Source organism: Sphingobium sp. SG1, from assembly GCF_057063145.1.
Window position 1 is genome coordinate 1 of sequence record NZ_JBVVOJ010000020.1, and the last position, 48,563, is coordinate 48,563.

Consider the following 48,563-nt stretch of genomic DNA (forward strand, 5'->3'; position numbering starts at 1 on the left):
GATAGTCGCGCTGCCACCAGCCCCGTCATCGATCAGGCCGCCTGAGCGCTCCCCCGTGGGGGTGTTTTAGCGCTTACGCCTGATCGAATGTATCGAGGTTGATTTTGCGCGGCAGGAAACGGCGCAGTCGCTTTCGATGCCGCCTTTTTGCTAGGGCGATCTGACGTCGCAAAAATAGTCTGGATGCCGATCCGGTCGGCCAGTTGGTCATGCTGGGTGAACTCTAGGCCATTGTCGAAGGTGATGGTGCGGCGCATGGCAATGAGCATGCAGGCAAGATGCTGCGCTGTCGTCTGGGCCTTTCGATCACGGGGCCGCTGGATGATCGTGAACCGCGAACTGCGTCATGGGCGACCAGGATGGACTGGCCACATTGGGCAAAGAGCATGAAGTCCGCTTCCCAATGCCCTGGCCTTTGCCGGTCCTGAACCTCTGCAGGGCGCTCACTCAAAGGGCGCCGATGCTTGATGATATCGACCATGCTGCCACCGAAACGGCCAGGACGGCCGCGCTTGTGCTTGGCCCGCGGCAACAGGCGATGCCAGTAATCCTTCTGGGCGGAGCGGTGATAGATGAAGCGGTAGATTGACTCGGGACTGATGAGGGTGCGACCATTTTCCAGCGTAAACCGGCCGGCGATCTGTTCGGGAGACCATCCCATCGCAAGGCCGTCTCTCACCCGGTCGCGCAGGTCTGATTGGCGTTCCAGCTTGAAGCGGCAATCCCATCGTCGTCGGCGCTCGGCAAGATGATGGGCGCGAACTGTGGTGCTGTCGATGCTGTAGTGGCTCGTGTCCGGCATGACCTTAGCAAGCGTTGCGGCTACAGTTTCCCAGACCCCGGCTTCGCTCCAGCGCCGGAACTGTCGATAGATAGTGTTCCAGCTGCCGTATTTTGGCGGCGCATTGCGCCACGGTGCTCCACACCGGAGCCGCCAAGGGATGCCGTTGACGATTGAACGGTTGCCCTCGGGCGGCCTGCCTTGACCACGGTTCCCAGGTTCGATTGGCAGCAAGCCCTTCAAGATGCGCCATTCTGCTTCAGTGAGATCGCCCCGGCTCAAGCCCACCTCCAAAAAGCAACCTCGAATCAATCAATAGCGTTCGCGTCAATTGCGTCCTCATCGAATAGGAGGCAAATATGCTCTATGGCAAAGCCAATACCTACGAGATTTAGCGTTGTCCCTGAAAATGAGACTGCTGCTATCGCGCATCTCGAAGCACGCGGTTATTCCCCGATGACCGTCGAAAAGGATGAGGGTGGGTTGAGCGTGCTGATCTTCACGGCGTTTCCTGACGATGAGATGTTTGGGCTGGTCCAAGCCTTGCCGGTGCATCTGAGCGCCAAGATTGGCATCGTTATGGGCGATCAGCCGCCGTTCGCATCAAAGCCCGATCACTGACCTGAATTTGTCCACGCCGCCTGTCCTCCTCCCATTTATGGGAGGAGGACATGTCCGGTTTGGTCGAAACCTGCCTGCCCATTTTCTACTCATCAGTCGGCGTCGTTTTCTGTAATCTGGAAGCTGCGGATGTGCAGTTTCTCGCCGGGGCACCGGATGCGGGTGTGGCTTTTTTGCGGAAGTTCCAGGTCGGCCGTCAGCAAGAAGCGTTCGCGTTGCCACTGGCCCGGCGATCCGGCCGCCAGCGCGAGAGGCAAATAGCGGCGCTGGGCCAGCGCTTCGCCGACTAGGTCGGCCCAGGCTTCCGGGCCGACATGGCTGGTCGCTCGGCCTCTGCCTACCTGCTCGATCGCGTCGATCCGGCCATCGGGCGTGATGAGATAGCGAAACTCCGCCCAATGGCCCGATGGATTGGCGGGCAGCAGCGCATGTTTGCGTCGGTCGTCGGTCCACAGGACCAGGCTGTTGCCCTGGGCTTCTATCCGCGGGCCGACCACCAGCAGGGGCGACGCGGAACGCAGGCCCGACAGGCGGCGCGTCAGTTCCTCCTCGGACAGGCCATTTTTCATCAATTCCAGTTTCGCCAGCATGAGTAGCGCAGCGTCCTGATAGGGGCGGATGGCAGGATCTGTCCGGCTTTTCAATGCGGCGTAGCGGCGTTGCGCCTCCTCATCATAGGCCGGGTCGACACTGGCCGCAGTCGCATAGGCGGTGAGGCCGCGAAACAGGGCTAACCCTTCCATCTCGGGCCAGCCCTGGGCGCTCGCTTCCTTGGCTACGCGGTCGTAAAAACCGGCGGCGCTGCGCATCTTGCCCTGACGCAGAAAGACGTCACCAACGCGCATCCGTTGCATGGCGATGCGGCGATCATGCAGGGGCAGCCCGGCCTTGAGCGCGTCGAGCGCATCGATGGTGCCGGTGCGGCTATAGTCCGCCAGCCCCTTGTAGGACGCGACGTCGGCATCGAAGTCGAGCAGTTGGCCGACCTGAACCGGATAATCCCGCTGGTGGCGGTGGTTGCGGGCGCGGGCCTGACGCAGCGTATCGCGCGCGCCCTGATGATCGCCTGCCAGCAACAGATTTTCAGCGTGGACGGTGGCGGCCTCCATATCTTCGTCTGGAGGGCAGGACCGGGCGAGGCAGGCCGCCAGCGCCGCAGCGCTGGCATCAATGCGCACGCCGTCGACGATCAGCATGGTATCTTCGTTGTCCGCCGGCGATGGTGCAGGGGGCGTCGAAGGGCGAGAGACGGTCATGGATGCCATGATTGTCGGCCGCGTGGAGGCGGGCAGGGCAGCACCAGCGTGCGCGACCATCATCGTCGCGATCAGCATGCATCCTCCATCGGAGCGTCAGCGGCCGTCGGGGCGACTATGATCCTGCGCCGGGGCGACCGCAATCTGGAAATGCGAGCCTTGGCTTTCGGCGTCCCGTTTTCATATGATGGCGCTATTTCGTCGAAACGGTGCGCACCCGATAGCCGTGGGGCCGCTCCTGGGCAGAAAATTGCCTAGTCCGAAGCGACCAGAAATTGCCGTTTCGAAACCCAGATAGGTTCCAAGATTGCGAACATTCAAGACTGCTCATATTTTATGCACATTTGAGAATGCAGAGGATTGCCATTAATGAGCTAGCTACCAGACCTAATATCGGTGGGCTGAGGCCTATCTTAATGTTTATCTTCGCTGTACTCGTCTACAAGGTGGCTAAACTGTTTATCGCGACCAATAAGGCGGTGATTTTGAGTTTTTCGTCAAACACGGATATTTTTATAATTGAACTGGTTTCGATTCAAATGCCCGCGCTTCAGTTCGCTTCAATGCTTTCCAGGCTGGTAGGAGCCGGTTTGCTGGCAATGATTTTTGGAGGAAACGGCAGTCTTAGAACTGATGGATAACCTGCATCGGCTTGTCGATGCCGAACGCTCGCCAAGTCAAATTTCCACCAGAAGCGGACAGTTCGCTAACCACTACCCATTGTGGCCAGTTCAGCGAAGCGTATGGCCGATTGATGATGCAACATCACCCCTCGACGCATATTTGCATTAATTCATTTCCGAAACGTTGCATTTGCAAATCAATCGCATTAAAGCGCCGCCCCAGCATCCAGGGCGCCATGTTCAGGGCATGGTGAAATATGGGGGGAGTGCCTTATGTCCTTTGCATCGAAGAAGAATTTCGCCCGCTACGGTGCGGCGTCGATCGCTGCCTGCTTGCTGCTGGCTACTACCAGCGCCCAGGCCCAGGCGCCTGCGGACGAGCCTGATGCAAACGCGCCCGCCCCGGACTCGATCGTCGTTACCGGCCAGAATGAGACCAACGGCCTCAACCTCACCGCCCGCGAAACGCCCCAGTCGGTCACCAGCCTCGACAGCCTGCGCATGCAGGAACAGGGGCTGACCGACATTTCCGAAGTGATGCAGCAGATCGTCGGCATCCAGACCAACCGTTCCAGCGCGCTCGGCACCGACGGCACCAACTATACCGCGCGCGGCTTTGCGGTGCAGAATTATCTGGTCGACGGCGTTGCCCGCCCGTCCAACATCTATGGCTTTACCGAAGATACGGCCGACATGATCGCCTATGACCGGATTGAGGTGATCCGCGGCTCGGCTGGCATGATGACCGGCACCGGTGAGCCGTCGGCGGCAATCAACATGATCCGCAAGCGGCCCGGTACGGACCTGAGCGCCACAGTCGCGGCGACCATCGGCTCCTGGGACAAGTACCGGCTGGAAGGCGACATCGGCGGCGCGCTGACCGCCAGCGGCCATATCCGCGCCCGCGTCGCCGGGGCCTGGCAGGATAATGATACTTTCATCGACCGCGAACATGCCAAGCGCCAGGCGCTCTATGGCGTGATCGAGGCTGATCTTGGCCCCAGCACCCTGCTGACCGCTGGCGTCGAATATCAGAATTTTCGCAACGAAGGTGCCTCGCGCGGCGGCGTGCCGCTCTTCTTCACCGACGGCACGAAGACCGATTTCGCCCGCTCCACCAATGGCGGTGCCGACTGGTCCGACTTCAGCCGCAAGAGCATCAACATCTTCGCCTCGATCGCCCATGATTTCGACGCCAACTGGCATCTGCAGGTCGATGCCGAGCACAAGTCCGGCTCCTATGACGAGACGATCGGCTATTATTTCGGCACCGCGATCGACAAGGACACCGGCGATGGCGGCACCTTCTACGCCACCCGCTGGGAATCCGACCTGACGCTCGACGCAGTCTATGCCAATCTGCGCGGCGCGTTCGAGGCACTGGGCCAGGAACAGCATGTCGCCCTGACCGTGAGCCACACCCGTTTCGACGATGACCAGACGCCCTATCCCGGCTGGTGGAATGGCAGCGACTATATGTATCCGATCAATGCCTATAGCTATTTTCCGACCGGCGACGTGGCCAAGCCGGACCTGACACCATCGGGCGGCACCGCGGGCAACCGGATCGAGACCAGTTCGATCGCCGGTGTCGCCCGGCTGAAGCCGATCGGCCCGCTCTCGATCATCGCCGGCGGCCGCCTCACCTGGTGGAAGCAGGACAGCTATGCGCAGGACGTCACCGGCCCCAAGGTCTGGACCCCGGTTGTCGATGAAAAGGCGGTCTTCACCCCCTATGCCGGCCTGGTGCTGGACTTTACCAAGACCCTCTCGGCCTATGTCAGCTATGCCAGCGTGTTCACGCCGCAAACATCGCGCACCGTCGATGGCGACGTCATCGCCCCGCTCGAAGGCAATACCTATGAAGCCGGGCTCAAGGCCGACTTCCTTGATGGCCGCCTCAGCGCCACCGCCGCCGTGTTCAAGATGCAGCAGGACAATTATGCCCTGGCCGACGGCCCCGGCATCTTCGCGCCCGATGGCAGTTCGGCCTATCATGCGGTGTCGGGCATGAAGTCGTCCGGCTTCGAACTGGAGGTGAAGGGCGAAATCCTGCCCGGCTGGCGCATCGCTGGCGGCTTTGCCAACGCCCGTGCGGAAGATCGCGACGGCGTGCGCCAGATGCCGCAGATCGCCAAGAACAGTTTCAAGATGTTCAGTGCCTATACGCTGCCCGGCAATTTCAGCGCGCTGACGATCGGCGGCAATGTCGAATGGCAGGGCAAGACCACGGCCGACGGCGAAGGGCCGAATGGCGAAACCTACAGCCAGGGCAGCCTGGCGGTGGTCGACCTGCTCGCCCATTATCGCTTCACCGACCATCTTTCGCTGTCGGTCCATGTCGAGAATATCTTCGACAAGACCTATTATTCCGGCCTCTATCTCGGCAGCGCCCGCTACGGCGAACCTCGCGCGGTGAAGTTCACCCTGCGCGGCACGCTGTAAGGAGCAGGGGAGCGCCGCCCGGCGGCGGCGCTCCCACCCGTAAGGCGGTAACCCACCCTGCGCCGTCCCATGCCTCAATCCGGCTGGATCAGCTGCAATCGCGCAACGCGCCGCACGGCATCCGTCAGCGTTTTCAGCGCGGAGGCCTGAAGTCGCGCCACGGTCCAGTAGAGCGTGACCCGGATCGGGGTGCCGGGGCTGATTTCGGCGAGCTGCCCCCGTTCGATGGGATCGCGCGCCATCACCGCCGGCTGCATGCCCCAGGCCATGCCCTCCAGCGCGAAGTGGAGAAAGCCCAGCGTCGATGGCACCCAATGGGTCGGCGGGTCGAGATCGATCCCATGCCTTTCGCGTGCCCATCTGGCTTGCAGTCCGTCCCTGCGGTCGAAGCGCAGGCAGGGAGCCTGGTTCAGGGCCTGCGCGGTCACGCCGTCCGGAAAATGGCGGGCGATGAAGGCCGGACTGGCGCAGGCCAGATAGTCGATCGCGCCCAGTCCGATGGTCCGGCACCCATGCACCGCGCTTGGGTCGGCCGACACTGCTGCCACCACTTCGCCTGATCGCAGGCGGTCGGCGGTATGCGCTTCATCTTCCAGGATGAACTCCAGCATGCAGCCGCTGTTGCGAGCAAAATCGGCTGCTGCTTCGGGAAACCAGCTTGCCATGCTGTCGGAATTGACCGCGACCTTGAGCGTGACGGGCGTATCGGAGCCATGGAACGACGGCGCGAGATCGGCCTCCAGAAGCTGGACCTGGTCGACATGGGCGCATAGTTGCCGGCCAAGGCTGGTGGCCGTGCAGGGCTGTCCCCGGACGATCAGGATCGCGCCCAGCCGCTCCTCCAGCGCTTTAACTCGTTGCGATATGGCCGAGGGGGTGACGCCCAGCCGTTCAGCCGCACGTTCGAAGCTGCCTTCCCGCACGACGGCGGCCACGGCGGCAAGGGCGGGATAATCGAGCATGATGAAGATTTACTTCATCAGGATTAGGAGAACAAGTTTTCCTAATGTTCTGCGTCACGCCATAGGCTGCCGGATGACAGATGCTGTTCCCACCTTCCTCACCGGCTTCGCCATGTCGGCCGCGCTCATCATGGCGATTGGCGCGCAAAATCTCTTCGTCCTGCGCCAAGGGCTGAAGCGCGAGCATGTCGGGCCGATCGTGCTGTTCTGCGGCGGCGCGGACGCCATCCTCATTGCGGCCGGCGTCGGCGGTGTCGGCGCGCTTCTGGGCGCGATGCCGCAACTCACCCTCCTCCTGTCCATCGGCGGCGCCCTGTTCCTGGGCTGCTATGGCCTAAAGGCGTTCCAGCGCATGATGGCGCCCGAGGCGATGACCGTGACGACGCAGGGCGGGATCACGTTGGGCAGGGCGATCGGCGCTACCGCCGCCTTCACCTTCCTCAATCCGCATGTCTATCTCGATACGGTGCTGCTGATGGGCGCGGCGGGGGCGGCCCAGCCGGCGGCGCTGCGGCCGATATTTGTCCTGGGCGCCGCCAGTGCCAGCATCGGCTGGTTTGCAACGCTTGGCTACGGCGCCCGTCTGCTGACGCCCTTGTTCGCACGCCCCGCGGCGTGGCGCGTGCTGGATGCGATTGTCGGCATCGTCATGCTGACCTTGGCGGCGTTGCTCATCGCAAGGACATTTCCATGAGGCGCACCATGATTCTCAATGCGCAGACGGGAACAAGGAAAGCATTTGACCGCATATGGGATGGGATCGTCGCGGTCTCGAAGGTTGGGGTCCGACGTCAATATCACGCGCCATGGATGCGGCCTGACGATTGAGAGAGCAGGGGGCTTCGGCGCAAACCCTGTCCTACACCCCGCACACCCTGCTACACCGGGCCAAGGCTCTTTTCCATCGTCCGCGCGCCGTCCATCCTCGCAAAAAGATTTTCAACGTGCGCACGAAAATGTCGCAATGTGCAGGAAATATGCGAAGTTAAGCGCGGCCGATCCTATTTTCGGCCCTTGTGCTTGGGGCGCAGCCGCGGCGCCGCGTCGGACTGGCGGCGGACCAGTTCATAGTCCAGCAGCATGTGCGGCGGGCCATCCTCGCTCTGGGTGCGGCGGCCCTTGATGTGGCGGACCAGCAGGTCGACCGCCGCTCGCGACATGGCGCTGATCGGCTGGCGGATGGTGGTCAGTTCCGGCCAGATGGTGGTGGCGAGCGAGGTATCGTCGAAGCCGCAGACGGTAAGGTCGCCCGGCACGTCCAGCCCGTTGCGATGGGCGATCGCCACCGTCGCGGCGGCCATGTCGTCATTGCTGGCGAAGATGGCGGTCGGCGGATTGTCCCGCGCCAATATATGCTCGGCCGCGTCCAGGCCGGAACGGTAGGTGAAGAAACCCTGTTCCACCAGCGCATCGTCCAGCGCGATGCCTGCTTCGCTAAGTGCCCGGATATAGCCCTGATAGCGTTCCTCGCTCGCGCTCAGGTTCGGATGCCCCTTGATGAAGCCGATGCGGTTATGGCCAAGGCCAATCAGGTGCCGGGTCATTTCATAGGCCGCGCCCCGGTCGTCGATGCTGACCGCGGCCAGGCTGGCGGGCGCATGGCCGGTCGCCACCACGACGGCGGGGATGCCCGCCTCGCGCAGCGCATCGATCATCGCTTCATGGTCGCACAGCGGCGGCGGCAGCACGACGCCGTCGATCCGGCCGCGCACCAGATGGTCGACCACCGCCTTGATCGCGGTCTGCTCGTCCCATTTCTCGACGACCAGGTCGATGCCGGCGCGGCTCGACTGGTCGAGGCTCCCGACCAGGAATTCCGACAGATAGGATGCCGACGGGTTGGAATAGAGCAGGCCGATCCGCGTCTCGTCGCCGCCCGCCAGGCTGCGCGCGGCGGCGCTGGGGGAGTAGTTGAGCGCGGCGATTGCCGCCTCCACCTTCTCCTTGGTCGCCGCCCGCACCACCTGTTCACCGTTGATTACCCGCGACACCGTCATCGGCGACACGCCGGCATGTTTCGCCACATCGTTGATGGTGGGCGCGTTGCGCTGGCGGCGGGAACTTCTGGCTTCCATCAGGATTTCGGGGCCTTCGACATGGGACTAAACCTCTCTGCTAGCGGGATCATTGCGCAAGCTTAAGTAAAATCTCATTTCGGATGCCCCGGCGCATAGGGGAAGCTCAGCGCCTTGTACCAGTCGAGCGGATGCGCGGGCGCCGCGCTGCCGGCGGGCAGGGGGCGGCCGGACACCGACTGGAAATAGGCGATGCAGGCGTCGCGCCACCATATCGCTTCGCGATGCTGGATCGCCAGGAAGGTCTCGACCTGGGCGAAGCGCTCGGCATCGACCTGGGGCTTGAGCTTGGCCCAGTCCCGCTGCATCGCTGCCACCGTTTCGACGCCCCGGTCATAATGGTGGATGAGGCCGTCCCACAGCGTCTCGCCCGAAGCCAAGCGATAGTCCCAGGGCAGGTGATGGAACCACAGCAGTTCGCGCTCCGGCGTGGTCTTCGGATTGTCCAGCAGCTTCGCCAGCGCCGGCGCATATTGGCCGGTGGCATTGCTGCCCGTCCTGGTCCGGTCAAAGCCGATGCCCTGCCTGTCGGCCTTGTGATAATAGACCGGGTTCCATTCGGGCCGCGCCAGTTCGGACACCCAGGGGGCGGGGCCATAATGATGGCCGGTGCCCATGATATGGGCCAGGCCCAGCGGCGTCATATAGTCGATCGCCGCCTCGCGCGATCCCATCATCATCGCGACGATCGGCGCAACCACCCTGGGATCGGGGGAGAAGGTCTGCGCCGCCCATTCGCGCGCGACAGCCTCGGCGGTCAGGTCCGTGTCCCACGCCATGCGGCCGAACGCATACCAGTCCGCCTGGTTGAAGATCGACCCGCTCCAGTCGCGGTCGACGCCGATATTGGCGACCCCGGCGATGCCGGTCAGCTTGTGGCCTTCCAGCGATCCGTCGATCACCTTGGCGACGGTCGATCCCTTGCCCCTGGCCAGCGTGTCGCTCTTCAGCGTCTCCTCGAACAGCGTGCCCAGATAGGTGAGGTGGGTCGACTGGCCCAGATATTCCTTGGTGATCTGAAATTCCATCATCAGCGGCGTCTTGGGCATCGCGCCGAACAGCGGGTGGAAGGGTTCGCGCGGCTGGAAGTCGATCGCGCCATTCTTCACCTGGACGATGACATTGTCGGCAAACTGGCCGTCGAGCGGCTTGAAGTCGCTATAGGCCTGCTTGGCGCGATCGTCGGGATTGTCATGGGCATAGACGAAGGCGCGCCACATCACGATGCCGCCATGCGGCTTGACCGCAGCCGCCAGCATGTTGGCGCCGTCGGCATGGGTGCGCTTGTAATCCTGGGGGCCGGGCTGGCCCTCGCTGTTCGCCTTCACCAGGAAACCGCCGAAATCGGGGATCGCCTTGTAGATTTCGTCGGCCTTGGCCTTCCACCAGGCGGCAACCGCCGGGTCGAGCGGATCGGCGCTTTTCAGGCCATCCAGTTCCATCGGCGCGGTCCATTTGACCGACAGATAGACCTTGATGCCATAGGGGCGGAACAGGTCGGCCAGCGCCGCCGCCTTGGCGATATAGGCCGCGGTCAGGCTGTCCGACTTGGCATTCACATTGTTGAGCACCGTGCCGTTGATGCCCAGCGACGCGTTGGCGCGGGCATAGTCGGTATAGCGCGGTCCCTTATAATCGGGCAGGCGCCACCAGTCCCAGATCGACTGGCCAGCATAGCCGCGCTCCACAGTGCCATCCAGATTGTCCCAATGGTTGAGCAGGCGCAGGCCGATGCGCGGCGCGCTGCGCATATCGATCCGGTCGAGCGCCGCGCCGGTGCGGGCAAGGCGCAGCCAGGCATAGGCGCCGTGCAGCACGCCGACATCGGTCGCGCCGGCAATCACCGTCACCGGCTTGCCCGCGATCGTCAGGCTGCGAATCGCATAGCCGTCCGCGCCCAGCCCGTCGGTCGGCACCGATGGCTTGTCCTGCCGCGCTGCCGATTGCAGCAGGATCGCACCTTGCTGCACTGTTGCTGTCAGGGGCACGGTGGCGCCGGTCAGCCCGGCAATGCCGCGCTGCAATTCCTGCCTTGCGATCGTCAGGGTAGGGCTGGTCCCGCCGACAATGCTGCGGGCGTTGGCCCCGATCTGTTGGGCAGCGGCGGCATCGGCCGGCGCATTGCGCAACCACAGATCATAACCGTCTTCCGCCAGCGCGCGGGGCGCGCTGATCAAAAGGGCGCTGGCCATGATCCAGCAAAACAGGCGCGCAAACATTCGGTCCTCTCCCCCTTGGCCCGCAGGCAATTTTTTGGTGCATTGCCAACGGTGGCATTGACAAGCAGCTCTTGGGTTGTGATGGTAACGCTATCAGTTGATCGGCGGCAAGCAAAAAGGAAAGCCGCGACAAAATTGGAGAGGGGCGTCGTGATCCGGTCAGTTCAGTTTTTGTGCGCAGCATCAGCGCTGTCGCTGGTGATGGCGGCGCCGCTCACGCCCGTTATAGCGGCGCCCGCAACCGGCCAGTCGGCTCGCCCGCTCTACAAGGATGCGTCCGCCCCGATCGAGGCGCGCGTCGATGATCTGCTGGCGCGCATGACGCTGGATGAAAAGATCGCCCAGATCACCACCGTCTGGACCGACAAGGTGAAGCTGCTGGACGCGCAGGGCGAACTGGACCCAAGCAAGCTCAGCCCGACCTTCCCCAACGGCATCGGTCATTTCACCCGTCCGTCGGACGGCCGTGGCAGTTTCAGCCCGCGCGTCGTGCCCGGCCGCGATCCGCGCCGCACCGTGGCGCTGGTCAACGGCTTGCAGAAATGGGCGATGACGCAGACCCGCCTCGGCATCCCGATCCTGTTCCATGAGGAAGGGTTGCACGGCTATGCCGCCGTTGGCGCCACCAGCTTCCCCCAGTCGATCGCCATGGCGTCGAGCTGGGATCCGGCCATGCTGCGCCAGGTCAATCAGGTGATCGCCCGTGAAATCCGCGCGCGCGGCGTGCCGATGGTGCTCTCGCCCGTGGTCGACATCGCCCGCGACCCGCGCTGGGGCCGGATCGATGAAACCTATGGCGAGGATCCCTATCTGGTCGGCGAAATGGGCGTTGCTGCGGTCGAGGGGCTTCAGGGTGTTGGCCGTTCGCGCACGCTCCAGCCCAATCATGTCTTCGCCACGCTCAAGCATCTGACCGGCTATGGCCAGCCCGAAAGTGGCACCAATATCGGCCCGGCGCCGGTGTCGGAACGCGAACTGCGCGAGAATTTCTTCCCGCCCTTCGAACAGGTGGTGAAGCGCACCGGCATCGAGGCGGTGATGGCCAGCTATAACGAGATTGACGGCGTGCCCAGCCACGCCAATCGCTGGCTGCTGGAAAATATCCTGCGGGAAGAATGGGGCTTTCGCGGCGCCGTCGTCTCCGATTATTCGGCCGTCGATCAGCTGATGAGCATCCACCATATCGCCGCCAATCTGGAAGAGGCAGCGATGCGGGCGCTCGACGCCGGTGTCGACGCGGACCTGCCCGAGGGCCTGTCCTACGCCACGCTCGGCAAGCTGGTGCGCGAGGGCAAGGTCAGCGAGGCGAAGGTCGATCTCGCCGTGCGCCGCATGCTGGAGCTGAAGTTCCGCGCCGGCCTGTTCGAAAATCCCTATGCCGACGCCAATGCGGCGGCCGCGATCACCAATAATGAAGATGCCCGCGCGCTCGCCCGCACCGCAGCCCAGCGTTCCATCACCCTGCTCAAGAATGATGGCATGCTGCCCTTGAAGCCGGAAGGCACGATCGCGGTGATCGGCCCCAGCGCGGCGGTCGCGCGGCTGGGCGGCTATTATGGTCAGCCGCCGCACAGCGTTTCGATCCTCGAAGGGATCAAGGCGCGGGTCGGCGCCAAGGCGAAGATCGTCTTCGCCCAAGGCGTGAAGATCACCGAGGATGACGACTGGTGGGCCGACAGCGTCACCAAGTCGGACCCGGCCGAAAACCGCAAGCTGATCGCCCAGGCGGTCGAGGCGGCGCGCAATGTCGACCGCATCATCCTGACCTTGGGCGACACCGAACAGTCGAGCCGCGAGGGCTGGGCCGACAATCATCTGGGCGACCGCCCCAGCCTCGACCTCGTCGGCGAGCAGCAGGAACTGTTCGATGCATTGAAAGCGCTGGGCAAGCCGATCACCGTCGTCCTCATCAACGGCCGTCCCGCTTCCACGGTGAAGGTCAGCGAACAGGCCAACGCCATCCTCGAAGGCTGGTATCTGGGCGAGCAGGGCGGCAATGCCGTGGCCGACATCCTGTTCGGTGACGTCAATCCGGGCGGCAAGCTGCCCGTCACCGTGCCGCGTTCGGCCGGCCAGTTGCCGCTCTTCTACAATATGAAGCCCTCGGCCCGGCGCGGCTATCTGTTCGACACCACCGACCCGCTCTATCCCTTCGGCTTCGGCCTTAGCTACACCAGCTTCAGCCTGTCGGCGCCGCGCCTGTCCGCCACCCGGATCGGCACCGGCGGCAAGACCAGCGTCTCGGTCGATGTCCGCAACACCGGCGCGCGGGAAGGGGACGAGGTCGTCCAGCTCTATATCCGCGACAAGGTCAGCTCGGTCACCCGCCCGGTCAAGGAGTTGAAGGGCTTCCAGCGCGTGACGCTGAAACCCGGCGAGAGCCGCACCGTCACCTTCACCGTCGGCCCCGAGGCGCTGCAGATGTGGAACGACCAGATGCACCGCGTTGTCGAACCCGGCGATTTCGAGATCATGACCGGCAACAGCTCGGTCGCGCTCCAGTCCACTACCCTGACGGTGCAATAAGCCATGATGACGACCCGCTTCGCCCGCCGCCAGGCTCTTGGTCTGCTCGCCTCCACCTCTGCGCTCGCCGCCGCCCCGCTGGCGGCGAAGGGGAAGGGCGGTCCGCTCTACAAGGATGCATCCGCCCCTATCGACCTGCGCGTGCGCGACCTGCTCGACCGCATGACCCTGGAGGAAAAGGTCGGCCAGATCATCGCGCTCTGGGCGACCAAGGCCGACATCATGGACGATCTCACCTTCTCGCCGGCCAAGGCGAGCAAGGCTTATCCCGCCAGCTTCGGCCAGATCACCCGCCCGTCCGACCGGCGCGGCGCACCCAATGGATCGACCCAGGCCGGCGGCGTCGGCGCGCGCTGGCGTACCCCGGCCGATACCGTCGCCTTCATCAACGCCGTCCAGAAATGGGCGGTGGAAGAGACCCGCCTCGGCATCCCGATCCTCTTCCACGAGGAATCGCTCCACGGCTACATGGCGACCGACGCCACCATGTTCCCGATGGCGATCGGCCTTGCCGGCAGTTTCGATCGCCAGCTCATGACCGATGTTCAGTCGGTTATTGCTCGGGAAGTCCGTGCGCGCGGCGTCCATCTCGCGCTTTCGCCGGTGGTCGACATCGCCCGCGACCCGCGCTGGGGCCGGATCGAGGAAACCTTTGGCGAAGACCCCTATCTCTGCGGCGAGATGGGCGTTGCTGCCGTGCTGGGCCTGCAGGGGGAGGGCAAGCAGATCGGTCCGGACAAGGTCATGGCCACGCTCAAGCATATGACCGGCCATGGCCAGCCGCAGGCGGGCGAGAATATCGCGCCCGCGCCGATCAGCGAACGCGAACTGCGCGAGAATTTCTTCCCGCCCTTCCGTCAGGTGGTCAAGCGCACCGGCATCGCCGCCGTGATGCCCAGCTATAACGAGATTGACGGCGTCCCCAGCCACCAGAATAAATGGCTGCTCGGCGATATCCTGCGCGGCGAATGGCATTTCGATGGCGCCGTGGTCAGCGATTATGGCGCCGTCCCCGAACTCGACACCATCCATCATGTCCAGCCCGACCTGGAGGCGACGGCCCTTGCCGCGCTCCGTGCCGGGGTCGATTGCGAGCTGCCCGATGGCCTGGCCTATCGCACGCTCGTGGAGCAGGTCCGCGCCGGAAAAGTGCCCCTTGAGGCCGTCAATCTCGCCTGCACGCGGATGTTGACGCTCAAGTTCCGCGCGGGCCTGTTCGAAAATCCCTGGCCACGCGCCGATTATGATGCGCTCACCGGCAATGCGGAGGCGCGCGCGCTGGCGCTCAAGGCGGCGCACAAGTCGATCGTCTTGCTCAAGAATGACGGCACCTTGCCGCTCAAGCCCGGCGCCCATCGCAAGGTGGCCGTGATCGGCCCCAATGCCGCGATCGCGCGGCTGGGCGGCTATTCCTCGATCCCGCGCCAGGCGGTTTCACTGCTCGATGGCATCACGGCGAAGCTCGGCAACCGGGCGGACATCGTCCACGCCCAGGGCGTCTTCATCACCCAGAGCGAGGATCGCTCGGTGGACGAAGTGCTGCTGGCCGATCCGGCGAAGAACCGCCAGCTGATCGCCGAAGCGGTCGAGGTCGCGAAGACCGCCGACATCATCCTGCTGGCCATCGGCGACACCGAACAGACCAGCCGCGAAGGCTTTGCCAAAAACCATCTGGGCGACCGCACCAGCCTCGATCTGGTCGGCGAGCAGAATGAGCTGTTCGCCGCGATGAAGGCGACCGGAAAGCCGGTGGTGGTGTGCGCCATCAACGGCCGCCCGCCCAGCTATCCGGCCGTGGTCGATGGCGCCAATGCGCTGATCGAATGCTGGTATCCGGGGCAGGAGGGCGGCACGGCCATGGCCGACATATTGTTCGGCGACGTCAATCCGGGTGCCAAGCTGCCCGTCACCGTCGCGCGCGACGCGGGCCAGATCCCGATCTTCTACAACCGCAAGCCATCCTCTCGGCGCGGCTATCTCTTCGCCGATGCCAGCCCGCTTTTCCCGTTCGGCTTCGGCCTCAGCTACACCAAATTCGCCTTTGGTCCGCCGCGCCTGTCGGCCAGCCGCATTGGCGTGGGCGGCGACGTGACGGTGGAGGTCGATGTCCGCAATGTCGGCACTGTCGCGGGCGAGGAAGTGGTGCAGCTCTATGTCCATGACCAGACCGCCTCGGTCACGCGCCCGCTCAAGGAATTGAAGGGCTTCGAACGGATCGCGCTGGCGCCCGGCGAAAGCCGCACCGTGCGCCTGACCATCGGCCCGGAGGCCTTCGCGCTGTGGAATCTCGACATGCGCGAAGTGGTCGAACCCGGCCTGTTCGACATCATGGTCGGGCCGGACAGCGCCACGCTTCAGACGGTTACATTGGAGATCGCCTGATGGTATTGGCCTGACCAATATCGTTGAAGGCAAATTGATTATCGCCTATGGCCATGATTGGTCATACCAGTTTTAGGGGAGCTTCCATGCCCAAGATTACCGGCGCCAAGGTCATTGTCACCTGCCCTGGCCGCAATTTCGTCACCCTCAAGATCGAGACCGAAGAGGGCGTCTATGGTCTGGGCGATGCGACCCTCAACGGCCGCGAACTGTCCGTCGCCTCCTATCTGCAGGACCATGTCATTCCCTGCCTGATCGGCCGGGACGCGCACCAGATCGAGGATATCTGGCAATATCTCTACAAGGGCGCCTATTGGCGTCGCGGCCCGGTGACGATGTCGGCGATCGCCGCCGTCGATACCGCGCTCTGGGACATCAAGGGCAAGATTGCCGGCCTGCCTGTCTATCAGCTACTCGGCGGCGCCAGCCGGGAAAGCGTCATGGTCTATGGCCATGCCAATGGCACGACGATCGAGGATACGGTCAAGGTCGCGCTGGAATATCAGGCCCAGGGCTACAAGGCGATCCGCATCCAGTGCGGCGTCCCTGGCATGGCGTCGACCTATGGCGTGTCGAAGGACAAATATTTCTACGAACCCGCCGACGCCGACCTGCCGACCGAAAATGTCTGGAACACCAGCAAATATCTCCGCATCGTCCCCGAACTGTTCAAGGCCGCGCGCGAGGCGCTGGGCTGGGACGTGCATCTGCTGCACGACATCCATCATCGCCTGACCCCGATCGAGGCCGGTCGCCTGGGCAAGGATCTGGAACAATATCGCCCCTTCTGGCTGGAAGATGCGACCCCGGCGGAAAATCAGGACGCGTTCAAGCTGATCCGCCAGCACACCACCACGCCGCTGGCCGTGGGCGAGATCTTCAATTCGATCCATGATTGCCGCGAGCTGATCCAGAACCAGCTGATCGACTATATCCGCGCCACCGTGGTCCATGCCGGCGGCATCAGCCATCTGCGCAAGATCGCGAACCTCGCCGATCTCTATCAGGTCCGCACCGGCTGCCACGGCGCGACCGACCTGTCGCCGGTCTGCATGGCCGCCGCGCTCCACTTCGACCTGTCGGTGCCCAATTTCGGGGTGCAGGAATATATGCGCCACACGCCCGAGACCGATGCCGTCTTCCCCCATGCCTACACGTTCGAAAACGGCGCCATGCATCCGGGTGACAAGCCGGGCCTGGGCGTCGATATCGACGAAGAACTGGCCGCCAAATATGAATATAATCGCGCCTTCCTGCCGGTGAACCGGCTCGAAGACGGCACCATGTTCAACTGGTGATCGCTTGACCTGCTTTGGCCACTCCACTCCGTCATCCCCGCGAAAGCGGGGATCCATCTCCTGCCATAGCCCCAATCGCGAGGTCCGGAGGTGGATTCCCGCGTTCGCGGGAATGACGAAACATTGTCGGAGTGGCCAATGACCACCATCCCCAAACCGTCCGGAAAGGTCCGCTGGATCGTCTGCGGCCTGCTCTTTGCGGCGGTGGTGCTGAGCTATATCGACCGGCTCGTCCTGCCGACGCTCAAGCCCGATCTGCAGGCCCGCTATGGCTGGAGCGAGAGTGGCTATGCCGATCTCGCCATCTGGTTCCAGGCGGGCTACGGCATCGCCTATGTCGCCTTCGGCCGGCTGATCGACCGGATCGGCGCGCGGGCCGGCTATGCGCTGGCGGTCGGCCTGTGGACGGTCGGCCATGTCATGCACATCTTCTTCACCTCGACCGCCGGCATGCTGTTCGCCCGCATCCCGCTGGCGATCGGTGAGGCGGGGACGTTCCCGGCGGCGATCGCCGCCACCAATGAATGGTTCCCCAAGAAGGAACGCGCCTTCGCCATCGGCATCTTCAATGCCGGCTCCAATGTCGGCGCGATCCTGACGCCGCTGATTGTCCCGGTCATCGCCGTGACGCTGGGCTGGCGCTGGGCCTTCATCCTCACCGGCCTGCTGACGGTCTTCTGGCTCGCCGCCTGGCTGACCTTCTACCGTCGCCCGCGCGAGAAGAAGGGGCTGAGCGCCGAGGAACTGGCCTGGATCGAGGCGGACCCGCAGGAACCGGCCCGCCCGGTCAAGTGGCGCACCCTGTTCCGCTATCGCCAGACCTGGGCCTATATGACCTCGCGCTTCCTCATCGATCCGGTCTGGTGGACCTTCCTCTTCTGGCTGCCCGATTTCTTCAACAAGCAATATGGCGTGAAGATGCTGGACTTCGGCCCGCCGCTGATCGCCGTCTATCTGCTGGCCGATGTCGGTTCGGTCGCGGGCGGCTGGCTGTCGTCGCGCCTGATGGGCCGGGGCATGGCCATCAACCGCGCCCGCAAGACGGCGATGTTCTGCGCCGGGCTTTGCGCCCTGCCGATCGCCTTTGCCGCACAGGCGCCTAGCATGTGGATTGCGGTCGGCCTGATCGGCCTCGCCTGCGCCGGGCATCAGGGCTTCTCGGCCAATGTCTATGCGCTGCCGGGCGATCTCTTTCCGCGCTGGATGGCGGGGTCGGTGGTCGGCCTTGGCGGGCTGGCCGGCGCGATCGGCGGCATGCTGATGGCCAAGTTCGCCGGCATCATCCTGGAAACCGTCGGCAGCTTCCAGCCGATCTTCATCGTCGCATCCTGTGCCTATCTGCTGGCGCTGCTGGTGCTGCACCTTATCGTCCCGCGCTATGCGCCCGTGACTCTCTCGCAAGAGGCTGCCTGATCCTGTGACCCGTCTATCGTCCGCCACGCTCGCCGGCCTGCCCGCCGATATCGTCCGTCCCGGCTATGATCGCGCGGCGGTCCGCCCCGGCGTCGTCCATCTCGGCATCGGCGCCTTCAACCGCGCGCATCAGGCGGTCATCTTCGATGATGCGCTGATCGCTGGCGACCTGCGCTGGGGCGTGATCGCCGCGTCGCTGCGTTCGCCCGGCGTGCGCGACCAGATGATGCCGCAGGATTGCCTCTACACGATGCTGGTGCGCGATGGTTCGGCCGAGCAGGCGCGCATCATCGGTGTGGTGAGCGAGGTACTGGTCGCGCCGGAAGACCCGGCCGCGCTGGTCGCCGCGCTCGCCGCGCCCGACACCCATATCGTTACCCTCACCGTGACCGAGAAGGGCTATAAGCTCGATCCCGCGACCGGCGCCCTGATCGAGGGCGATCCCCAGCTCGCCGCCGACCTTGCCTCGCTCGCCGCGCCGCAGACCGCGCCCGGCTTCCTCGTCGCCGCGCTGGCCGCACGCCGGGCCGCGGGCCTGCCGCCCTTCACCGCGATCAGTTGTGACAATCTGCCGCACAACGGCACGCGCCTGCGCAACGCTGTGCTGGCGCTCGCCGCCCGGCACGACCCGGCGCTGGCCGACTGGATCGCGGCGGAAGGGGCCTTCCCCGAAACCATGGTCGACCGCATCGTTCCCGCCACCACCGACGCCGACATCGCCGCGCTCGCCGCCCGGCTGGGCGTGGAGGATCAGGCGATGGTCAAGACCGAACCCTTCCTGCAATGGGTGATCGAGGACAAATTCTGCGGCCCACGCCCGGATTTCGGCGCCGGGGTCCAGGTCACTGCCGCCGTCGCCCCCTGGGAGGAGGCGAAGCTGCGCCTGCTCAACGGCGCGCATAGCGGCATCGCCTATCTCGGCGGTCTCGCCGGCATCGACCATGTCCATGAAGTGCTGGCGCTGCCCGAAGCCCGGCATTTCGTCGAAAGTATGTGGGACGAGGCGCAGACCACCCTGACGCCGCCGCCCGAACTGGACGTCGCCGCCTATCGCCGCGAGCTGATGGCGCGTTTCGACAATCCGACCCTGCAGCATCGCACCCGCCAGATCGCAATGGATGGCTCGCAAAAGCTGCCCCAGCGCCTGCTCGCCACCATCGCCGCGCGGCTGTCGGCAGGGCAGGGGATCGATGCCCTGTCGCTCGCCGTCGCCGCCTGGGTCCGCTGGCAGGCCGGCGTCGATGACCGGGGCGAAGCCCATGTCGTCGACGATCCGCTCGCCGCCGCCATCGCCGCCCGTCTGGCCGACGCATCCTCGACGCAAGCCCGTGTCGACGCGATCCTGGCCTTCGACGCCGTGGTGCCCGCCGACCTTGCCGGCAACGCCGCCTTCCGCGCCGCGCTGACCCGCTGGCTCGCGATTCTCGAAGCCGACGGTGCCCGCGCCGCGCTCGCTCAGCTCTGACGGGAGCCCCTGATGAAGACCCTGCGCACCATCCTGCTCGCCTCCTGCCTGCTCAGCCCGGCCACCCTGCTGGCTGCGCCGCGCGACAGCGTCTCGATCAGTCGCGACTGGCGCTTCACCAAGGGCGATCCTGCCGGCCTGACCGAGGATCTGCGCTATGATGTACGCCCGCCCATTGAGGATGCCGGCGACGGCAAGGTGGCCGATGCCCGCCCCGACGCGGCGGTGCGGGTGGACGATAGCGGCGCGCGCGTGCTCAAGCCCTGGATCTTGCCCAGCGCCAACGCCTTCATCAATGATCCCGCCAAGCATCACACCCGTCCCGCCGGCAATCCGGGCGGCACCGTCTCCTATGTCCAGCCCGGCTTTGACGACAGCGGCTGGACCCATGTCGACCTGCCGCACGACTGGGCGATCGCCGGTCCCTTCATCAAGGACGGCCCCTATGGCGGCATGGGCCGCCTGCCCAGCTGGGGCATTGGCTGGTATCGCAAGGCGCTGACCATCCCCGCCAGTGACAAGGGCAAGTCGATCTTCCTCGATGTCGAAGGGGCGATGTCCTACGCCACCGTCTGGTTGAATGGAAAGCTCGTCGGCGGCTGGCCCTATGGCTATAACAGCTTCCGCCTCGACCTTACCCCCTATGCGGTGCCGGGCGGCCAGAACCAGCTGGTGATCCGCCTCGACAATCCCCAGGCGTCGGCGCGCTGGTATCCGGGCGGCGGCCTCTATCGCGACATCTATCTCACCACCACCAACAAGGTCCATGTCGGCCAGTGGGGCAGCATCGTCCGCACGCCGCAGGTCAGCAAGGCGCAGGCCAGCGTGGACCTCAGCCTCACCCTCGACAATGACGGCGACACCCCGGCGCAGGTCGAGGTGGCGACTGCCCTCTATGCGATCGACGCGACTGGCAAGCGCATCGGCCGCCCGGTCGCCAGCATCGCCCGCCAGTCCACCAGCATTGCTCCCCATGGCAAGGCGGAGCTGAAGGGCAGCACGATCCTCAGCAACCCGCGCCTCTGGGGGCCGCCGCCCACGCAAGCGCCCAACCGCTATGTCGCCGTCTCCACCGTGACCCAGGGCGGCAAGCTGATCGACAGCTACGAGACCCGCTTCGGCGTGCGCGACATCAAGTTCGATCCCGACAAGGGCGTGATCGTCAATGGCGAGCAGATCCCGCTGCGCGGCGTCAACAATCATCATGACCTGGGCGCGATCGGCGCCGCCTTCAACGCCCGCGCGGCCGAGCGCCAGCTCGAAATATTGCGCGACATGGGCACCAACGCCGTGCGCATGAGCCATAATCCGCCCGCGCCCGAACTGCTCGAACTCACCGACCGCATGGGCTTCCTGGTGATGGACGAGGTGTTCGACAGCTGGGAGAAGAAGAAGACCCCGCACGACTTCCACCTGATCTTCCCGGATTGGCATGAGGCCGATGCGCGCGCCATGCTGCGCCGCGACCGCAACCATCCCTCGATCATCATCTGGAGCATCGGCAACGAGGTCGGCGAACAATATGATGGCGAGGCGGGGGCGAAAATCGGCCGCGAACTGGTCGCCATCGCCCATCAGGAAGACCCGACCCGTCCCGCCACCAGCGCGATGAACTATGCCAAGGCGGACATGCTGCTGCCGACCACCGTGGACGTCATCAGCCTCAATTATCAGGGCGCCGGCATTCGCGGCATCGTTGGCCAATATCCCGCCTTCCGCGCGAAATTCCCGGACAAGCTCATCCTGTCCACCGAAAGCGCCTCGGCCCTTTCCAGCCGCGGCGAATATATGTTCCCGGTCGCCGGCGCGATCAGCGGCCCGGTCCGTCCCTGGTCCGGCGGCAATCCCGACACGCATCAGGTTTCCGCCTATGAGATGCACGCCGCCGATTTCGGCTCCTCGCCCGACCGGGTCTGGGCCGCCGATGACCAGAATCCCTATGTCGCGGGCGAGTTCGTCTGGACCGGTTTCGACTATCTGGGCGAACCGACCCCCTATTACACGTCGCGCAGTTCCTATTCCGGCATCCTCGATCTCGCCGGTTTCCCCAAGGACCGCTTCTGGCTCTACCAGGCGCGCTGGCGGCCCGACCTCAAATTCGCGCATATCCTGCCGCACTGGACCTGGCCTGACCGCGCCGGCCAGATCACCCCGGTCCATGTCTTCTCCTCGGCCGACGAGGCGGAGCTGTTCGTCAACGGCAAGTCGCAGGGCAAGGTCAAGAAGCGCGATTATGAATATCGCTTCCGCTGGGACTATGTCGTCTATGAACCGGGCGAGGTGAAGGTCGTCACCTGGAAGAAGGGCCATCCCTGGGCGACCGAGACGATCCGCACCGTGGGCGAGGCGGCGAAACTGTCGCTGACCGCCGATCGCTCCGCCATCGCCGATGACGGTCGTGACCTCAGTTTCGTCACGCTCAAGATCCTCGACAACGACGGCAATGTCGTCCCCGCCGCCAAGCAGGACATAAGCTTCTCGATCGAGGGACCGGGCGAGATTGTCGCCACCGACAATGGCGACCCGACCGATCTGACCGCCTTTCCGTCGCATGATCGCAAGGCTTTCAACGGCTTGGCGCTAGTGATCGTGAAGGCCAAGCCGGGCGAGAAGGGGCGGGTAACCGTCCGCGCCAGCGCACCGGGCCTGACCGCGGCGCAGGCCGTCGTCAGCACAAATGCCACAGTCCGCTGAAAATTAATAACGTTACCATTTTCGTCCGTCCCATATCTTGACAATTGGGACGGGCACTTTATTGGTCTGCATCTGATAGCGCTACCAGATACGCCCACCGGATAGTCGGGGGCAGCGCTCGGGGAGAGGTTGTATGAACGTTTCACGCCATCATAATATCCGTGCGGCCCTGTTCGCCGCATCCGCCTTCGGTGCGCTGGGCCTGGCCCAGGCCGCCGCTGCGCAGGATGCCGCTGCACCGGCCGAAACCGCCGCCGCGCCGCAGGACAGCGAAACCGCCGACATCGTCGTCACCGGTATCCGCGCCTCGCTGGAAAGCGCCACCAACGCCAAGAAGAATGCGGTTGCGTTTGGCGACTCGATCTTCGCGGAAGATATCGGCAAGCTGCCCGCCACCAACCTCGCTGAAACGCTGAACCGCATGCCCGGCGTGCGCCTCAACCGCGACATCAACGGTGAAGGCACCCAGGTCGCGATCCGCGGCCTTGGCCCCAGCTTCACTCGCGTGCTGCTCAACGGTTCGCAGCTTCAGGTCGCATCGGATGGCGGCACCAACGGCGGCAGCGCCAACCGCGAAGTCGATCTCGACTTCTTCCCGTCGGAACTCTTCACCCGCCTCGACCTCGCCAAGAGCCCGTCGCCCTCGACGCTCGAAGGCGGCATCGCCGGCACCGTCAACCTGCGCAATGCCCGTCCCTTCGACAAGGAAGGCACCCATGTCACCGTCGTGGCGCAGGGCCAATATACCGACAATAACGACAAGTTCAGCCCGCGCGGCGCGATCGTCGCCAGCCACACCACCGACACGTTCGGCATCCTCGTCGGCGTTGCCGGCGTGAAGACCAAGACCCGCGTCGATGGCTTTGAATCGGTCGGCTGGACCGACGGTAATCTCGGCACCGGCGACGCCGGCGGCAATAATTTCTCCTGGGCCTCGGTCGTTCCCAACAATACCGGCCATGGCCTGGTCGCCGGCCAGCCGGTCGATGTCGTCGCCACGTCGGGCCTCACCCGCGACCAGCTCAGCACCGCACTGATCCCGCGTCTTGGCCGCAAGAGCCTGACCGAAGGCGATCGCTCGCGCATCTCGGCGCTGGCCTCGCTCGAATGGCGCCCGTCGGACGAGCTGCATTTCGCCCTGGACGGCATCTGGGCCAAATCCAAGCGCGATTACAGCAAGGTCAACATGAACTGGCAGGTCCGCAACTCGGGGCCGGGCACCAGTGCCCAGTCGACCGGCGGCATGGTGCCGATCGACCTGACCGTCGATGACAATGGCGTCGTCACGAGCGGCACCTTCGCCAACTCCTCCTATTTCCTCGAAGCCAGCCTGTTCAAGCAGACGACCAAATTCTGGAACGTCAACCCGAGCGTCAGCTGGCAGCCGACCGAGGATCTGAAGGTCGACCTCAGCGCCAACTGGTCGAAGAGCCGCTTCTTCCGCGAACAGCCGACCTGGGCGTTCCAGACCACGCCGCAGTCGGGCGTCGAAACCTATTATGACAATACCGGTGGCGACTATCCGTCGATCACCAGCAATCTCGACCTCAACGATCCGAACAACGGCAGCTGGCAATGGTATCGCCAGAATATCCAGCTGGTCCGTCGCAAGACCGAGACCAAGGGCGCGCATCTCGACGTGACCTATGGCGATGACATGTTCAACGTGAAGGTCGGCGGCGCCTATGATCAGGCGACCCGTTCGATCCGCGCCTATGACAACAGCACCGCCTATCAGCTGTCGGTCTGCGGCACTGGCTGCACCGGCGCCACCGGCACCGTGCCGACCAGCGCCATCGCTCAGTATCTGCGCAGCTCCTCGACCGCCGGCTTCATCGTGCCGGACTTCGATGCGCTCAAGCAGGCCACCAACTATGCCAGCTATCGCGACAGCGCGCCCGAAGCACGCGGTGCCGTCACTGGCGGTGCGACCGGCGACATGGATGAAAAGGTCTGGGGTGCCTATTTCGAACTGAACGGCGTCACGACCATTGCCGGCCGCGACCTGCACATCAACACCGGCATGCGCTACGCCCACACCGACCAGCTGGTCGTCGGGCCGAGCCAGGTCGGCACGGCGATCGTCGACATCACCTCGTCCTCGACCTACGAAAATTTCCTGCCGTCGATCAACCTGACCTATGATGTCGCCGACAATGTGAAGCTGCGTGCGTCGGCCTCGCGGACGATGACCCGCCCGGATGCCGGCGCGATCCTGCCGGGCATCACCTTCTCCGATCCTTCGGCGCTGACCGCCACGGCGGGCAACCCGAACCTCAAGCCCTACACCTCGGACAATTATGACCTGGGCGGCGAAATCTACACCGGCGGCATCGGCTATGTCGGCGTGTCGCTGTTCATGAAGAATATCCAGGGCTTCACCGTCACCACCTCCGAACAGGTTGCCTTCGGGTCGCTCAACATTCCGTTCGACAGCCTGATCTCGACGCAGCAGAACGCCCTCAACGACCGGTCGCTCCAGACCGGCATCCCGGTCGCTCAGCTGCCGATCACCGTGAACCGCCCGGTCAACCTGCGCGATCTCAAGATCAAGGGTATCGAAGCGACCTGGGTGCAGCCGCTCGACTTCCTGGTAAAGGGCCTCGGCTTCTCGGCCAACGGCACCTATCTCAAGCAGTCCTCCTCCTCGGGCCTGGTCGCGACCGGCGTGTCGCCCTGGAGCTACAACCTGCAGGGCTTCTATGAAAATGGCGGTCTGTCGGTCAGCGTGAACTATGTCTGGAATGACGAGGCGATCGCCGTGAACGGTCCGCAGAACGGCATCAACGGCGCCGACCTCAAGTCCGACGCCCGTGGCCAGCTCGACATGTCGGCCGGCTATCAGCTGCCCTTCTTCAACAAGGCGCTGCGCCTGACGCTCGATGTGCTGAACATCACCGACGAGCCGATCCGCACCACCTTCGAATATTCGAACGCGGCCTATTCGGTCTATTATCCCGGCCGCACCGTGCTGGCCGGTATCCGGGCCAACTTCTGATCCTCCCCCAGGGATGCACTGACAGGGCCGGCGGCAACGCCGGCCCTTTTTCTTGGGAGTCGTTGGGAGCGCGGTTCGGCGTAGGGCAGGGCCTTCCAATGTTGGAGGATATTTGGTCTACCCTTGGCCATGAACCCGTCCTCGCTGATCCCTTTGCCATGACCTTGTCGTGACCCGATCGTCGCGTCCCTGTCGCCTCATGGGCGCGTCACTGGCGCGTGGCCATGACCCGGGTGTCGCGTCACCGGCGCGTCGCAGGTCGCGGCCGGCCCGGAAAGGCGCGGAAATGCGTCAACGCCTGCCGCACGACACTGTGAACTTCGATACCGTGATCCTCATATGCCCATTTTGGGGACGCGCCGCCCGCCATCCCCGACCGAAAGGAAGCCGATGATCCGCCCCTTGCTCGCCAGCCTGCCGCTGGCAATGCTGCTGGCCCAGCCCGCCATGGCAAAGACCTGCACGCCGACCTGGGTGTCGGGCTGGGCCTCCTCGCAATTCCGCCCGACCGGCGACGCGGCACTGCCGGCCGGCACGCTCAAGGACCAGTCGCTGCGCCAGATCGTCCGTCCCTCGATCGCCGGGGACCGGCTGCGGGTACGCATCTCCAACCTCGCCGGCACCTCGCCGCTCCATATCGCCGGCGTCAGCATCGCCCGTGCCCCCGCCAGCACATCGCCGGCGATCGATCCCGGCACGCTCATTTCGCTGCGTTTCGATGGCAGCCCGGATCTGATCGTACCGGCCGGCGCCGACTATCTCTCCGACCCGGTGTCGCTGCCGGTCGCCGCGCTCGACAATATCGCCATCACCATCCGCTATCAGGGCGAACCGGAACAGACTTCGCATCCCGGCTCGCGCGCCACTTCCTGGCATCTGCCCGGCGATCATCTGACCGACACGGCGATGGCGGGCGCCGCCTCGTTCGATCATTGGTTCAATCTAGCCGCGCTGGAGGTCGAGCGCTGCGCGCCCGCACGGCTGGTCGTGGCGCTGGGCGACTCCATCACCGATGGCAAGGGATCGACCACCAACGGCAATGATCGCTGGACCGACCGGCTCGCCCAGCGGTTGCAGGCGGACCCCAAGCGCCGCGACATCGCCATCGTCAATCAGGGGATCGGCGGCAACCGGCTGCTGAACGACGGGCTTGGCCCCAATGCGCTGGCCCGGCTCGACCGCGATGTGCTGGCCCAGCCCGGCGTCACCCATCTGGTCTTGCTGGAAGGGGTCAATGATCTTGGCACGCTGACTCGCGACGCCCCGGTCAGTGTCGCGGATCACAAGGCCCATGTCGCCCGCATCATCGGCGCCTATCGCCAGATCATCGCCCGCGCCCATGCGCGCGGGATCAAGGTGATCGGCGCCACCATCATGCCCTTCGTCGGCAATGCCTATTATCATGCCGATGCCCAGAATGAGGCGGACCGGCAGGCGGTCAATGCCTGGATACGCGCGCCGGGCCATTTCGACGGGCTGGTCGATTTCGACCGCGCCACCCGCGATCCCGCGCGCCCCGACCGGCTGCGGCCTGCTTATGATGGCGGCGATGCCCTCCATCCCAATCCGGCCGGCTATCGCGCCATGGGTGACGCCGTGCCGCTGGCCCTGTTCGATTAACATGCATTAACCGCGTGATCCCGATCACGCGGATTTTACGTAAAATCCGCTACGTTTCCCGCGAAAGGGATGACGGGTGATCGAAAAAGCGCCGAGGAAATATCGTCTGCAGGACTATGCCAATGCAGAGGCTGACGTCGCGATCCGCAGCGATCAGGATGTGCTCGACATCTGGCGTTCGACCACCGACTATCATCGCCTGACCCCGCATCAGAAGGCGGCGCGGGCCGAGCTTCAGCGGCGCGGCATCCGGGTAGAAGGGCCTTCGGTCCCGCGTTAACGGCGCGGCCGCTTGCTGCCCGATTCCAGCACCGTCTCCATTGCCACGAAGGTCGATGTGCTGGCGACATGGGGCAGGGCGGAAATCTTCTCGCCCAGCACCATGCGATAGCGGCGAATGTCGGACGTGCGGACCTTGAGCAGATAGTCGAAATTGCTCGCCAGCATATGGCATTCCTCGACCTCCGGGATGCGCCTTACCGCCGCATTGAACTCGCGCAGCGCGCTCTCTCGCGTGTCGCTCAGCTTCACCTCGGTAAAGGCGACATGGTCCATCCCCAGCTTGGCCGGATCGACGATCGCGCGAAAGCCGCGAATGACGCCACTCTCCTGCAACCGCTTCAACCGCACCTGGCAGGGCGTCTTGGACAGGCCAACGCTGGCGGCCAGATCGGTCACGGTCGTGCGGCCATCCTCGACCAGCGCGGCGATGATACGCCGGTCGAACTCATCCATTTCGACCATAGCGGGCTTGTTGCTCATGCAATTTGCCTATCATGCTGCCATTAATAAGTCACTTTGACATTTATCGGGGCATTCATAAGACGGAATGAAATGCGCCGATCGGATATTCTGGTCGCATGACCGACCAGCATCCCTTTGCCGCCTTCGCCCCCGCCATCCGCGACCAGTCGCCGCTGCGCCGGGCGATCACCGCCGCCTATCGCCGCGACGAGGCTGAATGCCTTGCCCCGCTGCTCGACGCGGCGACCTTGCCCGACGCCACCCGCGCCGCCGTGGCGGACACGGCGCGCCATCTGGTCACCACCCTGCGCGCCAATCACAAGGGCACCGGGGTCGAGGGGCTGGTCCAGGAATATTCGCTCTCCAGTCAGGAGGGCGTGGCGCTGATGTGCCTTGCCGAAGCGCTGCTGCGCATTCCCGACAATGACACGCGCGACGCCCTCATTCGCGACAAGATCGCCGATGGCGACTGGAGTTCGCATCTGGGCGGCGGCAAGTCTTTGTTCGTCAACGCCGCGACCTGGGGCCTGGTCGTCACCGGCAAGCTGGTTGGCAGCGTCGATGATCGTGGTCTGGCGGCGGCGCTCGCCCGTCTGGTCGCCCGCGCCGGCGAGCCGGTGATCCGGCGCGGCGTCGACCTTGCCATGCGGATGATGGGCGAACAGTTCGTCACCGGCGAGACGATCAAGGAAGCGGTCAAGCGCGCCAAGGAACTGGAGGCCAAGGGCTTCGCCTATAGCTATGACATGTTGGGCGAGGCGGCGACCACCGCCGCCGACGCCGCGCGCTATTATGCCGATTATGAAAAGGCGATCCACGCCATCGGCAAGGCGTCGGCCGGTCGCGGCATCTATGCCGGCCCGGGCATCTCGATCAAGCTGTCGGCGCTCCACCCGCGCTATGTCCGCGCGCAGGCCGACCGGGTGATGGGCGAATTGCTGCCGGCGGTGAAGCAGCTTGCGCTGCTGTCGAAGCGCTACGACATCGGCCTCAACATCGATGCGGAGGAGGCGGACCGGCTCGAACTCTCCCTCGACCTGCTCGAAAGCCTGGCGCTCGATCCCGACCTTGCCGGCTGGGATGGCCTTGGCTTCGTTGTCCAGGGCTATGGCAAGCGCTGCCCCTTCGTCATCGACTGGATCATCGATCTCGCCCGTCGCGCCGATCGCCGGATGATGGTGCGCCTGGTCAAGGGCGCCTATTGGGATGCGGAGATCAAGCGCGCGCAGGTCGATGGCCTCGCCGATTTCCCGGTCTATACCCGCAAGGTTCATACCGACGTCGCCTATGTCGCTTGCGCCAGGAAGCTGCTGGCCGCACCCGATGCCGTCTTCCCGCAATTCGCGACCCATAATGCCCAGACGCTCGCCACCATCTACCAGATGGCCGGGCCGGACTTCGCGATCGGCAAATATGAGTTCCAGTGCCTGCACGGCATGGGCGAGCCGCTCTATGAACAGGTCGTCGGCAAGGACAAGCTGGACCGTCCGTGCCGCATCTATGCCCCGGTCGGCACGCATGAGACCTTGCTCGCCTATCTCGTCCGCCGCCTGCTGGAAAATGGCGCGAACAGCAGCTTCGTCAACCGCATCGCCGATCCGGATGTCTCCATCGAGGAGATGATCGCCGACCCGGTCGAGATCGTTCGCGCCATGCCGCATCCCGGCGCCCGGCATGACCAGATCGCCGCGCCCGCCGGCCTCTATCCCGATCGCCGCAATTCCGATGGCATCGACCTCAGCGACGAGGGCGCGCTCGCCACGCTGACGCAGGCGCTGCAGCATAGCGCCACCATCGCCTGGACCGCCGCGCCCGAGGGCGGGGAAGGGGAAGCGCGCCCGGTCTGCAATCCCGCCGACCATCGCGACATCGTCGGCACCGTCTGGGAAGCGAGTGCCGACCACGCCCGCGCCGCCGCGATCCGCGCCGCCAACGCCTGCTGGCCCAACACGGCCGTCGCCGATCGCGCCGTCCTGCTGGAGCGGGCGGCCGACGCGATGCAGGACCGGATGTCGGTGCTGCTCGGCCTCATCATGCGCGAAGCCGGCAAGTCGCTGCCCAACGCCATCGCCGAAGTGCGCGAGGCGATCGACTTCCTGCGCTATTATGCGGCGCAGGCGCGCGGCACCTTCGGCCCGGACCAGGCGCCGCTGGGGCCGATTGTCTGCATCAGCCCCTGGAACTTCCCGCTCGCCATCTTCACCGGGCAGGTTGCGGCCGCACTGGTCGCCGGCAATCCGGTGCTGGCCAAGCCTGCCGAGGAAACCCCGCTGATCGCGGCCGAAGCCGTGCGCTTGCTGCATGAAGCCGGCGTGCCCGGCGACGCGCTGCAATTGCTGCCCGGCGACGGCCGGATCGGCGCTGCGCTGGTCGCGGCGCCGGAAGCGGCGGGCGTCATGTTCACCGGCTCGACCGAAGTCGCCCGGCTGATCCAGCGCCAGCTTGCCACCCGCCTGTCGCCCGCCGGCAAGCCGATCTCGCTGATCGCCGAAACCGGCGGCCAGAATGCGATGATCGTCGACAGTTCGGCGCTGGCGGAACAGGTGGTGGCCGACGTCATCGCCTCCGCCTTCGACAGCGCCGGCCAGCGCTGCTCGGCGCTGCGCATATTGTGCCTGCAGGAGGATGTCGCCGACCGCACCCTCACCATGCTGAAGGGCGCGCTCAGGGAATTGCGCATCGGCCGCACCGATCGGCTCGCGGTCGACACCGGCCCGGTCATCACGGCCGAGGCGAAGGCGGGCATCGAACAGCATATCGCCGCGATGCGCGCGCTCGGCCGGAAGGTCGAGCAGCAGGAACTGCCCGAAGAGGCGGCGCACGGCACCTTCGTCGCGCCGACCATCATCGAACTGGACAGCATCGCGGACCTCACCCGCGAGATATTCGGCCCGGTGCTGCACGTCATCCGTTTCCGTCGCGAGCGGATGGATGCGCTGGTCGATGCGATCAACGCCACCGGCTATGGCCTGACCTTCGGCCTGCACACCCGCCTCGACGAGACGGTGGCACGCGTCACCGCGCGGGTGAAGGCCGGCAATATCTATGTGAACCGCAACGTCATCGGCGCGATCGTCGGGGTTCAGCCGTTCGGCGGGCGCGGCCTGTCGGGCACCGGACCCAAGGCGGGCGGACCGCTCTATCTCGGCCGCCTGACCCGCACCGCGCCGGTCTTTGCCGAGCGGGTCGGCTATCTCGCCTCGCCGATCCATGATTTCGTCAGCTGGCTGGAAGCGCAGGACGATCATGAGGCGGCGGCGGTCGCGCGCCATTATGGCGATGCGTCGGCGCTCGGCGTCGAACTGGCGCTGCCTGGCCCGGTCGGTGAGATGAACCTCTATGCGCTGCATCCGCGTGGCCTGCTGCTGCTGCGTCCGGGCACGCGGCGTGGCCTGCTGGCCCAGATGGCCGCCGTGCTGGCGACCGGCAATCGCGCGGTGATCGAGGGCGCGCCGCTGCCACAGGGCCTGCCGGCCAGCGTTGCCGCTCATTTCCTCGCCCAGCCCGACGCGCCCTTTGCCGCGATGCTGGTGGAGGGGGACGCCGACCAGATCCTCGCCGCTACCCAGGCGGTGGCCGAACTGGATGGGCCGATTGTCACCGTCCATGCCGCCGCGCCGGGCGACGAGCGCGCCTGGCATCTCGACTGGCTGCTGGAGGAGGTGTCGACCTCCATCAACACGACCGCCGCGGGCGGCAATGCCAGCCTGATGATGATCGGCTGATAATGAAAAGGGCGGCCTGCACGGGCCGCCCTTTTTCTTTGTCGATAATATCGTGCGTCAGGCGACGCTCAGGCGCACCTCGATATTGCCGCGCGTGGCGTGCGAATAGGGGCAGATCGTGTCCGCTTCGGCGACCAGCGCCTCGGCAGCGGCCTTGTCGACGCCCGGCAGGCTGATTTCCAGCGCGACGTCCAGGCCAAAGCCCTTGTCGCTGCGCGGGCCGATGCCGACCGTCGCGGTGACGCTGGCGTCGGCGGGCACGCGGGGCAGATCCTTGTTCTGGCTGGCGGCGAACTTCATCGCGCCCAGGAAGCAGGCGGCATAGCCCGACGCGAACAGCTGTTCGGGATTATTGCCCTGGCCATTGCCGCCCAGTTCCTTGGGCGTGCCCAGCGTCACCGCGAAGCTGCCATCGGTGGTTGCGGCCTTGCCGTCGCGGCCGCCGGTTGCGGTGGCGCTGGTGGAATAGAGGATCTTGCTGCTCATCGATCGGTCCTTTCGTTTAATCATCTGCGATTAAATCGCGTGCGATCTATATGTGCCTGCCGACGTGAGTCGTCAACCCTTGCGATCATATCGCGTGCGATTTATATTTCGGGGCAAGGAGTATCGCCATGAACACCCCCGCCATGACTGCCCAAGATACCGCGCGCGGCGCGCTCGATGATTTTCTCTGCTTCGGCGTCTATTCGACCGGGCTTGCCTTCAACCGGCTCTACAAGCCGCTGCTCGATCGCTACGGCCTCACCTATCCCCAATATCTGGTGATGGTGGCGCTGGCCCGGCGCGATGACCAGACGGTCGGCGAACTGGGCGGTCAGCTCTTCCTCGAATCCAACACGCTGACCCCGCTGATCAAGCGGCTGGAGGCGGCGGGCTTCGTCACCCGCCAGCGCGACACGGCCGACGAACGGGTGGTGCGGGTGCGCCTGACGCAGCAGGGGCAGTCGGTGGCGCAGGACGTATCAACCTGCGTCCCCGCCGAACTGATGGAGGCCGTCGGCATCTCGATCGAGGAAATCGCCGCGCTCAACCAGTCGCTGGTGACGCTGCGGGAGAAGCTGCAGCGGGCGGCCTGATCGACCCGTCATTCACATGACTCCAGATGCGCGAGATCACGACCGATCCTTCGCCCACGGCAGAAGCGACGCGCTTCACCGATCCGGCGCGCACGTCGCCGACCGCGAAGATGCCGGCGCGGGAGGTTTCATAGGGGGAGGGGGCATCGACCGCATCGCCGGTCAGCACGAACCCCTTGTCGTCGAGCGCCACCAGTCCCGACAGCCAGCCGGTATTGGGCGCCGCGCCGACCATGATGAACAGGGCGCAGCAGGCGATCTCGCGCGCGCTGCCATCGGCGTGACGGATGGTTACCGCGTCGAGCTGCACATCGCCATGCAAACTGTCAATTTCGGTGTCATAATGGATGGTGATCGCCGGGTCGGCCTCCAGCCGGCTGGACAGGTAACTGGACATCGACAAGGCGAGCGAAGGCCCGCGCACCAGCAGATGGACATGGCGCGCGCTGCGGCTGAGGAACATCGCCGCCTGGCCGGCGCTGTTGCCGCCGCCGACCACCACGGCTTCGGCCTGGCGGCAATAGCGCGCCTCATTCTCGGTCGCGGCATAATAGATGCCGGCCCCCTCCAGCTCGGCGAGCCGGTCGATCGGCAGGCGGCGATATTCGACGCCGGTCGCGACCAGCACTGCGCGGGCGCAGATGCGCTGGCCATTGTCGAAGACGCCGCAATAATGGCCGTCGCCGGTTTCCTCCAGCGCCGTCACCCGGCGCGGCATCAGGAAGCGGGTGCCGAACTTCATCGCCTGCACCTCGCCGCGCCAGACCAGGTCGGCGCCCGAAATCCCGGTGGGAAAGCCCATATAATTTTCGATCCGGCTCGACGTGCCGGCCTGACCGCCGATCGCGATATCCTCCACCACCAGGGCGTTGAGCCCTTCAGCCCCGGCGTAGACAGCGGCCGCCACGCCGGCTGGTCCGCCGCCCACGATCAGCAGGTCGACCGTCTCATTCTCGGTAAAGCCGCGATCGAGGCCGAACAGCCGGGCGACCTTCTCGGGCGTGGGATCGGCAACGACATTGTCGCGACCGAAGATCACGGCAGGCTGGTCCGCCTGCGCCCCGCAACTGGCAGCGACCCGCCGGGCATCGTCGCTGCCTAGCGCGTGGGATGTGTAGGGCAGGCGGTTGCGGCTGGCGAATTCGGCGATGCAGCGCACCGCCCGATCCTCATCCTCGCCGATCAGCACCAGGGTGCTGTCGCCCATGTCGAGCTGCCGCCGGCGCCGCGCCGCCAGAACGGTGATGATGATGTCCGACATTTCCGGGATCGCCGCCATCAGGCGCAGCATCGCCGGGCGCGGCACTTCCAGCACGCGGGTATCGCGCACCGCACGCATCGGGATCGACCAGCTGCCGCCGCCCAGGAAGGAAATCTCGCCCATGAACTGGGTCGGCCCGATGGTGGAGGGGACATGCCGCTCCTCGCCGAACGGGTTGACCACCTCGATCTCGCCATCCTCGACATAGATGAAGCGGTCGACCGGGTCGCCGGGCCGGACGATATAGGTGCCTGCGGGATAGATGGCCTCGCTGCCTTCGGCGCGCAGCGCCGCGACATGTTCGGCCGTCAGCGGCACACGCTGCATCTCCCGCAGATCGCGCCCGATCGTTTCCATCGCCGGCCTCCCGCCACTCCGTGTCGCGCGATGATGGCAATGGCACAGCCTGTGCGCAATGGTCGCGGGCGCTCGGGATGCGATCTGGCGCATCAATAGGTTGATCTCGATCAGCCCTGGCGCTCCGGCGCAAGGTGGCGCTTGCTTTCGTGCGGAAATGCCCCTTAGTCGGCACCTCCGTCACGGCAACGACAACAGGATGATAATGGGCAAGGCGAAATTTGGCTCCGTCAGTGGGCGCACGGATGCATGGGCGGCGCTGGGCCTGTTCCTCGGAATTGCCTTCTTCCTGGTAAGCGGCGCCATCGCCTATCTCAATATCCAGGGCCTGGGGGAGAGCGACCGGGCGATCCGCCATACCCATAATGTGTTGATCGCGCTCGATGAACTGCTTTCGACCGCGCAGGATGCCGAGACTGGCCAGCGCGGCTATCTGCTGACCAGTGATCGCGGCTATCTGGAGCCCTATGAGAATGCGGTGGCGACCATGCCCGGCCGGCTCGATGCGTTGGCCAGGTTGACCCGCGACAACCCGACCCAGCAGAATAATCTCGCCCGCCTGCGGCGTCATGTCGATGCCAAGTTTGCCGAACTCAGGGAAACGATCGAGGCGCGGCGCAACCAGAGCATCATCCAGGCGCTGACGATCGTCACCACCGGCCGCGGCAAGCAGGAAATGGACGCCGTCCGGGCCCAGCTCGACACCATGGCGCGTGAGGAATTGCGATTGCGGGAAATCCGCCTCGCCGACATGGCATCGGCCTCGCAGACCGCGATCATGTCGGGCCTCGTCACCGGCCTTCTGGGCGTGGTGCTGACCATCGCCGTCTATCTGCTGGTGCGCCGCAACAGCAAGGCGCGCGCGCGCCAGGCCTGGTTGCAGGCGGGGCATCTGGGCCTGTCCGACGCCATGCGTGGCGACCAGAGCGTCGAGCAGTTGGGGGAGGCGATCCTCGCCTTCCTCGCGCGCTATCTCGGCTTCCAGGGCGGCGCGCTGTTCAAGGGGGAGGAAGGCCAGTTCAATCGTGTCGCAACGCTCGGCGTGCCGGCCGATGCCGACATGCCGCAGCGCTTCGTCGCCAAGGAAGGCCTGCTCGGCCAGGTCGCGGCCGAAGGGCGGGCGCAGCTGCTGCATGACGTGCCCGATCATTATCTGACGATCGGCTCGGCCTTTGGTCGCGATCGTCCCCGCCATCTGCTGATCGTACCGACCGTGACCGACGGCGTCGTCAATGCGGTGCTCGAACTGGGCGCCTTCGATCCGGTAGATGACCGCGTGCTCGAACTGCTGGAGGAAGCGAGCGCCGGCATGGGCATCGCACTGCGTTCGGCCCGTTTCCGCGCCCGGTTGCAGGACGCGCTGGAGGAAACCCAGCGTCAGGCCGAGGAATTGCAGGCCCAGGGCGAGGAACTGCGCGCCAATAATGACGAGCTGGAAACCCAGAGCCGCCAGCTTCAGGACTCCGCCTCCCGTCTGGAGGCGCAGCAGAGCGAGCTGGAACAGACCAATGTCCAGCTGGAGGAGCAGGCCCGCCACATGCAGGCGCAGCGCGACGATCTCGCCCGCGCCCAGCTGTCGCTCCAGCAACAGGCGGCCGAGCTGGATCAGGCCAGCCGCTACAAATCCGAATTCCTCGCCAATATGAGTCATGAGCTGCGCACGCCGCTCAACTCGCTGCTCATTATGGCACGCCTGCTGGCGGAAAACCGGGCCGGCAATCTCAGCGCCGATCAGGTCCGCCATGCCGAGACGATCGAGACGTCGGGCAATGATCTGCTGACCCTGATCAACGACATTCTCGACATTTCCAAGATCGAGGCGGGCAAGCTGGAATTGCAGCCGCGTTCGGTGCGAATCGCGCCGATGCTTGACAAGCTGCAGGCGATCTTTGCGCCCTCGGCCCAGGCCAAGGGCCTGTCCTTCCGCCTCGCCGCCGGCGCCGATCCGGTCGAGATCGAAACCGATCCGCAGCGCGTCGAGCAGGTGCTGAAGAATTTCCTGTCCAATGCGATCAAGTTTACCGATCGGGGCGAGGTCGCGCTGACCGTCGGCCGGCATGCGGATGGCCGGGTGACCTTCACCGTGCAGGACAGCGGCGTCGGCATTGCGGAAGCGCAGCAGAAGCTGATCTTCGAACCCTTCCGCCAGGCTGATGGCACGATCAGCCGCAAATATGGCGGCACCGGTCTTGGCCTCTCCATCTCGCGCGAATTGGCGCGGCTGCTGGGCGGCGAACTGCGCGTCGAAAGCCAGCCGGGGGAGGGCAGTGCCTTCTCGCTGCTGCTGCCCGATCGCTTCGATCCCGCGCTCAGCCATCTGCCTTCGATCAGCCTGGCCGAAGCACCGCGGCCCCAGCCGGTGGCGCCCGCGCGCCCGCGTATCGCCAGCCTGGTCGATACCCAGGATGATCGCGAAACCCTGTCCGGGGATTCGCGCCTGATCCTGATCGTGGAGGATGATCCGGTCTTCGCCCGCATCCTGTGCGACATCGCGCATGAACAGGGCTTCCAGTGCCTGATCGCCGGCACCGCCGACGAAGGCGCGCTGATGGCTCGGCAATATCTGCCCCATGCCGTCATCCTCGACATGAACCTGCCCGACCATACCGGCCTGTCGGTGCTCGACCGGATCAAGCGCGACATGCGCACTCGGCACATCCCGGTCCATGTCGTGTCGGTCGATGATGACAGCCAGGCGGCGCTGGCCAGCGGCGCGATCGGCTATCTGTTCAAGCCGGTGAAGCGTGACGCGCTGATCAACATGCTCGAAGGGCTGGAGGCGCGCATGGCCCAGCGCATGCGCCGGGTTCTGGTGGTCGAGGATGACGCCCAGCAGGCCGAGAGCATCAAGCTGCTGCTCGCCTCGCGCGAGGTGGAGACGCTGGAGGCCCATTCGGCGGCCCAATGTTTCGAGATGCTGGGTCGCGAGACCTTCGACTGCATGGTGCTCGATCTCAACCTGCCCGATGCGTCCGGTTTCGACCTGCTCGAACGGCTGAGCGCGGATGACAGCGTCGGCTTCCCGCCGGTCATCGTCTACACCGGCCGCGACCTCGGCGCGGAGGAGGAACTGCGCCTGCGCCGCTATTCCAAGTCGATCATCGTCAAGGGCGCCAAGTCGCCCGAACGGCTGCTCGATGAAGTGACGCTGTTCCTGCATCAGGTGGTGTCGGAACTGCCAGAACCCCAGCAGCAGCTGATCGCCCGTTCGCTCAGCCGCGACGAGGCGCTGGAAGGCAAAAATATTCTGGTTGTCGAGGACGATATACGGAACGTTTATGCCCTCACGAGCATTTTCGAACCCCATGGGGTTCATGTCCGTATCGCACGCAATGGCCGCGAGGCGCTTGTCGCGCTCGAAGAGGCTGCGCGCGCCGAGGCGCCCAAGGTCGATCTCGTGCTGATGGACGTGATGATGCCCGAAATGGACGGGCTGACCGCGATGCGCGAAATCCGCAAGCAGGGCTGGGGCGTGGGCCTGCCGATCATCGCGCTGACGGCCAAGGCGATGGCGCAGGACCAGCAGGAATGCCTGGCGGCCGGTGCCAACGACTATCTCGCCAAGCCGCTCGACGTCGACAAGTTGCTCAGCCTGGTGCGTGTATGGATGCCGCGCTGATGGAGGAGCATTTCGGGCCGCGGGACGAGCTGGAGCTCGACCTGCTGCTCGAAGCGATCTTCCGCCATTATCATTACGACTTTCGCGGCTATTCGCGCGGATCGCTGCATCGCCGGCTGGCCCGTGCCCAGCATCAGCATGGCTGCGACAGCCTGTCCCAGCTTCAGCATCTGCTGCTGCGCGATCCCGCCGTATTCGCCGACCTGATGGGCTTCCTCACCATCCAGGTGAGCGAGATGTTCCGCGATCCCGCCTATTTCCGGGCATTGCGCGAGCAGGTCGTGCCGCATCTCAAGACCTATCCCTCGCTCAAGGTATGGATCGCCGGCTGCGCCAATGGCGAGGAATTCTACTCGCTCGCGATCCTGTTCCGCGAGGAAGGGCTGGAGGATCGCACGATCTTCTACTGCACCGACATCAGCCCGGCCGCGCTCGAAAAGGCGGAGGCGGGCATCTACGCGATCGATCGTCTGCCGCAATTCAGCGAAAATCATCGGCTCGCGGGCGGGAAGGCCTCGCTGTCCGATTATTATACTGCCGCCTATGGCGCCGCCGTCTTCGACAAGACGCTGCGTCGCCGCGCGGTCTTTGCACAACATAATCTGGCGAGCGACCAGGTCTTCGGGGAGGTACAGCTGGTGTCCAGCCGTAATGTGCTCATCTATTTCGATCGCGAATTGCAGGACCGCGCGCTTGGCCTGTTCGGGGAATCGCTGGTCCGCGGTGGCTTCCTCGGGCTGGGCTCGAAGGAAACGCTGCGCTTCTCGCGCTATTCCGATGGCTTTGCCGATTTCGACGAGGGCGAGAAAATCTATCGCCGCAACCTGCAGGATCTGAAGGCGCTCGACCATGCAGCCTGAACCCACCAAGATCCTGGCGGTCGACGATGTCGAGGAAAATCTGACCGCGCTCGAAGCGCTGCTGGCGGACGAGGGCGTGACGCTTATCAAGGCGCGGTCGGGCATGCAGGCGCTCGAATTGCTGCTGGTGGAGGATGTCGCGCTGGCGCTGCTCGACGTGCAGATGCCGGGTATGGACGGGTTCGAGCTGGCCGAACTGATGCGCGGCACGGAACGGACCCGGCGTGTGCCGATCATCTTCCTGACCGCCGTGGCGACCGACGAGCGGCGCCAGTTTCGCGGCTATGAAAGCGGCGCGATCGACTATCTGTTCAAGCCGGTCGACCCCCATATCTTGCGGCACAAGGTCGCCTTGTTCGTCGAACTGTTCCAGCAGCGGCAGGAACTGGCGCGGGAACGTGACAGCCATGCCGCGGCGCTGGCCCGCATCCAGGCCCATGGCGACAACAGCCCGTTGGCGATCGTGGAAATCGACGCGCAGCGCCATGTCGTCGCCTGGTCCAAGGGGGCGGAACGACTGTTCGGCTGGCGTGCGGCAGAGGTGGCGGGCTTTGGCGCGTCCGAACTCAAATGGCTGGACGACAGCCAGCGCGGCGATTTTGCCGATCTGATCGACGAGATGATCGCCGGCACCGTGCCGCGCACCAACCGCTTGCTGCGCTTCCATACGGCCGAGGGACTGACCCTCGATTGCGAATGCTATTGCTCGGCGCTGCGCGATGTCGCCGGCCGGCTCTTCTCGATCAGTCTGCAGATCCTCGACGTGACCGAACGCAAGCGGGCGGAGGCAACGCAGAAGCTGCTGATCGGCGAGCTCAACCACCGGGTGAAGAACACGCTGGCGTCGGTCCAGGCGATCGCCACCCAGACCTTGCGCCATTCGTCTGGCCCGTCCGATTTCGCCCCGACCTTCATCGGTCGCATCCATGCGCTGGCCAGCGCCCATTCGCTGCTGAGCGGCGAAACCTGGCAGGCCGCGCGGCTGGGCGATCTGATCGAGGGGCAGGTGACGATCGGCGCGATCGACGGTGAGCGTTTCCATTGGAACGGGCCGGAGGTCGACCTGCGCCCCGAACCGGCGCTGCACCTGGCGCTGGTGCTGCACGAACTGGTGACCAACGCCCATAAATATGGCGCGCTGTCGGCGCCGACCGGCCGTGTCGAGCTGGAATGGCGCCTGACCAATAACCAGTTGGTTCTGGATTGGCGCGAACGCGGCGGCCCCCCGGTCGAACCGCCCAGCCGTCGCGGCTTCGGCACTGCGCTGATCGAGCGCAGCCTGCGTTCCGACGGCGGCAGTGCCCAGCCCCATTACGGCGCCGAGGGCATGGGATGGACGCTGACGCTGCCCTATGCCTCCAGCCCGCGCCTGCGCAAGAAGGCGCGTCCGGCGCCCCGCGAACAGGGCGCGAGCGGCAATGGCAGTGACGGCAAGGCGCATCTGGGCGGCCGCCGCCTGCTGCTGATCGAGGATGAGCCGCTGGTCGCCTTCGAACTGGCCGCGACGCTGGAGGATGCGGGCGGCCATATCGTCGGGCAGGCTGCGACCGTGGCCGATGCGCTGGCCCTGATCGATCAGGCGGAGTGCGATTTGGTGCTGCTTGACGGCAATCTCCAGGGTGAGGGCGTGGAGCAGGTTGCGCGCGTCCTGGCGGACCGGGCCATGCCCTTCCTGTTCGTCAGCGGCTATGGGCGCGATCATCTGCCCGAGGCGTTTGATGCGGTGCCGGTGATCGAAAAGCCCTTCAAGGTCGCCGACCTGATCGACGCGATTGCCAAATTGGCGGTGCCGGCAACCCAGAGGTGATAGGCTCTTGAAGTCAGGACAGGGGGCGTACCGAACCGGGTTCGTTATGCCCTCGGTCGGTCCGCGGTCCGAAGGGCATGCAAGGAAACAGAACGCAAAAACCCCGGACTTCCGATGGAAGTCCGGGGTTTTTCTGCTTATCGTCCCGAACCGAAGTCCAGGCGAATAAGTTGGTCGGGGAAAGAGGATTCGAACCTCCGGCCCCTGCCTCCCGAAGACAGTGCTCTACCAGGCTGAGCTATTCCCCGACCGGTGCCGAAGCCGCTTTTGGGGCGGCCCCGTAAGGCAGGAGTGCGCCTATAGAGAGGGGTTTGAGGGCTGGCAAGCCACCTGATGCGCTTTTTTGAAAATTCTACAAAAGACCCGCATCGCGGAAGCTGAAACAGCCGGTTGGCGTGTCGATCCGATGATCGGCCAGGTGGATGTCGAGCGCCCGCAGCCGGCGGTGCAGGCTGCGGGTCAGCGCGATGTCGACCGGCTGCGGTGCCGCCGTGCCCCGCTGCTGGTGCAGGATGACGCGCCGGGCATCGCTCGCCAGCAGATGCGCGACCAGGCAGGGCCAGTTGCCATCGGGGTGCAGCCGGTCGCGCGGCTGGCCGTCCTCGTCGAGAATCACCAATGTCAGCATTGCACCCCCTGGGCACGCAGCCTGTCAGCAATGGGCAGGGATCGGAGGTGAGGAATGATCCGTAGTGGCGGAACGGGGCAGGCCCGGCGGGCAGTCGCATCCGTTATGGCGCGACCTTTGGTCGGGACAGCGGGGCAGGGGGGATGCTACATGGACGGGACGCCCAGATTCATTCCCATCCCAGGATCATTGACCTTGCACGCCATGTCGCCGCAGCCGCCCCATTATGAAGAGCAATATCTCGACCTGATGCGCCATATCTGGCGCCATGGCGACGAGCGGATCGACCGCACCGGCGTTGGCACCAGATCGATCCTGGGCGCGACCCTGCGATTCTCGCTGGCCGACGATGCGGTGCCGCTGCTCACCACCAAGCGGGTCTATTGGAAGGTCGCCGCGCGCGAGATGCTGTGGTTCCTGACCGGCGACACCAATATCCGCGAACTAGTGAAGCAGAATGTCCATATCTGGACCGACTGGCCGCTCGACAGCTACCGCAAGGCGACCGGCGAGGATATCGACCGCGACGCGTTCGAGGCGCGAATCATCGAGGATGAAGCCTTTGCCCGGCAATGGGGTGATCTCGGTCCGGTCTATGGCGCCCAATGGGTGAACTGGCCGCGCTACGAGCCGGCCGGCGACGGCCTGTTTCGCCGGGCAGCACAGGGCCACAACCAGATCGCCGCGCTGGTCGATGCGATTCGCACCAACCCCGGTTCGCGCCGCCTGCTCTTCACCGGTTGGAATGTCGCGGAAGTCGCGCAGATGGCCTTGCCGCCCTGCCACATGACCTATCAGTTCCAGGTGTCCGATGGCCGCCTCAACGGCCTGCTCTTCCAGCGCAGCTGCGACCTGGGATTGGGCTTTGCCTTCAACATCTTCGGCCTGTCGATGATCACCCGGATGCTGGCCCAGCAATGTGATCTGGAGCCGGGCGAGGTGGTCTGGCAGGGCGGCGACGTCCATCTCTACCTCAACCATGCCGATCTGGTGGAGGAGCAGATCAGCCGCACGCCGGCTGGCGCGCCGAAGCTGCGGATCAATCGTCGGCCTTCGAGCATTTTCGACTATGGGATCGAGGATTTCGAGGTGCAGGATTATGCGCCGCAGGCCCATATTTCCGCGCCCGTCGCCGTCTGAGGTGACAGCGAAGGCGACAGGCGAAAAGGAATTGGGTCAGTAAGGCTTGCCTTGCGCGGCGTTGAAATATAATAATTGCAACAAGCAATATTATTGCAACGCACAATAGGAGGCAGGATGACCGATTCGATCGAATCCGGCGCTGTGACGGACGGGCAGGGACGCAACCTGCCGCCGCTGCAGCTGCATGTGCCCGAGCCGCCCGCGCGGCCCGGTGAAAGCGCGGACTTCACCCATTTCGACATTCCCGCGGCCGACGCGGCACCGCGCCCGGACGAGGCGACCCATCCCTCGCAGATGCGCGACTTCGCCTATGGGCTGGTCCGCGTGCTGGACGAGGATGGCCATGCGGTCGGCGCCTGGGATCCCAAGCTGCCGGCGGACACGCTGCTCAAAATGCTGCGCTACATGGCGCTGACCCGCGCCTTTGACGGCCGCATGTTCCGCGCCCAGCGCCAGGGCAAGACCAGCTTCTACATGAAGTCGACCGGCGAGGAGGCGGTGTCGATCGGCGCCGCGCTTGCCCTGTCGCGCGACGACATGTGCTTCCCCTCCTATCGCCAGCAGGGCATATTGATCGCGCGCGACTGGTCCATCGTCGACATGATGAACCAGATCTATTCGAACAAGGGCGACCGGATGAAGGGGCGCCAGCTGCCGATCATGTATTCGGCGCGCGAGGCCGGCTTCTTCTCCATTTCCGGCAATCTCACCACCCAATATCCCCAGGCGGTGGGCTGGGCGATGGCGAGCGCGGCCAAGGGCGACACCCGCATCGCCGCGACCTGGTGCGGCGAGGGCTCGACCGCGGAGGGCGACTTCCATTCGGCCTGCACCTTCGCCAGCGTCTATCGCGCCCCGGTCATCATGAATGTGGTGAACAACCAGTGGGCGATCAGCAGCTTCTCCGGCTTTGCCGGGGCAGAGGCGACCACCTTCGCTGCGCGCGCGATCGGCTATGGCATTGCCGGGCTGCGCGTCGATGGCAATGACGTGCTGGCCGTCTATGCCGCCACCCGCTGGGCCGCCGATCGCGCCCGCGCCAATGGCGGCCCGACCCTGATCGAGCATTTCACCTATCGCGTCGAAGGGCACAGCACGTCCGACGATCCGACCGCCTACCGCTCGGCCGAGGAAAGCAGCAAATGGCCGCTCGGCGATCCGATCGCGCGGCTGAAGCAGCATTGCATCACGCTGGGCATCTGGGACGAGGAACGCCACGCCGCGATGGACCAGGAACTGGCCGAGATGGTCCGCGATGCCGCGCGCGAGGCGGAAAAGAACGGCATATTGGGCCATGGCCTCCACCATCCGATGGAAAGCATGTTCCAGGACGTGTTCGAGGACATGCCCTGGCACCTGAAAGAACAGCAGCAGCAGATGCTGGACGAATGGAAGGCGGCAGGGCTGTGATGAAAACACATATTTTTCCGTTCGGGCTGAGCTTGTCGAAGCCCTCTACTGAGCGGAGCGAAGTCGCTTCGCCTTCGGCTCTGCAGAGCCCTTCGACTTCGCTCAGGGCGAACGGCGTTGGAGGATCGCGCCATGATTGAAGCGCCTCTCGAAGCTGTGGCTGACACCCAGCAGATGAACATGATCCAGGCGATCAACAGCGCGCTGGACGTGATGATGGGCCGCGACCCCGATGTCGTGGTGATGGGCGAGGATGTCGGCTATTTCGGCGGCGTGTTCCGCGCCACCGCCGGCCTGCAGCAGAAATATGGCAAGAACCGCGTGTTCGACACGCCGATCACCGAATGCGGCATCATCGGCGTCGCGGTCGGCATGGGCGCCTATGGCCTGCGGCCGGTGCCCGAAATCCAGTTCGCCGACTATATCTACCCCGCGCTCGACCAGCTGGTGAGCGAGGCGGCGCGGCTGCGCTATCGCTCGGCCGGCGAGTTCATCTCGCCGATGACGGTGCGCTCGCCCTTTGGCGGCGGCATCTTCGGCGGCCAGACCCACAGCCAGAGCCCGGAAGGCATCTTCACCCATGTATCCGGGGTCAAGACGGTGATCCCGTCCACCCCCTATGATGCCAAGGGCCTGCTGATCGCGGCGATCGAGGATAATGACCCGGTCATCTTCTTCGAGCCCAAGCGCATCTATAATGGCCCGTTCGACGGCCATTATGACACGCCGGCCAAGAGCTGGGCGGGCCATGCAGATGCGCAGGTGCCGCAGGGCTATTATCGCATCGACTTGGGCAAGGCGCGCATCGCCCGACCCGGCGAGGCGCTGACCATCCTCTGTTATGGCACGATGGTCCATGTCGTCGAAAATACCGTGGCGAAGCTGGGCATCGATGCAGAAATCGTCGATCTGCGCAGCCTGGTGCCGCTCGACATCGAGACGATCGAGGCGTCGGTCAGGAAGACCGGCCGCTGCCTGATCGTGCATGAAGCGACGCGGACCAGCGGCTTTGGCGCCGAACTGTCGGCGCTGGTGCAGGAACGCTGCTTCTACCATCTCGAAGCGCCGATCGAGCGCGTCACCGGCTTCGACACGCCTTATCCGCACAGTCTGGAATGGGCCTATTTCCCCGGCCCCGTGCGCATCCGCGAAGCCATCAACAAGATCATGAAGGACTGAGGGCTATGGTCGTTACACCTCCCTGTTCCGTTCGTGCCCAGCACGACATTTGCCAGATCATTCCCACGCCCCTGCACGAACGGGGGAGGATGTAATGGCGCTGTTCACATTCAAGCTGCCGGACATTGGCGAAGGCATTGCGCAAGCGGAGATTGTCGGCTGGCACGTTCAGGTCGGCGACCGGGTCGAGGAAGACCAGCCGATTGCCGACATGATGACCGACAAGGCGACGGTCGAGATGGAAAGCCCGGTCGCGGGCACCGTCGTGCGTCTGGCGGGTGAACCCGGCGATCAGGTGTCGATCGGATCGATGCTGGTGGAGATCGAGACGGAAGGCGAGGGGGTGGCTGATGCGCCCGTGCCGTCGGTCGAAACGGTCGAGGCCGAGACCCCATTCCTCCCCGATACGGGGAGGGGGACCGTTCGCGAAGCGAATGGTGGAGGGGGGGCGCCGCTGGACGCGCCCGTCGAAGAACCTGCCATCACGCCCCAGCTTGCGAAAGCGGACAGCCCCCTCCACCAGCCTGCGGCTGGTCCCCCTCCCCGTGCCGGGGAGGATAGCCCTATCCTCGCGTCCCCTGCCGTCCGCGCACGCGCCAGGGAACTGGGCATCGACCTCGCCCTGGTGAAGCCCAATGGCGACCATATCCGCCACGCCGATCTCGACGCCTATCTTCTCTATGGTGCGGGGCAGGGCTATCGCCCGGCCGGCCGTACCGCACCGCGCGCCGACGAGCAGGTGAAGGTCATCGGCATGCGCCGCCGCATTGCCGAGAATATGGCCGCGTCAAAGCGTCACATTCCCCACTTCACCTATGTCGAGGAAATCGATGTCACCGCGCTGGAGGAAGCGCGGGCACAGCTCAACGCGCATCGCGGCGATCGGCCCAAGCTCACCATGCTGCCGCTACTGATCGTGGCGATCTGCAGGACGCTGCCCGACTTCCCCATGCTCAACGCCCGTTATGATGACGAGGCGGGCGTGGTGACGCGCCATGGTGCCGTCCATCTCGGCATGGCGACGCAGACCGACGCAGGCCTGATGGTCCCGGTGATCCGCGACGCGCAGGACAGGAATGTCTGGCAGCTGGCGACCGAGATCCGCCGCCTTGCCGACGCCGCGCGCAGCGGCAAGGCGACATCGGCCGAACTGTCGGGCTCCACCCTGACCCTGACCTCGCTCGGGCCCTTGGGCGGAATCGCCACCACCCCGGTCATCAACCGGCCCGAAGTGGCGATCATCGGCCCCAACCGCGTGATCGAGCGCCCCATGTTCCGGGGTAAGGAGATCGTCGCGGCAAAGCTGATGAACCTGTCGATCAGCTGCGACCATCGCGTCGTCGACGGCTGGGATGCGGCCAGCTTCGTCCAGGCCGTGCGCAAGCTGCTGGAAACGCCGGTCCTGCTGTTCGAGGGTTGATTGCACGGGATCGGGGCGGCCATTGTCGCTCCGGTCCCGCCGGCGTCAGCGTACCTGCGCCCGATAGGACAGCCGTCCCGATTGTCCCGGCGCCACGCTGTCGGGCAGGCGCCAGCGTATATGGGTGATATCCTCGGGCGTAGCGCGGCGGACACCGCCCAGCGGCGTCGGCAGCCATAATTGATCCAGTCGGCCCCAATGGGCGCCGCCATCGACCGATGCCTGCATGGCGGGATCGGTCAGGTCGAGCAGGGTGCCGCGCGGCACCTGGCGAACCACGGTCAGCCCATGGGCCGTCCGGCTGCCTTCATGGCGCCAGTCGACCACGACGATCAGCTGGTCGCCCGACATGGCGCGTTCGGCATTGGCGATGGTGCGGCGCGGGCGGCCATTAATGTCGGTCTGCACCCGTTCGACGAAGGTCCGGCTGTCGAGCCGCATGTCCTGCGCCCCGGCCTGCCAGGATGCGGTCATGCCTGCGATCAGGCCCAGTCCCGCGATCAACCCTCTTGCCATGCGATATCCCCCTTATCGAATGTCCGCATCTCCTACCGCCAGTCTCCCCAATATTTGGTTAAGCCCCTGTTTGCCGTCTTCCTGGTGCGATTCGCCGATGGCATTTGACCGGCCGCAGCGCCGGGTGCAGAGCGGCAGGGCTGCTGCACAGGGGACGGATCGGGCGTGACCACCAACGAGGAACTGGAAGTCAATCGGCGGCGCGACCGTTTGCTGGCGTCGATCGCCTTGTCCTCGGGCGTCGGCCTGTTGCTTGCCTTGCCCTTCGCCCTGCGCGCGGGCGCCGAATTTTTCCTGCCGCTGACCGCCGCGCTGGTGATCGCGATCGCGCTGGTGCCGCTGCTCGAATGGCTGGAGCGGCGCGGGCTGCCTTCGGGCCTGTCGGCGCTGCTGGCGGTCGTCGCCTTCCTCAGCGTCGCCAATACCGCGCTGGTGCTGATCGTGGTGCCGGCGACCGACTGGTTCCGCATCCTGCCCCAGCGCCTGCCCAAGATTCAGGCGACGCTGGCGCCGCTCATCGATTTCTATTCCCAGGCTCAGCGATTCGTCGACGAAACCGTCCAGATGCTGGTCGCGGGTCCGGCATCGGTCGCGCACCGGGCGGCGGTGGAAACGCCCGGATCGCTGCTGCAGTTCGCGGCCGCCTCCGCCCCGTCGGCGATCATCCAGATGGTGTTCGCGCTGCTCATCATCTATTTCTTCCTTGCCGGCTGGACCCGGCTGCGTCGCCGGACGATCAACAGCCGGGGCAGTTTCGACGGCGCCATGGCGGTCGCGCGGGTGATCCAGAATGTGGTCGACGCAACCTCCGCCTATGTGATGACGATCGCCACCATCAACCTGTGCCTCGGCCTCGCCGTGGCGCTGGCGCTCTGGCTGATCGGCATGCCATCGCCCTGGATGTGGGGCGGTATCGTCGCCTTGCTCAACTTCATTCCCTATTTCGGGCCGATGCTGGCCGCCGTGCTGCTGGCGCTGGGCGGCCTCATGGTGTTCGACGATGTCTGGACGGCGCTGCTGCCCGCCTTTCTCCAGATCGGATTCCATCTGGTGGAGGCCAATGTCATCACCCCCACCATCCTTGGCCGTCGCCTGACCATGAACCCGTTGCTGATTCTCGTCTCGCTGACTTTCTGGGGCTGGGTATGGGGCATGCCGGGCGCGCTGCTCGGCGTGCCGTTGCTCATCATCGTACAGACCGTCGTGGCCGCCGCCGGCACCCCGGATATCGCCGGTTTCCTGTTCGAACAGGGAACGCTGACGGTCAGCCGTCGCAAAGAAAATGCAACAAGTGAAGAAACTGATGGCGAGGACGGTTGACAGCTTGGCCGGACCCGCATAGACGGCCGCCCACACCGAACGCGGGTGTAGCTCAGTTGGTTAGAGCGCCGGCCTGTCACGCCGGAGGTCGCGGGTTCGAGCCCCGTCACTCGCGCC

General features: G+C 65.0%; 32 protein-coding genes, 2 tRNA genes and 2 pseudogenes. 24 read left to right on the forward strand and 12 right to left on the reverse strand.

Features of this window, described 5'->3' with window-relative positions:
* Positions 1-88: 88 nt before the first annotated feature.
* Positions 89-802, reverse strand: a pseudogene (locus AC0KVN_RS24135) (IS30 family transposase); the annotation flags it as partial.
* Positions 803-835: 33 nt separating this feature from the next.
* Positions 836-1,069 (reverse strand): annotated as a pseudogene (locus tag AC0KVN_RS24140) (transposase); the annotation flags it as partial.
* Between the two features lie 195 nt (positions 1,070-1,264).
* Between AC0KVN_RS24140 and AC0KVN_RS24145 the strand changes: the two are divergent.
* Complete coding sequence (locus tag AC0KVN_RS24145) at positions 1,265-1,402, forward strand: hypothetical protein (protein ID WP_230588494.1); 138 nt, start codon at positions 1,265-1,267, stop codon at positions 1,400-1,402.
* Positions 1,403-1,494: 92 nt separating this feature from the next.
* On the opposite strand, the gene AC0KVN_RS24150 is transcribed toward AC0KVN_RS24145, so the two are convergent.
* The gene (locus AC0KVN_RS24150; RefSeq protein WP_435567755.1) at positions 1,495-2,736 is read right to left on the reverse strand and encodes a hypothetical protein; all 1,242 of its coding nucleotides are present in this window, start codon (positions 2,734-2,736) and stop codon (positions 1,495-1,497) included.
* 338 nt (positions 2,737-3,074) lie between these two features.
* Here AC0KVN_RS24150 and AC0KVN_RS24155 point away from each other — a divergent pair, with 338 nt between their 5' ends.
* Positions 3,075-3,299 (forward strand): hypothetical protein, encoded by a 225-nt coding sequence (locus AC0KVN_RS24155; protein ID WP_483656440.1) that lies wholly within the window; start codon positions 3,075-3,077, stop codon positions 3,297-3,299.
* 255 nt (positions 3,300-3,554) lie between these two features.
* Positions 3,555-5,726 (forward strand): TonB-dependent siderophore receptor, encoded by a 2,172-nt coding sequence (locus AC0KVN_RS24160; RefSeq protein WP_435567753.1) that lies wholly within the window; start codon positions 3,555-3,557, stop codon positions 5,724-5,726.
* A gap of 74 nt (positions 5,727-5,800) precedes the next feature.
* On the opposite strand, the gene AC0KVN_RS24165 is transcribed toward AC0KVN_RS24160, so the two are convergent.
* A complete protein-coding gene (locus AC0KVN_RS24165) occupies positions 5,801-6,688 on the reverse strand; it encodes a LysR family transcriptional regulator ArgP (RefSeq protein WP_435567752.1) in 888 nt (295 codons plus the stop codon).
* Positions 6,689-6,761: 73 nt separating this feature from the next.
* Between AC0KVN_RS24165 and AC0KVN_RS24170 the strand changes: the two genes are divergently transcribed.
* Positions 6,762-7,382, forward strand: a complete 621-nt coding sequence (locus AC0KVN_RS24170; protein ID WP_435567751.1) for a LysE/ArgO family amino acid transporter — start codon at positions 6,762-6,764, stop codon at positions 7,380-7,382.
* Positions 7,383-7,689: 307 nt separating this feature from the next.
* Here the strand turns inward: AC0KVN_RS24170 and AC0KVN_RS24175 are convergent, their stop codons facing one another.
* Both AC0KVN_RS24175 and AC0KVN_RS24180 read right to left on the reverse strand, forming a co-directional pair.
* Positions 7,690-8,763 (reverse strand): LacI family DNA-binding transcriptional regulator, encoded by a 1,074-nt coding sequence (locus AC0KVN_RS24175; protein ID WP_435567750.1) that lies wholly within the window; start codon positions 8,761-8,763, stop codon positions 7,690-7,692.
* 74 nt (positions 8,764-8,837) lie between these two features.
* Positions 8,838-10,982, reverse strand: coding sequence for an alpha-glucuronidase family glycosyl hydrolase (locus tag AC0KVN_RS24180; protein WP_435567749.1), 2,145 nt, complete (start codon positions 10,980-10,982; stop codon positions 8,838-8,840).
* A 201-nt stretch (positions 10,983-11,183) separates the two neighbouring features.
* On the opposite strand from AC0KVN_RS24180, the gene AC0KVN_RS24185 reads away from it, so the two are divergent.
* The 9 genes from AC0KVN_RS24185 (at position 11,184) to AC0KVN_RS24225 (ending at position 27,658) form a co-directional block, all read left to right on the forward strand.
* Complete coding sequence (locus AC0KVN_RS24185) at positions 11,184-13,508, forward strand: glycoside hydrolase family 3 N-terminal domain-containing protein (RefSeq protein WP_483656444.1); 2,325 nt, start codon at positions 11,184-11,186, stop codon at positions 13,506-13,508.
* Positions 13,509-13,511: 3 nt separating this feature from the next.
* Positions 13,512-15,890 carry a glycoside hydrolase family 3 N-terminal domain-containing protein gene (locus tag AC0KVN_RS24190; protein ID WP_483656441.1) on the forward strand — a complete coding sequence of 793 codons (2,379 nt, stop codon included), beginning with the start codon at positions 13,512-13,514 and terminating at the stop codon, positions 15,888-15,890.
* Between the two features lie 86 nt (positions 15,891-15,976).
* Complete coding sequence (manD, locus tag AC0KVN_RS24195) at positions 15,977-17,188, forward strand: D-mannonate dehydratase ManD (RefSeq protein ID WP_004211435.1); 1,212 nt, start codon at positions 15,977-15,979, stop codon at positions 17,186-17,188.
* A gap of 138 nt (positions 17,189-17,326) precedes the next feature.
* On the forward strand, positions 17,327-18,601 hold the full coding sequence (locus tag AC0KVN_RS24200) for an MFS transporter (RefSeq protein WP_125998286.1): 1,275 nt from the start codon (positions 17,327-17,329) through the stop codon (positions 18,599-18,601).
* 4 nt (positions 18,602-18,605) lie between these two features.
* Positions 18,606-20,066, forward strand: a complete 1,461-nt coding sequence (locus AC0KVN_RS24205) for a mannitol dehydrogenase family protein (protein WP_435567747.1) — start codon at positions 18,606-18,608, stop codon at positions 20,064-20,066.
* Positions 20,067-20,078: 12 nt separating this feature from the next.
* Positions 20,079-22,760, forward strand: coding sequence for a beta-galactosidase GalB (galB, locus tag AC0KVN_RS24210; protein ID WP_435567746.1), 2,682 nt, complete (start codon positions 20,079-20,081; stop codon positions 22,758-22,760).
* Between the two features lie 133 nt (positions 22,761-22,893).
* The gene (locus tag AC0KVN_RS24215) at positions 22,894-25,758 is read left to right on the forward strand and encodes a TonB-dependent receptor (protein WP_037507560.1); all 2,865 of its coding nucleotides are present in this window, start codon (positions 22,894-22,896) and stop codon (positions 25,756-25,758) included.
* Between the two features lie 390 nt (positions 25,759-26,148).
* Positions 26,149-27,378, forward strand: coding sequence for an SGNH/GDSL hydrolase family protein (locus AC0KVN_RS24220; protein ID WP_435567745.1), 1,230 nt, complete (start codon positions 26,149-26,151; stop codon positions 27,376-27,378).
* A 76-nt stretch (positions 27,379-27,454) separates the two neighbouring features.
* Entirely contained in the window at positions 27,455-27,658 is a 204-nt protein-coding gene (locus AC0KVN_RS24225; protein WP_037521352.1) for a hypothetical protein, read from the forward strand.
* Here the strand turns inward: AC0KVN_RS24225 and AC0KVN_RS24230 are convergent.
* Positions 27,655-28,140 carry an Lrp/AsnC family transcriptional regulator gene (locus AC0KVN_RS24230; protein ID WP_435567744.1) on the reverse strand — a complete coding sequence of 162 codons (486 nt, stop codon included), beginning with the start codon at positions 28,138-28,140 and terminating at the stop codon, positions 27,655-27,657. The two genes, AC0KVN_RS24225 and AC0KVN_RS24230, sit on opposite strands and share 4 nt — an antisense overlap.
* 98 nt (positions 28,141-28,238) lie before the next feature.
* Between AC0KVN_RS24230 and putA the strand changes: the two genes are divergently transcribed.
* Complete coding sequence (gene putA / locus AC0KVN_RS24235) at positions 28,239-31,847, forward strand: trifunctional transcriptional regulator/proline dehydrogenase/L-glutamate gamma-semialdehyde dehydrogenase (RefSeq protein ID WP_435567743.1); 3,609 nt, start codon at positions 28,239-28,241, stop codon at positions 31,845-31,847.
* 57 nt (positions 31,848-31,904) lie between these two features.
* Here the strand turns inward: putA and AC0KVN_RS24240 are convergent, their stop codons facing one another.
* On the reverse strand, positions 31,905-32,333 hold the full coding sequence (locus tag AC0KVN_RS24240; protein WP_435567742.1) for an organic hydroperoxide resistance protein: 429 nt from the start codon (positions 32,331-32,333) through the stop codon (positions 31,905-31,907).
* 128 nt (positions 32,334-32,461) lie between these two features.
* On the opposite strand from AC0KVN_RS24240, the gene AC0KVN_RS24245 reads away from it, so the two are divergent.
* On the forward strand, positions 32,462-32,926 hold the full coding sequence (locus tag AC0KVN_RS24245) for a MarR family winged helix-turn-helix transcriptional regulator (RefSeq protein WP_435567741.1): 465 nt from the start codon (positions 32,462-32,464) through the stop codon (positions 32,924-32,926).
* On the opposite strand, the gene AC0KVN_RS24250 is transcribed toward AC0KVN_RS24245, so the two are convergent.
* A complete protein-coding gene (locus AC0KVN_RS24250; protein ID WP_483656442.1) occupies positions 32,877-34,544 on the reverse strand; it encodes an FAD-dependent oxidoreductase in 1,668 nt (555 codons plus the stop codon). The two genes, AC0KVN_RS24245 and AC0KVN_RS24250, sit on opposite strands and share 50 nt — an antisense overlap.
* Before the next feature lie 205 nt (positions 34,545-34,749).
* On the opposite strand from AC0KVN_RS24250, the gene AC0KVN_RS24255 reads away from it, so the two are divergent.
* From AC0KVN_RS24255 to AC0KVN_RS24265, 3 genes are read left to right on the forward strand one after another with little or no spacing between them, the layout of a single operon-like run.
* Complete coding sequence (locus tag AC0KVN_RS24255) at positions 34,750-38,163, forward strand: response regulator (protein ID WP_435567740.1); 3,414 nt, start codon at positions 34,750-34,752, stop codon at positions 38,161-38,163.
* Entirely contained in the window at positions 38,148-39,023 is an 876-nt protein-coding gene (locus AC0KVN_RS24260) for a CheR family methyltransferase (RefSeq protein WP_048937350.1), read from the forward strand. Before AC0KVN_RS24255 ends, AC0KVN_RS24260 begins: the two co-directional genes overlap by 16 nt.
* Positions 39,013-40,830, forward strand: coding sequence for a response regulator (locus AC0KVN_RS24265; protein WP_435567739.1), 1,818 nt, complete (start codon positions 39,013-39,015; stop codon positions 40,828-40,830). The genes AC0KVN_RS24260 and AC0KVN_RS24265 overlap by 11 nt, the downstream gene beginning before the upstream one ends.
* A gap of 171 nt (positions 40,831-41,001) precedes the next feature.
* On the opposite strand, the gene AC0KVN_RS24270 is transcribed toward AC0KVN_RS24265, so the two are convergent.
* A tRNA-Pro gene (locus AC0KVN_RS24270) sits at positions 41,002-41,078 on the reverse strand.
* A 104-nt stretch (positions 41,079-41,182) separates the two neighbouring features.
* The gene (locus AC0KVN_RS24275; protein ID WP_279730257.1) at positions 41,183-41,458 is read right to left on the reverse strand and encodes a JAB domain-containing protein; all 276 of its coding nucleotides are present in this window, start codon (positions 41,456-41,458) and stop codon (positions 41,183-41,185) included.
* Positions 41,459-41,662: 204 nt separating this feature from the next.
* On the opposite strand from AC0KVN_RS24275, the gene thyA reads away from it, so the two are divergent.
* The 4 genes from thyA (at position 41,663) to AC0KVN_RS24295 (ending at position 46,610) form a co-directional block, all read left to right on the forward strand.
* Entirely contained in the window at positions 41,663-42,598 is a 936-nt protein-coding gene (gene thyA, locus AC0KVN_RS24280) for a thymidylate synthase (RefSeq protein ID WP_017502205.1), read from the forward strand.
* Between the two features lie 117 nt (positions 42,599-42,715).
* Positions 42,716-44,011: a 3-methyl-2-oxobutanoate dehydrogenase (2-methylpropanoyl-transferring) subunit alpha gene (locus AC0KVN_RS24285; RefSeq protein WP_010337241.1), complete on the forward strand. Its 1,296-nt coding sequence runs from the start codon at positions 42,716-42,718 to the stop codon at positions 44,009-44,011.
* A 174-nt stretch (positions 44,012-44,185) separates the two neighbouring features.
* Positions 44,186-45,190, forward strand: a complete 1,005-nt coding sequence (locus AC0KVN_RS24290) for an alpha-ketoacid dehydrogenase subunit beta (protein ID WP_099232408.1) — start codon at positions 44,186-44,188, stop codon at positions 45,188-45,190.
* Between the two features lie 94 nt (positions 45,191-45,284).
* Positions 45,285-46,610, forward strand: coding sequence for a dihydrolipoamide acetyltransferase family protein (locus AC0KVN_RS24295; RefSeq protein ID WP_435567738.1), 1,326 nt, complete (start codon positions 45,285-45,287; stop codon positions 46,608-46,610).
* Positions 46,611-46,655: 45 nt separating this feature from the next.
* Here AC0KVN_RS24295 and AC0KVN_RS24300 read toward each other — a convergent pair whose 3' ends face one another.
* The gene (locus AC0KVN_RS24300; protein ID WP_435567737.1) at positions 46,656-47,126 is read right to left on the reverse strand and encodes a hypothetical protein; all 471 of its coding nucleotides are present in this window, start codon (positions 47,124-47,126) and stop codon (positions 46,656-46,658) included.
* Between the two features lie 165 nt (positions 47,127-47,291).
* On the opposite strand from AC0KVN_RS24300, the gene AC0KVN_RS24305 reads away from it, so the two are divergent.
* Positions 47,292-48,446, forward strand: coding sequence for an AI-2E family transporter (locus tag AC0KVN_RS24305; RefSeq protein ID WP_483656443.1), 1,155 nt, complete (start codon positions 47,292-47,294; stop codon positions 48,444-48,446).
* 41 nt (positions 48,447-48,487) lie between these two features.
* Positions 48,488-48,561: transfer RNA gene (locus AC0KVN_RS24310), tRNA-Asp, on the forward strand.
* Positions 48,562-48,563: the final 2 nt, after the last annotated feature.

Excerpts from the sequence above, each read along its gene's own strand:
- AC0KVN_RS24150 (WP_435567755.1), bottom strand. The coding sequence starts at position 2,736 with ATGCTGATCGCGACGATGATGGTCGCGCACGCTGGTGCTGCCCTGCCC.
- AC0KVN_RS24155 (WP_483656440.1), top strand. The coding sequence starts at position 3,075 with ATGTTTATCTTCGCTGTACTCGTCTACAAGGTGGCTAAACTGTTTATC.
- AC0KVN_RS24160 (WP_435567753.1), top strand. The coding sequence starts at position 3,555 with ATGTCCTTTGCATCGAAGAAGAATTTCGCCCGCTACGGTGCGGCGTCG.
- AC0KVN_RS24165 (WP_435567752.1), bottom strand. The coding sequence starts at position 6,688 with ATGCTCGATTATCCCGCCCTTGCCGCCGTGGCCGCCGTCGTGCGGGAA.
- AC0KVN_RS24170 (WP_435567751.1), top strand. The coding sequence starts at position 6,762 with ATGACAGATGCTGTTCCCACCTTCCTCACCGGCTTCGCCATGTCGGCC.
- AC0KVN_RS24175 (WP_435567750.1), bottom strand. The coding sequence starts at position 8,763 with ATGGAAGCCAGAAGTTCCCGCCGCCAGCGCAACGCGCCCACCATCAAC.
- AC0KVN_RS24180 (WP_435567749.1), bottom strand. The coding sequence starts at position 10,982 with ATGTTTGCGCGCCTGTTTTGCTGGATCATGGCCAGCGCCCTTTTGATC.
- AC0KVN_RS24185 (WP_483656444.1), top strand. The coding sequence starts at position 11,184 with ATGGCGGCGCCGCTCACGCCCGTTATAGCGGCGCCCGCAACCGGCCAG.
- AC0KVN_RS24190 (WP_483656441.1), top strand. The coding sequence starts at position 13,512 with ATGATGACGACCCGCTTCGCCCGCCGCCAGGCTCTTGGTCTGCTCGCC.
- manD (WP_004211435.1), top strand. The coding sequence starts at position 15,977 with ATGCCCAAGATTACCGGCGCCAAGGTCATTGTCACCTGCCCTGGCCGC.
- AC0KVN_RS24200 (WP_125998286.1), top strand. The coding sequence starts at position 17,327 with ATGACCACCATCCCCAAACCGTCCGGAAAGGTCCGCTGGATCGTCTGC.
- galB (WP_435567746.1), top strand. The coding sequence starts at position 20,079 with ATGAAGACCCTGCGCACCATCCTGCTCGCCTCCTGCCTGCTCAGCCCG.
- AC0KVN_RS24215 (WP_037507560.1), top strand. The coding sequence starts at position 22,894 with ATGAACGTTTCACGCCATCATAATATCCGTGCGGCCCTGTTCGCCGCA.
- AC0KVN_RS24220 (WP_435567745.1), top strand. The coding sequence starts at position 26,149 with ATGATCCGCCCCTTGCTCGCCAGCCTGCCGCTGGCAATGCTGCTGGCC.
- AC0KVN_RS24230 (WP_435567744.1), bottom strand. The coding sequence starts at position 28,140 with ATGAGCAACAAGCCCGCTATGGTCGAAATGGATGAGTTCGACCGGCGT.
- putA (WP_435567743.1), top strand. The coding sequence starts at position 28,239 with ATGACCGACCAGCATCCCTTTGCCGCCTTCGCCCCCGCCATCCGCGAC.
- AC0KVN_RS24240 (WP_435567742.1), bottom strand. The coding sequence starts at position 32,333 with ATGAGCAGCAAGATCCTCTATTCCACCAGCGCCACCGCAACCGGCGGC.
- AC0KVN_RS24245 (WP_435567741.1), top strand. The coding sequence starts at position 32,462 with ATGAACACCCCCGCCATGACTGCCCAAGATACCGCGCGCGGCGCGCTC.
- AC0KVN_RS24250 (WP_483656442.1), bottom strand. The coding sequence starts at position 34,544 with ATGGAAACGATCGGGCGCGATCTGCGGGAGATGCAGCGTGTGCCGCTG.
- AC0KVN_RS24255 (WP_435567740.1), top strand. The coding sequence starts at position 34,750 with ATGGGCAAGGCGAAATTTGGCTCCGTCAGTGGGCGCACGGATGCATGG.
- AC0KVN_RS24260 (WP_048937350.1), top strand. The coding sequence starts at position 38,148 with ATGGATGCCGCGCTGATGGAGGAGCATTTCGGGCCGCGGGACGAGCTG.
- AC0KVN_RS24265 (WP_435567739.1), top strand. The coding sequence starts at position 39,013 with ATGCAGCCTGAACCCACCAAGATCCTGGCGGTCGACGATGTCGAGGAA.
- AC0KVN_RS24275 (WP_279730257.1), bottom strand. The coding sequence starts at position 41,458 with ATGCTGACATTGGTGATTCTCGACGAGGACGGCCAGCCGCGCGACCGG.
- thyA (WP_017502205.1), top strand. The coding sequence starts at position 41,663 with ATGTCGCCGCAGCCGCCCCATTATGAAGAGCAATATCTCGACCTGATG.
- AC0KVN_RS24285 (WP_010337241.1), top strand. The coding sequence starts at position 42,716 with ATGACCGATTCGATCGAATCCGGCGCTGTGACGGACGGGCAGGGACGC.
- AC0KVN_RS24290 (WP_099232408.1), top strand. The coding sequence starts at position 44,186 with ATGAACATGATCCAGGCGATCAACAGCGCGCTGGACGTGATGATGGGC.
- AC0KVN_RS24295 (WP_435567738.1), top strand. The coding sequence starts at position 45,285 with ATGGCGCTGTTCACATTCAAGCTGCCGGACATTGGCGAAGGCATTGCG.
- AC0KVN_RS24300 (WP_435567737.1), bottom strand. The coding sequence starts at position 47,126 with ATGGCAAGAGGGTTGATCGCGGGACTGGGCCTGATCGCAGGCATGACC.